This is a genomic window from Neobacillus cucumis (assembly GCF_016908975.1).
GTDB lineage: Bacteria > Bacillota > Bacilli > Bacillales > Cytobacillaceae > Neobacillus > Neobacillus cucumis.
This window is the reverse complement of sequence record NZ_JAFBEX010000020.1, coordinates 57672-109924: the sequence shown is the minus strand read 5'-3', so window position 1 is coordinate 109924 and position 52253 is coordinate 57672. Positions and strand designations below refer to the sequence as shown.

49 protein-coding genes and 1 tRNA gene (1 of these 50 only partly in view) are annotated in these 52253 nt (G+C 38.8%); 16 read left to right on the top strand and 34 right to left on the bottom strand.

The genetic code is table 11. The features are described from left to right. Nucleotides 1–126: 126 nt before the first annotated feature. Together mutL and mutS are read right to left on the bottom strand one after the other, a co-directional pair. The gene (mutL, locus tag JOC76_RS22670; protein WP_205181047.1) at nucleotides 127–2028 is read right to left on the bottom strand and encodes a DNA mismatch repair endonuclease MutL; all 1902 of its coding nucleotides are present in this window, start codon (nucleotides 2026–2028) and stop codon (nucleotides 127–129) included. Between the two features lie 13 nt (nucleotides 2029–2041). Beyond that, nucleotides 2042–4657: a DNA mismatch repair protein MutS gene (gene mutS, locus JOC76_RS22665; RefSeq protein ID WP_205181046.1), complete on the bottom strand. Its 2616-nt coding sequence runs from the start codon at nucleotides 4655–4657 to the stop codon at nucleotides 2042–2044. A gap of 490 nt (nucleotides 4658–5147) precedes the next feature. Between mutS and JOC76_RS22660 the strand changes: the two genes are divergently transcribed. Then, entirely contained in the window at nucleotides 5148–5885 is a 738-nt protein-coding gene (locus JOC76_RS22660) for a YwaF family protein (RefSeq protein WP_205181045.1), read from the top strand. Between the two features lie 201 nt (nucleotides 5886–6086). Next, nucleotides 6087–6160: transfer RNA gene (locus JOC76_RS22655), tRNA-Arg, on the top strand. A gap of 130 nt (nucleotides 6161–6290) precedes the next feature. Here the strand turns inward: JOC76_RS22655 and JOC76_RS22650 are convergent. The 10 genes from JOC76_RS22650 to JOC76_RS22610 form a co-directional block, all read right to left on the bottom strand. Beyond that, a complete protein-coding gene (locus JOC76_RS22650; protein ID WP_205181044.1) occupies nucleotides 6291–6476 on the bottom strand; it encodes an alpha-L-rhamnosidase C-terminal domain-containing protein in 186 nt (61 codons plus the stop codon). 54 nt (nucleotides 6477–6530) lie between these two features. Continuing rightward, nucleotides 6531–6755, bottom strand: a complete 225-nt coding sequence (locus tag JOC76_RS22645) for an alpha-L-rhamnosidase-related protein (protein WP_275591401.1) — start codon at nucleotides 6753–6755, stop codon at nucleotides 6531–6533. Nucleotides 6756–6822: 67 nt separating this feature from the next. Beyond that, nucleotides 6823–8952: a M56 family metallopeptidase gene (locus JOC76_RS22640; RefSeq protein ID WP_205181042.1), complete on the bottom strand. Its 2130-nt coding sequence runs from the start codon at nucleotides 8950–8952 to the stop codon at nucleotides 6823–6825. Nucleotides 8953–8954: 2 nt separating this feature from the next. Then, nucleotides 8955–9353 carry a BlaI/MecI/CopY family transcriptional regulator gene (locus tag JOC76_RS22635; RefSeq protein ID WP_205181041.1) on the bottom strand — a complete coding sequence of 133 codons (399 nt, stop codon included), beginning with the start codon at nucleotides 9351–9353 and terminating at the stop codon, nucleotides 8955–8957. A 197-nt stretch (nucleotides 9354–9550) separates the two neighbouring features. Further along, nucleotides 9551–11056 carry an acetate--CoA ligase gene (locus JOC76_RS30765; RefSeq protein WP_307784755.1) on the bottom strand — a complete coding sequence of 502 codons (1506 nt, stop codon included), beginning with the start codon at nucleotides 11054–11056 and terminating at the stop codon, nucleotides 9551–9553. Next, the gene (locus JOC76_RS30180) at nucleotides 10987–11226 is read right to left on the bottom strand and encodes a hypothetical protein (RefSeq protein WP_239557897.1); all 240 of its coding nucleotides are present in this window, start codon (nucleotides 11224–11226) and stop codon (nucleotides 10987–10989) included. The genes JOC76_RS30765 and JOC76_RS30180 overlap by 70 nt, the downstream gene beginning before the upstream one ends. A gap of 449 nt (nucleotides 11227–11675) precedes the next feature. After that, nucleotides 11676–12590 carry a VOC family protein gene (locus JOC76_RS22625; protein ID WP_205181040.1) on the bottom strand — a complete coding sequence of 305 codons (915 nt, stop codon included), beginning with the start codon at nucleotides 12588–12590 and terminating at the stop codon, nucleotides 11676–11678. Between the two features lie 262 nt (nucleotides 12591–12852). Then, nucleotides 12853–14091 carry an ammonium transporter gene (locus tag JOC76_RS22620; protein ID WP_239557905.1) on the bottom strand — a complete coding sequence of 413 codons (1239 nt, stop codon included), beginning with the start codon at nucleotides 14089–14091 and terminating at the stop codon, nucleotides 12853–12855. Between the two features lie 154 nt (nucleotides 14092–14245). Next, nucleotides 14246–14821: a hypothetical protein gene (locus JOC76_RS22615; protein ID WP_205181038.1), complete on the bottom strand. Its 576-nt coding sequence runs from the start codon at nucleotides 14819–14821 to the stop codon at nucleotides 14246–14248. Between the two features lie 58 nt (nucleotides 14822–14879). Further along, on the bottom strand, nucleotides 14880–16841 hold the full coding sequence (locus JOC76_RS22610) for a primary-amine oxidase (RefSeq protein WP_205181037.1): 1962 nt from the start codon (nucleotides 16839–16841) through the stop codon (nucleotides 14880–14882). Nucleotides 16842–17114: 273 nt separating this feature from the next. Between JOC76_RS22610 and JOC76_RS22605 the strand changes: the two genes are divergently transcribed. Continuing rightward, complete coding sequence (locus JOC76_RS22605) at nucleotides 17115–17933, top strand: helix-turn-helix domain-containing protein (protein WP_205181036.1); 819 nt, start codon at nucleotides 17115–17117, stop codon at nucleotides 17931–17933. Nucleotides 17934–18022: 89 nt separating this feature from the next. Here JOC76_RS22605 and JOC76_RS22600 read toward each other — a convergent pair whose 3' ends face one another. Both JOC76_RS22600 and JOC76_RS22595 read right to left on the bottom strand, forming a co-directional pair. Continuing rightward, a complete protein-coding gene (locus JOC76_RS22600; RefSeq protein ID WP_205181050.1) occupies nucleotides 18023–19288 on the bottom strand; it encodes an ammonium transporter in 1266 nt (421 codons plus the stop codon). A 161-nt stretch (nucleotides 19289–19449) separates the two neighbouring features. Continuing rightward, entirely contained in the window at nucleotides 19450–20214 is a 765-nt protein-coding gene (locus JOC76_RS22595; RefSeq protein ID WP_205181035.1) for an IclR family transcriptional regulator, read from the bottom strand. Between the two features lie 311 nt (nucleotides 20215–20525). Between JOC76_RS22595 and JOC76_RS22590 the strand changes: the two genes are divergently transcribed. The 4 genes from JOC76_RS22590 (at nucleotide 20526) to JOC76_RS22575 (ending at nucleotide 23490) form a co-directional block, all read left to right on the top strand. After that, complete coding sequence (locus JOC76_RS22590) at nucleotides 20526–20939, top strand: cupin domain-containing protein (RefSeq protein ID WP_205181034.1); 414 nt, start codon at nucleotides 20526–20528, stop codon at nucleotides 20937–20939. A 105-nt stretch (nucleotides 20940–21044) separates the two neighbouring features. Continuing rightward, nucleotides 21045–22025, top strand: coding sequence for a heme-dependent oxidative N-demethylase family protein (locus tag JOC76_RS22585; protein ID WP_239557896.1), 981 nt, complete (start codon nucleotides 21045–21047; stop codon nucleotides 22023–22025). 5 nt (nucleotides 22026–22030) lie between these two features. Beyond that, on the top strand, nucleotides 22031–22519 hold the full coding sequence (locus JOC76_RS22580) for a dimethylamine monooxygenase subunit DmmA family protein (protein ID WP_205181033.1): 489 nt from the start codon (nucleotides 22031–22033) through the stop codon (nucleotides 22517–22519). A 17-nt stretch (nucleotides 22520–22536) separates the two neighbouring features. After that, nucleotides 22537–23490 carry a PDR/VanB family oxidoreductase gene (locus JOC76_RS22575; RefSeq protein WP_205181032.1) on the top strand — a complete coding sequence of 318 codons (954 nt, stop codon included), beginning with the start codon at nucleotides 22537–22539 and terminating at the stop codon, nucleotides 23488–23490. A 157-nt stretch (nucleotides 23491–23647) separates the two neighbouring features. On the opposite strand, the gene zwf is transcribed toward JOC76_RS22575, so the two are convergent. Then, complete coding sequence (gene zwf, locus JOC76_RS22570) at nucleotides 23648–25093, bottom strand: glucose-6-phosphate dehydrogenase (protein WP_239557904.1); 1446 nt, start codon at nucleotides 25091–25093, stop codon at nucleotides 23648–23650. A 342-nt stretch (nucleotides 25094–25435) separates the two neighbouring features. Here zwf and hxlA point away from each other — a divergent pair, with 342 nt between their 5' ends. From hxlA to JOC76_RS22555, 3 genes are all read left to right on the top strand, one after another. Then, on the top strand, nucleotides 25436–26083 hold the full coding sequence (hxlA, locus tag JOC76_RS22565; protein ID WP_205181030.1) for a 3-hexulose-6-phosphate synthase: 648 nt from the start codon (nucleotides 25436–25438) through the stop codon (nucleotides 26081–26083). Between the two features lie 8 nt (nucleotides 26084–26091). Continuing rightward, nucleotides 26092–26649 (top strand): 6-phospho-3-hexuloisomerase, encoded by a 558-nt coding sequence (gene hxlB / locus JOC76_RS22560; protein WP_205181029.1) that lies wholly within the window; start codon nucleotides 26092–26094, stop codon nucleotides 26647–26649. 205 nt (nucleotides 26650–26854) lie between these two features. Beyond that, on the top strand, nucleotides 26855–27220 hold the full coding sequence (locus JOC76_RS22555) for a winged helix-turn-helix transcriptional regulator (protein WP_205181028.1): 366 nt from the start codon (nucleotides 26855–26857) through the stop codon (nucleotides 27218–27220). 123 nt (nucleotides 27221–27343) lie between these two features. On the opposite strand, the gene JOC76_RS22550 is transcribed toward JOC76_RS22555, so the two are convergent. Continuing rightward, nucleotides 27344–29035 (bottom strand): glycerol-3-phosphate dehydrogenase/oxidase, encoded by a 1692-nt coding sequence (locus JOC76_RS22550; RefSeq protein WP_205181027.1) that lies wholly within the window; start codon nucleotides 29033–29035, stop codon nucleotides 27344–27346. Nucleotides 29036–29193: 158 nt separating this feature from the next. Further along, a complete protein-coding gene (gene glpK, locus JOC76_RS22545) occupies nucleotides 29194–30684 on the bottom strand; it encodes a glycerol kinase GlpK (protein ID WP_205181026.1) in 1491 nt (496 codons plus the stop codon). Nucleotides 30685–30872: 188 nt separating this feature from the next. On the opposite strand from glpK, the gene JOC76_RS22540 reads away from it, so the two are divergent. The 4 genes from JOC76_RS22540 to JOC76_RS22525 all read left to right on the top strand — a co-directional run bounded on the left by JOC76_RS22540 (nucleotide 30873) and on the right by JOC76_RS22525 (nucleotide 33958). Further along, nucleotides 30873–31571: a histidine kinase N-terminal 7TM domain-containing protein gene (locus JOC76_RS22540; RefSeq protein WP_205181025.1), complete on the top strand. Its 699-nt coding sequence runs from the start codon at nucleotides 30873–30875 to the stop codon at nucleotides 31569–31571. Next, a complete protein-coding gene (locus tag JOC76_RS30580; RefSeq protein WP_275591399.1) occupies nucleotides 31511–31771 on the top strand; it encodes a PAS domain-containing protein in 261 nt (86 codons plus the stop codon). Before JOC76_RS22540 ends, JOC76_RS30580 begins: the two co-directional genes overlap by 61 nt. Nucleotides 31772–31801: 30 nt before the next feature. Further along, on the top strand, nucleotides 31802–32446 hold the full coding sequence (locus JOC76_RS30930; RefSeq protein ID WP_205181048.1) for a GGDEF domain-containing protein: 645 nt from the start codon (nucleotides 31802–31804) through the stop codon (nucleotides 32444–32446). Nucleotides 32447–32623: 177 nt separating this feature from the next. Then, nucleotides 32624–33958, top strand: coding sequence for a serine hydrolase (locus tag JOC76_RS22525; RefSeq protein WP_205181023.1), 1335 nt, complete (start codon nucleotides 32624–32626; stop codon nucleotides 33956–33958). A gap of 83 nt (nucleotides 33959–34041) precedes the next feature. Here JOC76_RS22525 and JOC76_RS22520 read toward each other — a convergent pair whose 3' ends face one another. Further along, nucleotides 34042–34848: an ABC transporter ATP-binding protein gene (locus JOC76_RS22520; RefSeq protein ID WP_205181022.1), complete on the bottom strand. Its 807-nt coding sequence runs from the start codon at nucleotides 34846–34848 to the stop codon at nucleotides 34042–34044. Nucleotides 34849–35010: 162 nt separating this feature from the next. On the opposite strand from JOC76_RS22520, the gene JOC76_RS22515 reads away from it, so the two are divergent. Continuing rightward, nucleotides 35011–35247 carry a hypothetical protein gene (locus tag JOC76_RS22515; protein WP_205181021.1) on the top strand — a complete coding sequence of 79 codons (237 nt, stop codon included), beginning with the start codon at nucleotides 35011–35013 and terminating at the stop codon, nucleotides 35245–35247. A gap of 241 nt (nucleotides 35248–35488) precedes the next feature. On the opposite strand, the gene JOC76_RS22510 is transcribed toward JOC76_RS22515, so the two are convergent. The 5 genes from JOC76_RS22510 to JOC76_RS22490 all read right to left on the bottom strand — a co-directional run bounded on the left by JOC76_RS22510 (nucleotide 35489) and on the right by JOC76_RS22490 (nucleotide 39157). Further along, nucleotides 35489–35953, bottom strand: a complete 465-nt coding sequence (locus JOC76_RS22510; RefSeq protein WP_205181020.1) for a flavin reductase family protein — start codon at nucleotides 35951–35953, stop codon at nucleotides 35489–35491. A 14-nt stretch (nucleotides 35954–35967) separates the two neighbouring features. Continuing rightward, complete coding sequence (locus tag JOC76_RS22505) at nucleotides 35968–36246, bottom strand: hypothetical protein (protein WP_205181019.1); 279 nt, start codon at nucleotides 36244–36246, stop codon at nucleotides 35968–35970. A 33-nt stretch (nucleotides 36247–36279) separates the two neighbouring features. Continuing rightward, nucleotides 36280–37701 (bottom strand): radical SAM protein, encoded by a 1422-nt coding sequence (locus JOC76_RS22500; RefSeq protein ID WP_205181018.1) that lies wholly within the window; start codon nucleotides 37699–37701, stop codon nucleotides 36280–36282. Further along, nucleotides 37694–38437, bottom strand: coding sequence for a prolipoprotein diacylglyceryl transferase (locus tag JOC76_RS22495; RefSeq protein WP_205181017.1), 744 nt, complete (start codon nucleotides 38435–38437; stop codon nucleotides 37694–37696). Before JOC76_RS22495 ends, JOC76_RS22500 begins: the two co-directional genes overlap by 8 nt. A gap of 66 nt (nucleotides 38438–38503) precedes the next feature. Next, nucleotides 38504–39157, bottom strand: coding sequence for a protein kinase family protein (locus tag JOC76_RS22490; protein WP_205181016.1), 654 nt, complete (start codon nucleotides 39155–39157; stop codon nucleotides 38504–38506). 183 nt (nucleotides 39158–39340) lie between these two features. Here JOC76_RS22490 and JOC76_RS22485 point away from each other — a divergent pair, with 183 nt between their 5' ends. After that, nucleotides 39341–39895 carry a GNAT family N-acetyltransferase gene (locus JOC76_RS22485; RefSeq protein ID WP_205181015.1) on the top strand — a complete coding sequence of 185 codons (555 nt, stop codon included), beginning with the start codon at nucleotides 39341–39343 and terminating at the stop codon, nucleotides 39893–39895. Between the two features lie 10 nt (nucleotides 39896–39905). On the opposite strand, the gene JOC76_RS22480 is transcribed toward JOC76_RS22485, so the two are convergent. The 11 genes from JOC76_RS22480 to JOC76_RS22430 all read right to left on the bottom strand — a co-directional run. Continuing rightward, on the bottom strand, nucleotides 39906–40106 hold the full coding sequence (locus tag JOC76_RS22480) for a hypothetical protein (RefSeq protein WP_205181014.1): 201 nt from the start codon (nucleotides 40104–40106) through the stop codon (nucleotides 39906–39908). 146 nt (nucleotides 40107–40252) lie between these two features. Then, a complete protein-coding gene (locus JOC76_RS22475) occupies nucleotides 40253–40798 on the bottom strand; it encodes an outer spore coat protein CotE (protein ID WP_205181013.1) in 546 nt (181 codons plus the stop codon). A 328-nt stretch (nucleotides 40799–41126) separates the two neighbouring features. Then, nucleotides 41127–41561, bottom strand: a complete 435-nt coding sequence (locus JOC76_RS22470; protein WP_205181012.1) for a YlbF/YmcA family competence regulator — start codon at nucleotides 41559–41561, stop codon at nucleotides 41127–41129. 1 nt (nucleotide 41562) lies between these two features. Beyond that, nucleotides 41563–43107, bottom strand: coding sequence for a tRNA (N6-isopentenyl adenosine(37)-C2)-methylthiotransferase MiaB (gene miaB / locus JOC76_RS22465; RefSeq protein WP_205181011.1), 1545 nt, complete (start codon nucleotides 43105–43107; stop codon nucleotides 41563–41565). 266 nt (nucleotides 43108–43373) lie between these two features. Further along, entirely contained in the window at nucleotides 43374–44240 is an 867-nt protein-coding gene (locus JOC76_RS22460; RefSeq protein ID WP_205181010.1) for a 2-oxoacid:ferredoxin oxidoreductase subunit beta, read from the bottom strand. Between the two features lies 1 nt (nucleotide 44241). Next, entirely contained in the window at nucleotides 44242–45978 is a 1737-nt protein-coding gene (locus tag JOC76_RS22455) for a 2-oxoacid:acceptor oxidoreductase subunit alpha (protein ID WP_205181009.1), read from the bottom strand. 459 nt (nucleotides 45979–46437) lie between these two features. After that, nucleotides 46438–46698, bottom strand: coding sequence for a stage V sporulation protein SpoVS (gene spoVS, locus JOC76_RS22450; RefSeq protein ID WP_003211281.1), 261 nt, complete (start codon nucleotides 46696–46698; stop codon nucleotides 46438–46440). Nucleotides 46699–46896: 198 nt separating this feature from the next. After that, nucleotides 46897–47694 (bottom strand): TIGR00282 family metallophosphoesterase, encoded by a 798-nt coding sequence (locus JOC76_RS22445; RefSeq protein WP_205181008.1) that lies wholly within the window; start codon nucleotides 47692–47694, stop codon nucleotides 46897–46899. A gap of 114 nt (nucleotides 47695–47808) precedes the next feature. Then, on the bottom strand, nucleotides 47809–49368 hold the full coding sequence (gene rny, locus JOC76_RS22440) for a ribonuclease Y (RefSeq protein ID WP_205181007.1): 1560 nt from the start codon (nucleotides 49366–49368) through the stop codon (nucleotides 47809–47811). 322 nt (nucleotides 49369–49690) lie between these two features. Then, nucleotides 49691–50734, bottom strand: coding sequence for a recombinase RecA (gene recA, locus JOC76_RS22435; RefSeq protein ID WP_205181006.1), 1044 nt, complete (start codon nucleotides 50732–50734; stop codon nucleotides 49691–49693). Between the two features lie 955 nt (nucleotides 50735–51689). Continuing rightward, nucleotides 51690–52253, bottom strand: partial view of a competence/damage-inducible protein A gene (locus JOC76_RS22430; protein ID WP_205181005.1) — the 3' end only. Its footprint extends 690 nt past the window's final position; the window shows 564 of its 1254 coding nt (coding positions 691–1254); the start codon falls outside the window, past its right edge — the gene reads right to left on this strand; it ends in the stop codon at nucleotides 51690–51692.

Genomic DNA, 52253 nt, shown 5'->3' with positions numbered 1-52253 from the left:
CCTGCCAGCAGGCAATATAATCATTTATTTTGACTGACTTCCTATTATTGAGCCTGCCTGCGGGCAATATAATTATTTATTTTGACCGACTTCCTTATAGTACCGCCTGCCAGCGGGCAAAAAATCTTACATTACCCGTTTAAACATCTTCTCCATCTCATAGACGGAATAATGCACAATGATGGGTCTTCCATGTGGGCAGGTGAACGGGTCTGATGCTTTTCGCAAGTCATCGAGCAGTGCCTGAATTTCATCATTTCGTAGATGTCGGTTTGCTTTAATCGAGGCTTTACAGCTCATCATGATGGCTGCCTCTTCTCGAAGCTTCTTAATATCTACTTTTTTCATCAATAATGCCTGTTCAATCATGTCCTCAATAATCTGTTTCTCTTCCCCTTTAGGGAACCATTGTGGATGGGAACGGACAATAAAACTATTTAATCCGAATTCCTCAAGGAATACCCCCACCTTTTCTAACTCACTCAAATTCTCAGTTATTTTTACATATTCATCTGTTGAATACTCCAACGTAATCGGAACAAGCAATTCTTGGAGCTCGGACGCAACCTGTCCTACTTTTTCCCGAAAATACTCATACTTTAAACGTTCTTGCGCAGCATGTTGATCGATGATATATAAGCCATTTTCATTCTGGGCAAAAATATAGGTACCATGCATCTGCCCGATTGGATATAGGCGCGGAATCCGGCTTCCAGCCACCACTTTATCCATAGGAGCAATGTATTCTTCCGGTTCGGGTTCAAGCGGTAAATTGGTATCCACAAAATCCTCTTCATCCATCGGTTCTACAGTCGTTAGAGGAGAAGATACTGGCTCCACTACATCCCGCTTAACAGGAATGCGTTCAACCTGAACAGGTGGTATAAAAGTCGTTTCCTGAATGGTTTCCGTAAATACTGGCCGCACCCATGGCGTTTCAATCGGGTTACTCGCAACCTGAGTCCCTTCATCAAGGTTTAAAGCCGTTTGCTCCGATTTTGGTTCTTCCTTTTTCACAGGTGTGTAAGCTGATGGGATTAAGATCTTCGATTTAAACGTATCCTTAATCATCGTAGTAACCAGTTCATTCAACTCGGCTTCCTTACTGATTCGGACTTCCATTTTTGACGGATGCACATTGACGTCTACTAAAAGCGGGTCCATGTCAATATTTAATAGAACAATCGGATAACGACCAATTGGCAGCAAGGTATGGTACCCTTCCTGGATGGCTTTAGCCAAAGGATAATTTTTAATAAAGCGACCATTGATCATCGTTGAAATATAGTTTCTTGATGCCCTTGTTACTTCGGGCATCGATGCAAACCCGCTAATTTTATAATCCAGCGAGCTAGCCGAAACCGGAACAAGCTGTTTGGCAATTGCCATTCCATAAATTGATGCTAATACCTGGCGGACATCGCCGTTTCCGTTTGTTTGCAGCAGTTTCCGCTCATTATGGATTAAGCGAAAGGCAACCTCCGGATGCGAGAGCGCCAGGCGGTTCACCACATCCGTAATGTTACCTAGTTCGGTATGAATCGTCTTCATATATTTTAAACGAGCTGGTGTATTGAAAAATAAATCGGTAATCGTGATATCGGTACCGCGCCTCGCTGATGCTTTTTCATATACTTCGACCTTTCCGCCTTCAATCAATACTCGGTTGCCGGCACCTTCTCCAGTCGAAGTTTTCATTTCAAGTTTAGAAACGGAGGCAATACTTGGCAAAGCTTCCCCTCGGAATCCCAGCGTCCGAATCCGAAACAGGTCATTTTCATTTTTAATTTTACTTGTGGCATGGCGTTGGAAGGCGATCAAGACATCGTCTTCCTCTATTCCATTGCCATTGTCAGTAATGCGGATTTTTGCAAGCCCGGCTTCTTCGATTTCAATTTCAATCACGGTACTGCCCGCATCAATCGCATTTTCCACAAGTTCTTTTACAACAGAGGCAGGGCGTTCGACTACCTCTCCAGCTGCTATTTTATTGGATAAAATTTCATCTAATTGGATAATCTTGCCCATCCATAACGCCTCCTTACTTCAACTTTTTCTGGAGCTCATACAGCAGGTTAATCGCTTGAAGCGGTGTAACATCTAATAAATCTAATTCTTTTATTTTCTCTAACACTCTTTTTTCCTTGGAGGAAGGTTCCGCTTTTTTCGGCTGGGCTGGCTCATCGAAAAAGGATAACTGAGCCAGCTGGTCCACAGGTTTTTCGGCTTTTAGCTCTGGGACTGGCTGCTCAACTTTGACTTTTGGTGCCGGCTGAACATCCGTCTGCTCCAACTCTGCTAAAATTTCACTCGCCCTTTTAATTAATTCAGCAGGTAGTTCTGCGAGCTGGGCCACGTGAATCCCGTAACTCTTATCGGCAGGACCTTCTTTAATTTTATGAAGGAAAACAACCTTGCCGTTATGTTCAATCGCGCTGACGTGGATATTTTTCAACTTCGATAGTTCTTCTTCTAATACCGTTAACTCATGATAATGAGTGGAAAAAAGCGTCTTGGCCCCAATTCGCTCATGAATGTATTCAATAATCGCCTGAGCAAGCGCCATTCCGTCGTAGGTGGAGGTTCCCCGGCCGATTTCATCGAATAAAATTAAGCTGTTTTGAGTAGCATTGGCAATCGCATTTTTGGCTTCAAGCATTTCGACCATGAAGGTACTTTGCCCGGAAATCAAATCATCCGCGGCACCAATCCTTGTAAAGACCTGGTCAAAAATCGGGAGTACCGCTTCTGAAGCAGGAACGTAACAGCCGATTTGCCCTAAAATGGCAATCAAAGCGATTTGGCGCATGTACGTACTTTTACCTGACATGTTAGGGCCTGTAATCAACAAAACTTCACGGTCACTGTCCATAAAGCAGTCGTTTGGCACATATTCCTGCTTGTTGAGTACTTTTTCGACAACCGGATGACGGCCATCCTTAATGACAACGCGGCGTTCATTCGAAAACTGTGGCTTCACATAGCGGCGTTCTTCGCTGACCTGGGCAAAGCATTGTAAGACGTCCAATTCACTTACGGCTTTTGCTAATGCCTGAAGGCGAGGAATCTGCTCTTTCACCATTTCCCGAATTTCTGTGAATAAATTATATTCCAGCTCCCCGCATTTTTCTTCAGCTTGTAAAATTAACGCTTCTTTTTCTTTTAACTCAGGGGTAATGAAACGTTCGGCATTTGTTAATGTTTGCTTCCGCTCATATTGACCTTCGGTTAACAGATGCAGGTTAGCACGAGTCACTTCGATATAATATCCAAACACGCGATTAAAGCCGACCTTTAAGGATTTGATCCCGGTTTTATCCCGTTCTTCCCTCTCCAGCTGGGCAATCCAACTTTTCCCGTTTCGGCTGGCATCACGATATTGATCAAGCTGCTCATTATAACCGTCGCGAATGATATTTCCTTCTTTTAACGAAAGCGGAGGATTGTCTACAATTGCCTGTTCTAGTAAATCCGTTATTTCTTCACATGGATCTAGCTTTTCGGCGATTTCATTCATTTGTTCATATTGCATTCCTTGCAGGATTTGCTTTAAAAAAGGGACCTGCAGTAAGGAGCGCTTTAATTGGACTAAATCGCGGGCATTCACATTGCCAAATGCCACACGGCCAGCTAAACGCTCTAAATCGTAGACTTCCTTTAAGTTTTCACGAAGCTCCTGACGTTCAAAGTAATGTTGGATTAACACATCTACAAGGTTATGACGGTGCTCAATTTCCGCTTGCTGAATCAACGGTCTGTCGATCCAATGTTTGAGCATCCTTCCGCCCATGGCTGTTTTTGTTTCATCCAGCAACCATAATAATGAACCTCTTTTACCCTTTGAACGGATTGTCTCGGTTAGCTCTAGATTTCGTTTTGAATAGTAATCAATTTTCATATATTGCTGAATTTGATAGGTCGTCACCGGTTGAAGGTGGTCTAAGCTTCTTTTCTGGGAGCGGAATAAATAGTGAAACAGCCTTGCTGCTGTTTGCTTTAATTTTTCTTGGTTAAGCCCTTCAAGCAGGTGGACAAAATTCATTTCTATTGAACTATTATCCTCAAAAGAGATGGCGAGCACATCGCGTTCGCGCATTTTCTTTTGTAATTCCCCATCAAAATTGCTGGCTACTACCACTTCTTTGGCGCTTAAGACAGCCAATTCGTTGAGCACTTCATCAAAATTATTAGATAGAAGAGTAACTCGGCTTTCTCCTGTGGATATGTCGTTATAGGCAAAGCCAAAGGTTTGATCGTCAAAGGCTGTAATGGATGCAAGATAGTTATTCTCTTTGTCTGTTAGTCCTTTGCCGTCCATCACGGTTCCTGGTGTGATGAGCTGAACGACTTCCCGTTTTACCATTCCTTTTGTTTGCCGGGGATCTTCCATTTGCTCGCATATAGCCACTTTAAAGCCTTTTGTGATTAATTGTTCGATATAGTTCGGAGCGGAGTGGTACGGCACGCCGCACATTGGGATTCTGTCTTCCGATCCGCCCTCACGGCTTGTAAGGGTGATTTCTAATTCTTGAGATGCATTGATAGCATCGTCGAAAAACATTTCATAAAAGTCGCCTAAGCGAAAAAATAAAAAGGCATCTTGATAATCTGCCTTAATCGTAAGATATTGTTGTATCATCGGCGTATAACCAGCCATAATGACCTCCAGGTTTTCATCTATTTATTTAAGAATTTACGGTTCTTGTTAAGGGGACAAAATTGATTGTTTGCTCTTTTGATCCTCATGTGGGTTTCATGGGGACATGTTTGGCTCTTTGTCCAACTTTTTTGTCCTCATAATGGCTTCATGTGAACATGTTTGGCACTTTGTCCAGCTTTTTTGTCCTCATGAAGGTTTTATGCGGACATGTTTATCTCTCTGCTCGCCTTTTGTGTCCTCATGACGGCTTCATGCGGACATGTTTGGCTTTCTGTTCGCCATTTTTGTCCTCATGCTTATTCCCAGTAACTAACTACTGTATTTCATAATCGCTTTTCTTCGACAAACTATTATATCATATACGGCCAGTGTCGGGCACCCGTTGAATATTTGCCAAATTAATGGTTAATTTGTTTTTTATTTAACTAACTTTCGACTTTATCTGAATTCAAAGCATGGTAAAGTACAAAATATAGGGGGTGTTCGTTTGGGGTGGTTCGGTGGTAGTTCGAAAAATTATCATTTTGAAATGTTTTCCGTTAGTCACTTTTTCATTATTGTCCTCTTACTGGTAGTGGCAAGCTGCATTTATCTATATAGACAAAAGTTAAAAACAGACAAGACAAGAAATTGGGAAATTGGAGCAGCTATTTCGTTAATTACAATAGAAGTAACCTATCATATCTGGATGTTAATAAATGGCAACTGGGATATAAGTCACGCTATCCCTCTAGAGTTGTGCAGCATCAGTCTTATTTTAAATATCATTTTACTATTAACTAGAAAAAAGATATTCTACGAAATATTGTTATTCACCGCATTATTAGGAGCATCTCAGGCCATTTTTACTCCCTTATTAAATTATGACTTCCCGCATTTTCGGTTTTATCATTTTTTTTATACTCATTTAATGAGCATTTGGGTGCCACTCTATTTTACATGGGCAAAAGGATACCGGCCAACCATCTGGTCCGTTTTAAAGTTATTTATCTTTTTAAATGTTCTTATGCCAATTATTATGCTCATTAATAAGCTGGTGGGCGGAAACTATATGTTTTTAAGCCATAAGCCAAGCAGCACCAGCCTATTAGATGTCCTTGGTCCCTATCCTTGGTATATCTTATCGTTAGATGGTTTATTAATTACGTTAAGTCTAATTGTTTGGGGCTTATTTAGGGAGAAAACCGCAAAAACGGAACTGGAAAGAAACCTCCCAATGTCTTAACAGCAACTTTTCCATTGACCTTTTCTAATTTAATTATTATAATTAATAACGTTCCTATTTATCCCGATAGCACACCACGTTCGAATATGCTCCAATGGAGTTTACTTCAGCGTACTGATCGAACTGCTTCTTGAGTAATCATACTGAGATCAGGACGGGTTCAATAGTTGTGTGTTTGAACTAAATAATTTTATTTAACTTGTCCCGATAGCTCAGCAGGATAGAGCAACAGTTTCCTAAACTGTAGGTCGGAGGTTCGAATCCTCTTCGGGACGCTAAACGTTAAAAACGCTATGTTAACGTATTTGATTTCCGACCACTCAAACGGGACAATTACGGGACATAGCGTTTTTTTTTCGTAGCTATAAGACGTAATTATTATGACTGAAGATTAGATATTTGTATCTATAAGACGCCTCGGCAAAACTCTAGAGGTATTAAAAAACCTGCCTGAACATCTGGGGTAATGACAACATCCATCGTGGCATGAGAGCCAACAATCCTCCAGGAAACTTCAATCATCCCGCATATACAATCATGCGCTCCTTGTACATAGGTAAGGCCACATTCCAAATCTGGTTTGATAAGCAACTGAATCCTGGCTTTAAAGAATGAATGCCTAGATTTGTTCGAAAAAGATATTCGCTACACACAGCCAAATGCAAAATGGTTCATGGAATACTTACTTGGCGTTCCATCTTCTGCGTATGCATCCCAGCTTTCGCAAATAGAAGGTGCTCCCATCTTAATCTCATATAACCAAGAAGGACATTCATCTCTAAGGAGAAGTTTGTTGGCTAATTTCTCTTGTTCATTTCCTTGCAACACGGGTAATAAATATGGAACTGACGAAAATCCCGTACCTAGCAGATCTTCTACTCTTGCTAACTCTTAGCTTAAGGACCCTATATCACAATCATTGATAGGAGCAAATAACTTATTCTCTCCTTTGAATCAGTTGGGTATAATAATCTTTAACTTCAGCAGGAAATCCTTGTTCACCATATATAAACTTTTCTAATTCTATTACATGTTCTCCATCCAACTGGTGTAACACTCCATACGTTTCGCCTTTACCATTTTTATTCATTGCAACATCAAGGTCGTTTAGAACTTGTTTTATGTATTCAAATGTTTCTTTGATTAACTCCATACTCTCTGTTGTATCAATACCTTGTTGTTTTTCAACAGATATAACATAGGAATAGTGTTGTTCCCATGCTATCAACCTTCGAAAATTTTCAAAATCGTATGCAACTTTAACGTTATAAGAAAAAGTTGGCAATTTTCCAAATTCTTGACCTAATTGTTCAATCTTTTTGGAATATTCATTGATGTCGGTTGTATTTTTAAATATGTCCGCTTGTTCAGAGATAAGTTTTTTCATTCTTGGGTCCAATCTGCTCGATTCAACTTCCGCGATTTTATAATTTTGAATATCATATTCCTTAAGTTCAGCAGGAAATTCTTGTTCGTGATATGCAAACTTTTCTAAATCTATAACATGTTCTCCGTCCAACTGGTGTAACACTCCATACGTTTTGCCTTTGCCATTTTTATTCATGACAACATCAAGGTCGTTCAAAATTTGTTTTACGTATTCCGGCACACGTTTCGCTCGAACGATTCTTTCATCTGTTTCATTACCTTGTTTTTGTAATTGATCCGAAGAAAAGTTAATGGTTGATCCCAATTGTATCAACGTTCGTAAATTTTCAAAATCGTATGCAGCTTCAACTGTAGGATATCCAGTGTACTGATTGGCAAATTCCGACACTAAATGATTGAACTTCGCAGTATATTGATTGAAGTTTGTTGTATTTTTAAATTCCTCGGCTTGTTCTGCAATAAATTTTTTCAATCTTGGATCGAATCCATTCGATTGAACATTCGCATTTGCTGTTTCTTTCGTTTCCACTTGCTTTTCCTGCTTTTCATTTAAACTATCTGCATGTGCATTCAGTAAGGATAGCGATGAAATAATCATCACTACAACAATTCCAAGTATAGACCAGCCATATGATTTCTTTTGAAATTTTTTAATCATAAAAATTCTCCTCTTTAAGATTCTTTTATTTCTACTTAAATTAGCCAAACTAGGTATTTGATAATTTTTTGAGTAGTGTTCTAAAAGACTTATAATGGTAAGTCCATATGGGATTTTTTCCTCTTCCTCCATAAACGTCAGTGCATATGCATCACATGCAAGTTCCTGATCCTCTCGCATCCAAACATAGGCAAACCATAGAATTGGATTAAACCAATTAAAGATTAGTAAACTATGCATTAGCCAATTAACACCAACGTCTCTTCGTTTAATGTGGGCTAACTCATGATAAAAAATATGTTGTAATTGTTGGTCAGTTAGTTGACTAAAATAAACATTTGACAGTAATATCCTGGGGCGAAAAAAACCAAGGACTGTCGGACTAGAGATTTTACCAGCTAAGAGTAATGGGATACTTTGTTGAACAGACATAGATTGCTTACAATTCTCGAATATTTTAACAATCCTTTTATCCGTAATAACTGGTTGTTGTTGTATGTATCGGTTTAATTTTTGATTGATTAGATAAGTTACGAAACCTAATCCAATAACACCTGCTAACCAAGTGTATAAAGCAATAGTTTGTAAGGAAATTGGTTCTTCCTTTTGCTTCTCAATAGGAACTGTTGATTCTGTTTTACTATTCTTGGTTGTTTGTCGTGAACCAGCAGATAAGTGTTCCTCTTCTTTGAATGCCCTCGTACCAGATACAACCGCTGTCGTTTCTTGCGTAGTTTCGTTTTCTGAAGAAACTACTGGTTGGCTTGGAATAGAAATGGCCTTTTCATAACTCTTTGAAAGAATAGAATAAATACTATAAGAACTATCTGGTGACCACGGTAGTATGAGTCGCACAATTAAAATCATCCAAAGTAGAAAGTGCCACCTTGGGGTAAGCCTGTTTCTTAGTAAGATTTTAACACCTATGATGAGTGCAACCAGTATACTTGCCATAATAGATGTTTCTATCACCCAGTCAAATAATCGAGGAAGATAGCTGTCTAGAAAAATATCAATCATTTTTACCTTTCCTTCCTCTGATTCTCTTCTGTCTTCTGGTCTAGTATTTGCTTGAGTTCGCTAATGTCTTCTGGTGATAGTTTTTCTTCTTTCAAGAAATTTACAAGTAACGGTTTAAAGGCTGCACCATAGAAACGTTTGAGTAAGGATCTTGTTTCTACTTGTAAATAGCTATCTTGAGAGACCAATGGAAAATATTCATACATACGCCCTTTTTCTTGATGATAAGCAACCGCTTCTTTTTGTACTAATCTGTTAATTAGCGTTCGAATCGTTTTCGGTTTCCAATCCATCGTTAATTCAAGCTTTTCAATTATCTCATTCGCTGTTTGAGGAGATTTTGCCCAAAGAACTTTCATAATTTCCAATTCGGCTTCCGATATTTTAGGTAATTCTTTCATATATACAATACACCTCCCGTATTACAAATGTAATCCACATGTCATCTATATTACATTTGTAATCTATTAGTGTCAACCATATTTTGGGTATTTGTTTGATAAAAGCACCCTTAAAAAAAGAAGAGGCTCACAGATATTATTCGTGAACCTTACTCGTTTTATAATATTATGGATAGCCATACAATTGCCTTATCGAATTACTTTACAGTATACCTTTCATTAATAATTGTTTGAATTTGCGCTACTGTTGCTGGATCTTCAAGCCCTGTAATGTCACCTGAGACTTTTCCTGATAAGAAAATTTCCTTTAATAGCCGGCGCATGATTTTTCCGCTTACTGTTTTTGGGAGTGTTTCAGTGAAAATGATGGTTTTAGGCAGAGCGATTTTTCCGATAAGCTGGATAATCCGTTCATTTATTTTTTCTTTTAAATGATCTGTCCCAAGAGAAGGGTCATTTACCCGGGCAAATACGAGCGGTACCTCTCCTTTAATTTCATCCGGGACACCAATGACAGCCGCCTCAGCAACCCCTTCACATTCAAGCACTGCACTTTCAATTTCCATTGTACTTAAGCGATGCCCGGCAACATTGAATGCATCGTCAGAACGACCAACGACCCATACATAGCCATCTTCATCAATTAGAGCCAAATCACTAGCAAAATAGCTCCCTTCTACTTGGCTAAAATAAGAGGAAATGTAGCGCTCGGGTTCCTTCCAAAGTGTGCGACACAGCATTGGAAATGGTTTTCTAATAATTAAATTTCCTAATGTACCCGGTTTAACCGGCTTTCCCTCTTCATCCACTACAGCTATATCAGCTCCTAAAAATTGCATTCCGGCTGATCCAGGCTTCATTGGGGTTAACCATGCTGCACCAGCAATTGGACAACCGGCTGTTTCCGTTTGTCCCCATGTATTATTGACACATATCTTTTTCTTTCCCAGTACTTCATACGTCCATTGCCATGATTCTGGATCAAAAGGTTCACCAACTAGGGAAATGACATCCAAGCAGGATAGATCAAATTGATTCAAAACTTTTTCACCTAAACTCTTTAACATGCGCAATGCCGTTGGAGCAGTAAACACTTTATTGACACGGTATTTCTCAATCACCTGATAAAATCTGTCCTTTGTTGGATAGTCGATTGCTCCTTCATATACAACCGTGGTAACCCCATTTGCTAATGCACCAGCAATGCCCCAAATATGCATCGTCAACCAGCCAATATCCGCCGAACACCAGAAAACATCGTCATTATGATGATCCATATGATATTTGCTATAAATGTAATTTTGGATGACAAAGGCCATTCCTGAATGAACGACCCCCTTTGGCTTTCCTGTTGTGCCGCTTGTATAAAACACAATACCATAATCATTGGCCTCTAATCTCTCAGGTTCACAATGGATACTCGCCTTTTTCGTAAGGTCCTCCCACCAGAAATCACGTCCATCTTTCATATTGATTTCAGTGTTTAAGCGATTTACAACAATCACTGCTTCAATAGACGGAATATCAGGAATGACTGCATCCACTTTTTCTTTCAAGAGAACCATGTTTCCCCGTCTTGTAGTAGCGTCCGTGGTCACGATAATCTTTGGCTCAAAGCTAACAAGACGGTCCTTCAAAGACTTTTCAGAGTAACCTGAAAATACGGTATTATAAATAGCCCCAATGCGAAAGCATGCGAGCACGGAAATAATCGCGCCACATCATTCCAAAAAGCCTCGGGATCTTGTTTGGATTTTTGAAGAAGTTCTTGAAAGGCTTTACCACTGCCAATCGATGTGTTTAATTGTTTTTCTTCACTTGGATCAACTCGTTTACTTTCTGCAACTACCTTTAAAATTCCACTAACATCCATCTGAATCCCCCTAAAAATGAAATATTAGAAGACTATCGTTTAGTGCATAAGTTGTCCTTACTCATCTGTTACTCTATTAATAGGTCTAAAATAACTACTAGAGCCTCCTTCCATCATGTATAATCATCATATAAGTGTCAAGTTATGGAGATAACTAGAACAAATTTTATAAAAATCGAACTCCTTATGGAATGAATAGTGAATTGGTTAAGGAATCTCCTTATGAAAACGTTTTAATTTTTAGAAACCCAAAAATTACTCTAGAAAATGATGTATCGCTTTCTTTTACAATAGGATTAAATGGTAGTAAGGATATATTATCTATCATCTTCTATAAGAAATTAACATAAATATTCTGAATTTTCAACAATTAAAAAAGGGATGCCCTATTGCGACCATCCCCTAAACTGTATATCTTCACGTTTTTTGTCTTCTTATTTCACAACACATTACCCATTGTAAGCTTTCTGTAGTTCCACAAGATCAAACTTCTTCATTTTAAGAAAAGCTTTCGTTACGCGCGCAAGTTGCTCAGGTGTACTCTTACTCATCATCTCGTCCATATCAGTTGGCACAATCTGCCAGGATACACCGAACTTATCCTTTAGCCAGCCACATTGCTCTGCTTCAGGAACCGCAGAGAGTTTTTCCCAGTAATAATCAATCTCTACTTGAGTATCGCAATACACCATAAATGAGATTGCCTCATTAAAATTGAACTTATGTTCATGGGCGCTATCCATTGCGGCAAACCACTGATCTTCAAGTAAGAAATCAGAAAACATGATTGTTCCTTCTTTGTCTGGTTCCATACCTTTAGGATAACGAGCGATAAGCCCCTGCTTTCCGTTCTTAAAAACTGATAAATAAAATTTAAGCGCCTCTTCCGCATTGCCACATTTATCTCCCACAAACAATAGAAATGGCATTATCGGAGGCCGCTCTTCACCTTCTGGATTGGTAAGCATTAACTGCCAGGACAAACCATACTTGTCCTGAATCCAGCCATACCTCTTACTAAAAGGATATTCATCAAGATGCATGAGCACTGTGCCACCTTCGGACAATTTGTTCCAAACCTCATTTATTTTTTCTCCGGCGTCTTCTTCTCGCGATGGATCAAAATTAACTATGAAAGACACAGATGGATTGAATTTGAAAAAAGGCCCTGCACTAATTGCCATGAACTTCTGACCCCAAAGATCAAAAGAGACTATATCGGAGTCGCCTGATGGTGTGTTATGAATTGTAGATACATTTGTAATTTTTGAGTCTGGGAATATGGATGCGTAAAACTCCGCTGCTTCTTTTGCTTCCTTGTCATACCATAAGTGGGTAATAATTTTTTGCTTTGTTTTTGTCATAATTATTTCACCTTAACCTTCTGATCATTCTTGCACAACTCAATAAGACCAAAATCCCAGTGTAAAGAATTTCCTTATCATCTCAATTTATTTTACCATTTTTATACTATTTGCAATCTTATAGTTTAAAAAATTTATCTGTTTTATCAATTATTACAAGTCATTTCAATCAAAAGAAAAAACAAGCATCTAAAAAACGAGTGCTTGTTTTAAAATGAAAACCTTTAATTACTATACTGATACTTTTTCAGTCTAAGACTATTTACGATACATATGAATCATTAGGTGTTTCTAAAGGTTGAACCGTTGAACTATAAGCGATCTCTTCATGTAGACTAATGTCTAATCCCATTAATTCTTCTTCTTGGGTAACACGTAAAGGCACAAATAGTTTTACGATTTTTAAGATGATAAACGTTCCGACAACACCAAGAACGATCGCTGTTGCCACTCCCAAAGCTTGGTGTAAAATCAATTCAGGATTCCCATAAAACAATCCGTCATTACCCGCTGAATTCACACTTGTTGTGGCAAAAAGACCTGTTGCAAGTGATCCCCAAATTCCAGATAGACCATGAACACCAAATGCATCTAATGTATCATCATATTTGAATTTTTCTTTAATAAAGTTAATTCCATAATAACTTACCGGCGCGGAAAGTAAGCCAATAATGATGGCTGAAGGAACAGTTACAAACCCTGCTGCAGGAGTGATTCCTACTAAACCAGCGATTGCTCCTGTAGCTGCCCCGACTAAAGTTGGTCGTTTGCGGACTTTCCATTCAATTAGTAGCCAGCACACACCACCAGCGGCTGCCGCAACTTGGGTATTCGCAAAGGCAAGAGCAGTTACACCATTTGCACCTAAAGCACTCCCTGCATTGAAGCCAAACCACCCAAACCAAAGTGTTGCAGCACCTATTAAGAATAGAACGATGTTATGTGGACTGTGTTTTTTCTTCAAATGTTCATACCTAGGTCCAATAATAATAGCGGCCGCAAGAGCACTTACCCCAGATAATATATGAACAACTGTACCACCAGCAAAGTCGAGTTCACCAAGTTTAGCTAAAAAACCGCCTCCCCAAACCCAATGAGCCATCGGAGCATAAATAAAGGTAACCCATAACAAACTAAAGAGAATCCAAGCTGGGAAAGAAATTCTTCCTGCAATCCCCCCAGAAATGATGGCAACGGTAATAGCGGCAAATGCACATTGGAAGATAGCAAAAGTATAATGCGGAATGGTGTAAGACCCAAATGCAGCTTCTCCTCCAACCCCATGAAATCCTAAGTAGTCCAACCCACCTATCAGTCCGCCTTTATCAGGTCCAAAGCTAAGAGTGTAACCCCATAATACCCATACGAGCGTGACGATTAACAGGCTGACAAAGCTATGCATCATGGTTGAAACAACGTTTCGATCACTTACTAATCCTCCATAAAAGAGAGCTAAGCCTGGAACATGCATGAAGATGACGATTGCCGTTGAAATTAACATCCAGGTTGTATCTCCTGAATCAACTACGGGTGTTGTTGTGGCTGCAAACGCATTGATTGGAACAATGAAAAGAATGGCAAGAAATGTGAATAAGACCATATTCCGTTTTTTACGCAACATACCAATTCCTCCTTAGGCTTCATTTATTTTCAGTTTAATGCTGGTGTTGATGATTCATATTCATCTCCGGCATATCAACCGGAACATGGGTACGTGTCTCCACTGTTACTGCAATTCCTATTACTGAAATGGAAAGAACGAATGATAGCAAAAGCGGGGTTAATTTGGTTTTAATCATGGCATTCTGTTTTACAACCTCTTTATTAACCATAAACATTAAAGATATGATAGATAATAAATAGATGATATCCATAGCAACCATGATAAACGTTTGACGGTTTTCTGGGGTCATATCTCCAAGCATCGCTCCCATCATCGCTCCCATAAAGCTGGCAGACAATGCTTCAATGATTCCCGAAGCTCCGAAATGTTTGCCAATGAAATAGGTAAATACACCGCTAACGATAATGGATACTACGGTAGCATACGCTAGTTCTCCTGGTATTAATAGAGCAATGATGAGACCAATCATTGTACTGCTTACCATTCCTAATGCCATCGAAATACATTTTCCTGTTGCTGGACTCACAATATGTTTTCTTGAAGCAATGTAAAGACTAAAAAATAATGTGTAAACAACGATCATTGCTGAACTAATTAAAACTAACATGCCTTCACCTCCATTTATAATACGGGAGCTGGTTAAAAAACCAACTCCCGTTTCTTTCTTATTGATGGCAGGAATCACCTTTTGTCATGCTGCAAGATGTTTTTGCCTTTGGACGCGGCAGGTCTAGAGCTGGGTTACGGTCAAAGAATCCGACTGGTTTCAATTGGAAGCTTTGATACGCAGTTGGCATAACCGGCCAGTCTTCTGGTCGAGTAATATGGTGATGCCCCATTGTGTACCACACAACAATATCTTCATTTTCAATATTACGGTCAGCTTTTACATAATGCTCTAAGCTATCTCCTCCTTTTGATTGGTTCGGATATTTTCCAGAAGCATACATTTGGTCACGGTCATATTTTGTAACATGGAGATGATTCTTGATAAATCCTGCACGTTTAATAACACTAGCCTCATCTGTTGCGAACGGAAAACAGTTTTCACCCGTGACAATTTTATATCCGACTGGTTGGCCAACAAAATTTTTCGAATTCGGATTGACAATTTTCCATGTTTTTTGAGTAGCCAAATCAATATTACTTACGGATTCTGATTCTGTTTTAAAGGCTTTTGCTATCGTATAGAAGGCATTGTTATTTGGATTTTCTGGACCTGCCTTTTCTGCGACTGTATAAGATTCAACCAATGAGTTATTCACCCCATCAAGGATAGGATCGATTCGGAAGTTAAAGAAATGCTGATGATATGGCGCGTTCACCTGTGGTGCAACCTCTGTTCCATATTTAGGAACTTCCCCTTCATCCAAAGCACCTACATTTAAAATACCAGTTAATTTCACTTCACATTCGATCGTTCCATCTGGATAGAAGGACCAAAAGAATCCATAATCATAGTTTGCAACTGTCGCAAAGAATGAGATTACAAGACGACGAGAACGCCTAACTTCTACTCTGTTTGTCCTCCAATCTGTATGCTTCCATGCAACGCCATAATCTTCTTCATGAAGACAAACGGCATTTTTCACGGTAAATGGTTCGCCTTTACTATTTGACATTACGGCATCAAAGTATTTAATAAACCCTACACAGTCACAACCTAACTCCAAAGAATTGGCAAGCTGACCAATTCCGTATTCCCCTGCATCGAACGCATTTTGCCAGTTATGAGCTGGATTTGTATCACTGTAAGGTACCACCATTTCAGAAAGGGCCGCACGGTAAAGAATTGGACGAACTTTTGCTTTATCCTCATATCCTACAGTGTGAAGAACAAGCCCTTCTCTTGGCGTAAATCCAAAACGAATATTCCATTTTTGCCACTTAATGAAATGACCATCAATTTCGAAGCTTGGGCCTTCAGGTTGAATGATATCCAATGGTTTTACGTCTTGGCGAATATCAATCGGGTAACTATTTGCTTCTTCCGGAGTATAAGCACCATCTGTTGGCGGAATTGGTTTCACTCCGTAGTCTTCAATGCGGATAATTTCCATTTTATTCACATCAACTACCGGAATTAGACCTGTAACTGGATACGCATATCCATTTTCACCTTCAGCTGGCCTTACCCAAGCTAACGCACGAACAAGTCGTTTCCCTTCATCTTCTGGGATCCCAAAGTAACCTGAAGACCATGGATCAATCATCACTAAACTTGGATCGGTAATGCCGCGTTTTAAAAGGGCAGCTTGATAATCTGGGTCATTTTTCACTAATTCTTCGACTGCTTCAAATTCATCCAGGATAAAACCTGGTCGAACATCTGGAATAAATTCATAGGAAACCACTTGTTCTTTTGTTAGAGAGACGATCGCTTCAAACGTTTCATTCGTTTCTGGCTCTAATAGAATAATAAAAACTTCTCTTTCAAATGAATCTCCCTCTTTAAAATTAAGAACCAATTCTTTTTCAGGTTCATTTAAGACCACCTGTGCAAACCTAGCAGATTGAGTTACATTCATTTCACTTCTTAAAATCGCTACTGCTTTTGTGATTTCCTCCGATGTTAATGGTTCTAAAGGATGTGTCGCTTGATTTACTTTCATTTCGGATGCTTTCATGAGTTTGCCTCCCAATATTTGATAAATTTAAATTGACTTTTTTTGAGTTAATCTTAACTACACTCTTAGAATACCTAGTTTTTTGTCGAATTTATTGTAAAAAACGAACCTGTGTTATGTTTTTTGATTTTCTATGTTAGAAATTCTTACATATCACTGTAATAAACATAGAAATGTTATTATTATTTTTTTATGAATTCTAACTATTCCACTAATTTTTTTCATCCAATCATATTCTGTTATCAATTACTGTTAAGAAAGGAGTACTACAAAATGAGTCCTTTATTAGATAACCAAATCTATTTTCCTTCTCAACCAGAAATCAAACAAAATACACTTTTCTATCAAGAACTTAAACCCGCGGGTGGATGGTATAGCCAGAATGTTGCCTTGTTCTATCAATTCACTACAAAGGCAGACAACTCTACGTTTCTATCCCTTATTCCAGATGGATGTTTTGATTTTTTATTCTGCTGTGATCCTACAAATCCAACTGCTTATCTTTGGACTAGTCCTTTACACAGAAAAAAACAGCCAGAATTTCGAAAAGATTGCCAATACTTCGGGGTTCGATTTTTCCCTGAACAAAGTATTTTCAAATTAAATGAATCAATGGACCTCCTTCTTGCTCAGCAAATTCCGTTAATTGAGGTTTTGAATGAGGCGGAGCCGATGGTGGAGCTAATCATTTCGGGGAAGTCATTTAGCGAGAGAATCCAATTGTTTGGAGAGTATTTACAAGAAAAACAGTTAAAATTAGAAAAAGATCAAAAAATGGTTAGATATGCCATTGATCAGATTTATTCGTCACGGGGAACCGTTAATGTCCAGGACTTATCCGATTCCATTGGCTATTCAGAACAGCATATACGCAGGAAGTTTGAATCCTATATTGGCTTCTCTCCTAAGCAATTTTGTCAAATCGTTCGCTTCCAAAATACGTTAGATATGTATTTAGATAGAAATGGAAAAGATTTACTAGATATTATCTATGAAAATGGTTACTATGATCAGGCTCACTTCATTAAAGGTTTCAAAAAGTTCATTCATTTAACACCTAAACAATATAAAAAGATATTTACAAATGTATGAAACGTTGTTTGAATAAAATAAATAAAAGCCATCCAGTTTAGATTCCTCCTGAATCTGAACGGATGGCCTTTTAGTCTACTCTTTATTTCTTAATGAGCATTCTTTACCTCATAATGCTCAAAACTTTGGTATGGTTGCTCTTCTTCTATATTATATGCAGGTTCAGCATGGGAACTTACATCCAATCCTACCAGCTCCTCCTTTTCACTTACTCGTAATGGCGTAATTAAGCTAATAACTTTTAAAATAACAAACGTACCGACGACCGTTAAAAGAATCGCCGCCCCTACACCAGTCAACTGGTGAAGCACTTGTTCTGGATTTCCATAAAACAACCCATTTCCAGCAGGATTGATCTCCTTACTAGCAAAAAGACCTGTCGCAATGGCTCCCCAAATTCCTGTCATTCCATGAACACCAAAAGCATCTAACGTATCATCATACTTTAATTTTGCTTTCAAATAGTAAATACTGAAATAGCATACTGGGGCACCAATTAAGCCAATGATAAGGGCGGAAGGAACAGAGACATAGCCTGCAGCCGGGGTAATCGCAACTAGCCCTGCAATGGCTCCTGTTGCGGTCCCCACTAGTGTTGGCCGTTTGCGCATCATCCACTCGATAACCAACCACCCGATCCCCGCTGCTGCCCCAGCAATATGAGTATTGAGAAGAACTAACGAAGTGAGACTGCCTGAAGCTAATGCACTACCACCATTAAAGCCAAACCAGCCAAACCATAAAGTCGCTGCTCCAAACAAGAACAACACAACATTATGTGGCTTTTGTTCGGTGGTATACCCTTTTCTAGGACCTATCATAATCGCGGCCACTAAAGCTGCAACACCTGAAGTAATATGGACAACGGTTCCTCCAGCAAAATCGAGCTCACCCAATTGAGCGAGAAGACCACCGCCCCACACCATATGTGCCATTGGAGCATACACAACCGTGGGCCATAAGATCGTAAATAAAATCCATGCCTTAAAGGAAATCCTTCCAGAGATTCCACTAGAGATGATCGCAACTGTAATCGCTACATAAACGATTTGCAGTAGAGCAAACAAATAATGAGGGATTGTTAATGAACCATATACTTCAGGCCCGACTCCTTTAAAACCAATATAATCAAAACCGCCCATAAATCCACCGATGCTGGTTCCATAGCTAAAACTATAACCCCATAAAACCCACACTACACTCACAATTAATAGACTCACAAAACTATGCATTAAGGTGGAGACGACATTCCGCTGACTAACCAACCCCCCATAAAAAAGTGCAAGACCTGGTACATGCATAAACAATACAAGACCCGAGGCAATTAAAACCCAAGTAGTATCTCCCGTATCCAATTCTCCTGGTGTAGCAGCAAATGCATTTACAGGTAAAAGAAATGAAAGAAACAGAACAGAAATAAAAAGAGTTCCTTTGGTTTTTAGTAGATTTTTCATATTTTCCTCCTTTTTCCCGTTAAATATAGAATAATCAACTCTCTTATTCATCTTTGTTGCTTCTAAATATATTTTGAAGCTTGTTTAAGCCAACCTAATTGTTCTGATAATTCTTCCGCAGCTTTTCGTACTGAAACTTCGATTTCTCTTAGTCGAATTTCCGAAAACCTTGCTTCTGGCCCATTCACCGTGAGTGAGGCAACAACCTCATCCTCCCATGAAAAAACTGGGGCTGCGACACTAGCGGTTCCTTCTGTTATTTCCCCAAATGATAAAGCAAACCCACATTTTTCAATCATCATGATATCCTTTTTTAATTTTTGTTCATCTTTCACTTTTCCTTTTTTACTAAGCATTTTGATGATATTTTGCTGAGAATTTCGATTCATAAAGGCCAAAATCACCTTCTGCGATGCTCCCGTACATAGAGGAACCCTCATACCAATTGGTTCTGCCAACTTGAGCCATTGCATCGTATTCATGCAGTCAATAAATACACCTTCTTCCCCTTCAGGTACGGTTAAATAAACACTTTCTTTCGTTTTCTTCATTAATCTTTCCATAATGGGAATCGCAAAATTTCTTACTAATAATTCATTTCGTAACGAAAATCCAATTTTAAGTAAAGTTAACCCTAAACGATACTTCTTTGTTTCAAAGTTTTTATAAACAACTCCACTTTCCTCAAGCGAAGAAAGGATCCGATGAACGGTTTGAACAGGCATATCAAGTTCTCTACTAATTTCAGTAGCACTCCACTCCATCTTTTCCTCCTGTGGCTTAAGAGCTGTCAAAATTTTAATAGACTTTCGAATGGTCTCAGACAATCGACACTCCTCCTTTCCTTAGTGACTGATTCTTGCTAAACAGTTTGATTTTTTATGTACTTCCTTTGTCTAGTTTTCGCCATTTGCCACCCCCAAGCTACATCTTGTTTGTCTTATCCTAACTTTAAAACTGTTCTCATTCGAATTATTGTAAAAACCGAAACAGTTGTAAGGTTATATAACGTGTTTTTGTATCTTATCCCATATATTGAGAAAACGAGCTATCACATCTTTTTTTTCTCATGTAACGTTATGGGTGTTCAACAATACTTTTTCCTAAAGTATTAATCTAATAAATAGGAGTGAATAAAATGAGCGAAAAAACAATGATGAAAACAGATTTTACTTATTTAAGTCAAGAACCAGGTGTGCAGTTAATTAAGGCAGGTACATATCCCAAAAAAGAATTAAATGAGTTGCTTCAAATCCCAGCTTTAAAAAGTCAAATCATTGATGTACCTGTTACCAAACAAGATAAACCTTTACAACTTGGTTACTTTTCTATGCAGCCTGGTGAAAGTTTTACTTTTACTTATACGTATTTAGAAATGAAGGTTGTCCTTAATGGAAAAATTGTCATTATCGACGATCAAGGTGAAAAATATGTAGCAGAAAAAGGGGATGTATTAATTTTCACTCCCGATACAACGGTTGTCTTTGATGGTGAAAGTGATGGAGACGCAGTTTATGCGGCCCATCGCCTCCCTGAAGAAGCATTCATGTGAAAAATAGCTATTATTTTATATGCGAATAGAAGGATCTAGCATCCCCTTCTATTCGTTTTTCTTTAAAAATACTAATCTCAAACAAAACACATTTAGGAGGATCCTATGAATCAAACACAAATGACTCAAGAAAAAATCCCTTTTCAGCCATTAATGGAACGTTTCCCTTTTCCTTTTAAGGGAGATTCCTATCGGTATTCCAATAATTCCGTTGCATTAGACCCACCCTTAGTACTGACTATTACACCAGATTATTTTTATGAAATTGAGAAGAAAAAATTGATATTAAGTGCGACAAAGAATCAAGCTTATCAATCCTTTTCTCATTCAATAGATGCCCAATGGGAAATTCTTGAACTGATTATGAATGAAATGACATCTGCCTTTCCTAATTATTTCCATTTAGATAAAAGCGAGGACCATTGGACATTCACCAATCATTTATTAGGGGAAGAGCAATCGTTTATTTTTGGGGATTCTACTACTCTACCATATGAACCTTTAGATTTTATCGGACGTCATATTCAAGAAGATTTAGTCTATATAGCTCAGAGAGATGGCGATCTTTATATGGATGCAGGACAGCTCTGTTTTCCTGCCAACTGGTCGATTGCTTTTAATCTTGGTATGACATATACCGAATTTCATTCCCCTGTCCCACATTTTACCTCAAGCGGTCTTGTAGAAAAGGTCAGAAATTTCCTACTGAGAATGGAAGCAGGAAGCCCATGGACCCGATTAAATTGGACGATTACGGTTGAACCCATTTTAGATACATTTCCAGAAACGTTTGATTTATGGGGACCAAAAAAAGACCAGGTAACAGTTGAAAATGCCGGGGAGCTGGTTCATTTGCGAGTGGAAGACCAACGGTTATTTCGCCTTCCAGGGAGTAACGGCATCCTATTTAGCATTCATACCCATTTGATATCTTTACAGGAATTAGTTCAAAACCAAGAATGGTCGGAGCGATTTTACCGTATTTTGACCGATTTACCCGATTATATGGCTGAATACAAGGGGTTTATTTCATATAAAGAAAAAATAACGGAGTATTTAAAAAACCATCGAGTAAAAGGAGAGTAAGAAAGATGGATACTAATCTAATAATCCCGAAAAATGCGAAAAAAATGCTTTTGTTTCTTGAAGAACCTGAATTTCTTAACAAAGTGAATGTCCTAGATACCCTAGCAAAACAAAGGATAAAGAAAAATATATATCTGAATTTGAACCATGCTTCAGCTGAGGATCGTTCTCTATTTATTCCTTTCTCAATGAATGATGTCCAAACTATTCTTTATAAACAACTAGTCGGAACCCATCTTCTTATTGCGGGGAATCCCGCTTTTATAGGAGAAATCAAAGAAATCGCCTACTTGGCAGGTTTTTCAGAAAATGAAATACAATCGGTCGTGTTAGGACCAAAAGAGGAAACCGTTTTTTGCGTTAAATGCTACTCTTCCAATTTTAAACAGCATGCAGAGGAAATACACTGCCGTCATTGTAAAACAACATTGCAGATCTCGAATCATTTTTCTAAAAGACTAAATGCCTATCTTGGCTATATTAAAGTAGGTTAAAAGAAAGGAAGAGTTTAATGACTGCAACCATTGAGGTAATTGTCAAGGAAATAAAAAAAGAATCCCCTAGTGTTAAAAGCTTTAAACTAGCCCAGATAAACGGCTCTCCATTGCCTCGCTTTTCTGCTGGTTCTCATATCGTTACCTATTTAGAACAGGATCAAAAACAGTTCGAGCGCCATTATTCCTTAACCACTTCTCCAAATAAAACTGATATTTATCAAATTGCCGTTCGACTTAATGATTCCTCAAAAGGAGGATCAGCCTACTGGCATCATGAAATAAAAGAAGGCGATCGACTTGAGATTAGCTATCCTCGAAATCACTTCCCGCTAAGCTTTAGGGCTAAGCATCATATGTTTTTCGCTGCTGGGATTGGCATTACCCCTTTCCTAGCAATGGCTGCTGATTTAAAAGCAAAAGGAAAGACTTTCGAACTGCATTACGCAGCACCTTCAAAAGAGCAATGTGCGTTTTATTCTTACCTTAAAGATCATTATCCAAATGAGATACAGTTTTATTTTTCAAATAAAAAAAAGAAAATGAAACCACCTTTAATGGAAAATAAACCAATCGGAACGCATGTCTACTTTTGTGGATCTGAAGCGATGATGAAAGAATATGCCGTGGCAGCCAAATACTATGGATACCATGAAAGTAGTATTCATTTTGAATTATTTAGCCCCCCCGATTTAGGACCTCAGCATCCATTTCAGGTGAAATTACATAAAAGTAATCAGTTGTTACAAGTCAGAGAGGGAGAAAGCTTACTTGAAACATTACTAAAGAATAATATCCAAGCTCCCTACTCTTGTAAAATTGGAGGGTGTGGCAGTTGTCAAGTTGACGTCCTAGAAGGAGAAGTTGACCATCGAGATTTATTTCTATCAGATCAAGAGAAGAAAAATGCAAATGTGATGTTAACTTGTGTTTCTAGAGGAAAGTGTGGAACTCTTGTCCTGGACTTATAATCGATGCCAGACAAGGGATGATTTATATATGAAAGTTATGAAGGGTTGGCTCAATACGTAATTTGAGATAACCCTTTTTTAGTTTCACACAAAAAGTAACTGCACAATAGCCATTGTGCAGCGATTACCTCAAACCCCTAATGTTAACCATATTTTTTTACAGCCACTTAAACCCATCTTCATTCAATAAATAATTTGATGCTTCTGGACCCATTGAACCCGCCGAATAGGTTTGTATAGAGACTAAACTTTCTTCAAATGCTTCTAAAATAGGCTGTACCCATTTCCAAGATAATTCCACTTCATGCCAATGAGCAAAAAAGGTCGAATCGCCTTTTAGGGCATCAAAAATTAATAATTCGTAAGCTTCGGGAACGTCCTCCTTGCTTGCTGAAAAGTTAACCATGATCGGCTCTATTTTTCCATTTATCGGATTTTTACTATTCAATTGCAGCGATACCCCTTCATTTGGATTCACATGCACGATTAGTAGATTCGATTCCGTATTTTGGACTTCACTACAATATAATTCTTTTAGAGAATTCTTGAATTCAATTACAATCTTTGTTGATTTTTCCCTCATTCTTTTTCCAGTTCGTATATAGAATGGAACACCCTCCCAAAAGTCATTATCTACCCATAGGCGGGCAGAGATAAACGTATCGTTAGTAGACGATTCTTCAACACCTGGTTCCTCCAGGTACCCAATAACCTCTTCAGCGTTCACTTCACCTCGTCCATATTGGCCACGAACGACGTTTTTTGCAACTTCCTTTTTATCTAGAAGACGAAGTGATTCCATCACCTTTCTTTTTTCCCCGCGTATTGCCTGCGCACTAATTCGCTTAGGAAGACTCATGGCCGTCATCATCAAAAGCTGCATCATATGGTTTTGAACCATATCACGAATTGCCCCTGCCTTATCATAATAGCCAGTTCGACCTTCTAAACCAACAGTCTCACTAGCCGTTATTTGTACATTGGCAATATATTGATTGCTCCATAATGACTGTAGGATTGGATTCGCAAAGGCTAATGCTTCTAAATTTTGGACCATCGGTTTCCCTAGATAATGATCAATCCGGTAAATTTCATCTTCTTCGAAGACTCTATTAAGTTTTTCGTTCTGTTCTTGTGCCGATTTTAGGTCATGTCCAAACGGTTTTTCGATGATTAATCGTTTCCATCCTTTTGTTTCCCCTAATCCACTCTTTTGGATATTAAAACTAATGACCTCAAAGAATTCTGGAGCAACAGATAAATAGAACATACGATTTTCCATTACTTGCAGCTCTTGTTCATTATGTTGGACAAGTTCAAGCAACTGCTTATAACCCTCTACATGTGTAATATCTAATTGACTATAACGAAACTTTTTAACAAACTCTTTCTTTTTGGCCTTATCATTCACCAAATGTCTTGAATATGTGTACAACGATTGAGTCACACGGTCTTGGAATTCTGCATCAGATAATGAACTTCTTCCAACCCCCACAACAAGGAAAGTATCTGGTAGTTTTTGATTTAAATATAAATTAAACAAAGCAGGATAGATTTTTCTTTTCGCTAAATCTCCTGTTGCCCCGAATAATACAAATGTCATCGAATCTACCTTCTGATCTTTTATGATATTAAGAGATTCCTTAGCATGAATATCAGGACTCACAATTGATATACTCATTATTTTCCCTCCTAACTTTTTTGAGCTTGAAATATGTCAGTTAATTCTGTAAATTACCCTTTTATCAAAATTATAGATGGCAGATCGTTTCACCGTAAGTACGCACTTTCTTTTCATATAGTGAGGAAAAGTATACCAATAGACTCCCATAGTATACTTTTTCGCACTATCTGATTTTAAAGTGCGTACTTTTTTTATAATTTTCTTGGAATTACAATGAATCTAAGCTTTACAAATTCAAACCAAAAAGGAGAGACTATGATTATGAAATTACAATTAGCTTTAGATCTTGTCGATATTCAGGGTGCAATTGAATTGGTGGAAGAAGTTAAGGATCATGTGGATGTTGTTGAAATTGGTACACCAGTGGTCATTAATGAAGGACTTAAAGCGGTTAAGGAAGTAAAAAATGCGTTTCCTCAATTAACGGTGTTGGCTGACCTTAAAATCATGGATGCAGCTGGATATGAAGTGAGCCAAGCCTCTGCAGCTGGTGCAGACATTATTACCATTCTTGGTGCTGCTGAAGATGAATCGATTAAAGGAGCAGTAGAAGAAGCGAAGAAGCAGGGCAAACAAATTCTTGCCGATATGATCTCTGTTAAAAATATTGCCGCTCGCGCAAAAGAATTAGATGAACTTGGCGTTGATTATATTTGTGTTCATACAGGTTACGATCTTCAAGCTGTTGGTAAAAACTCATTTGAAGATCTTGCTACCATTAAAAGTGTTGTTAAAAATGCAAAAACAGCGGTTGCTGGCGGAATTAAATTAGAATCACTACCAGAAGTCATTAAACAACAACCCGATTTAGTGATTGTAGGCGGTGGGATTACGAGCAAAGAAGATAAAAAAGCAACGGCAGCTAAAATGCAAGAATTAATCAAACAAACTGCCGTTCAAGTAGGGTAAATCAAACCATGATTACGACACAATATTTAGATGAAGTGGTTCAAGAATTAGGTCGCACTATAAACCAAATCTCAGACAAAGAGGCTGAGGAGTTAGTGACTAAAATTCTTGAATCCAACAAAATCTTTGTTGCAGGAGCAGGCCGATCTGGTTTTATGGGCAAATCGTTTGTGATGCGAATGATGCATATGGGAATTGATGCTTATATCGTTGGGGAAACGGTAACAGCAAACTTAGAACCAGGTGATTTATTAATCATCGGCTCCGGTTCAGGAGAAACCAAAACCTTGGTTGCCATTGCTGAAAAAGCAAAAAACTTTGGTGGAACCATCGCCGCCATTACGATTTCTCCAGATTCTACAATCGGAAAGCTAGCTGATATTGTTGTTAAGCTACCGGGTGCTCCAAAGGATCAATCAACCGGTGATTACCAAACGATTCAACCAATGGGTTCTCTTTTTGAACAAACAATGTTGTTATTTTACGATGCCCTGATTTTAAGATTCATGGAGAAAAAAGGGCTAGACTCCAATAAAATGTATGGGAAGCATGCAAATCTTGAATAAAATATTACCCTAAATAGAATATTCTATAGACCACAAATTCGAATTTGTGGTCTTTTCCTTTTGATAAAATCGCCAGTGGATGAGATATAATGTTGTTTTTTTACAATCTTTTTAAAAAATACATAAGTATACTTAAAAAATGAAAACTTACTAAATTAGAAGTTTATTATTCATTAATGAAAACAAACAATAGGAGGCAAATAACATGAGTAATCCACGAGGAAAAACATTTAATTGTGAAAAGGAACTTACTCTTTCAATAATCGGCGGGAAATGGAAAATGTTAATCTTATGGTATTTAGGAAAACAGGGAACTAAACGTTTTGGCGAACTCAGAAAGTTAATTCCAGATATTACCCAACGAATGCTTGCGAATCAATTGAGAGAGTTAGAAGAAGATGATATTATTCATCGCGAAGTTTACCCAGTTGTCCCTCCTAAAGTAGAGTATTCACTGACCTTTCAAGGGGAAAGTTTAATGCCGATACTAGAAGCGATGTATGAATGGGGAAAGAATTACAAGATAGTAAACAATCAGAATGAGCTAGAATACATCAATGGTGCGCAGTAATTCTAGTGTACTTTTCTTAAAAATGAATAACTTATTGTTAATATGTTTGGAACAAATAAGAAATTGTCAATATAAAGAATCGACCCCATTTTACTATAAATGGGGTCGATTCTTTATTATGGGTTAATTTTTATTCACCACATTCCTACCATCCATATCTTCATCAACAGGTATCACACAAGCCTTCAAAGCATTCTCAACTTCCAATGTATACTTCTTAATTGCATCATCGGTCCAATTAAAGCGGTCTGCCATGAAAGAAATAACTTGTGTATTCCACTTTCGCACCCTTTGAATATTAAACAACAGATCCCCTGTCCGTCGGTTTAAGAAATCAATTGGGTTGGCGATCAATTCCTCTTCCATCGCATACACAAGCTGCGCAAAGACATCGAGCGGTAAATGATATTTTTGAGCATCATCTAGATTGGAAGCCAATAAATCAAATACACGCTCAATATTAGAACCATATCTTCTGACCAGCTTTTCTGCCTCCACATCGGAGAGTCCAATGTCCACTCCTTTTTTCAAATGCTTTAAAACATATTCAGAAAAATTCGCTGAGCCACCGACATCTCCTCCAGAAATAGGTTGATGTCGTGTTTGGCACGCTGGATACCTTCTGCCTTCTTCTAAATGAAATTTCGTTGCTAAAAGATCTGTCACCATTTCTGCCATTTTTCGGTAGCCTGTTAATTTACCGCCCGCGATGGTGATTAATCCAGAATCCGATACCCAAATTTCATCTTTCCGGGAAATTTCCGAGGCACTTTTTCCTTCTTCAAAAATAAGCGGACGAACTCCGGCCCAACTGGATTCAATATCTTGTTCACCTATAATCGCTCTAGGGAACATGTAATTGATGGCGTTGATAATATAACTGCGGTCACTGACGGTCATTCTAGGGTTAACGGCATCCTCATTATAGAAGGTATCTGTGGTTCCCACATAGGTCTTGCCGTCACGGGGAATCGCAAACACCATCCTCCCATCTGGTGTATCAAAATAAACGGCCTGTTTTAATGGAAAACGGGATTGATCAATGACAAGGTGTACCCCTTTTGATAGCTGAAGGGTCTTCCCTTTTTTGGATTGATCCATTTCACGAATCGTATCTACCCATGGGCCTGCGGCGTTAACGATTTTTTTAGCCCGTACTTCATATTCTTTTCCCGTTAACTGGTCCTGTATGTGCGCTCCGACCACTCTTCCATTCTCGTATACAAGCTTTATAACCTTTGAATAATTAAGAACGGTGGCACCTTTCTCTACGGCTGCCTTCATCACTTCAATTGTTAATCTTGCATCATCGGTACGATATTCTACGTAAAGGCCTCCACCCTTCAGACCGTCCTTTTTAATTAGAGGTTCCTTTGCTAATGTTTCATCGGCTGTGAGCATGGTCCGCCGCTCTGATTTTTTTACATCAGCAAGAAAATCATAGAGTAATAAGCCGATTGAGGTGGTCCATTTTCCGAATGTCCCTCCTTTATGCATGGGCAAAAGCATCCATTCTGGGGTCGTGACATGGGGGCCATTTTCATAAACAATGGCCCGTTCTTTACCGACCTCAGCCACCATTTTAACCTCCCCTTGCTTTAAGTACCGTAAACCGCCATGGACTAATTTAGTCGATCGGCTGGATGTCCCTGCCGCAAAATCCTGCATCTCGACCAGCGCCGTGTTCATGCCACGCATCTGGGCATCAAGTGCAATTCCTGCTCCTGTTATTCCGCCGCCAATGACTAAAACATCATATTTGTTTGTTTTTAGCTGTGCAGTAATCTGCTCTCGATGTAAGTTAGAAAAGGTCATTGCTTTATCCTCCTAAGAAATAGAAGCCACTTTATCTTATGCGTTTTCCCTTTTTTAGAAAACAAAAAGAGACCACAAAGACATTACACATTTTCAGTAATGAATTGTGGTTTCTTTTGTTTCTCCACACCATTTATGAACCCATTTTTAAATCACGCTTACTTAAAAGCCATTGCTGCGTTAACTGCCTTTTTCCAACCGCTATATAATTGATGGCGGTTTTCCTCAGACATGGTCGGCGTAAAATAGCGATTCACTGCCCATTGCTTAGAAATTTCCTCCTGACTTTTCCAGAATCCGACGGCAAGCCCGGCTAAATACGCAGCACCTAATGCGGTGGTTTCATTAATAACCGGCCGTTCCACCGGCACGCCTAAAATATCGGATTGAAATTCCATTAATAAATTATTTTTGACGGCCCCTCCATCAACACGTAGTGTTTTCAGTTCAATTCCGGAATCCGCTTCCATAGAAGTCAGGACATCTTTTGTTTGATAGGCAAGGGATTCAAGGGTGGCGCGAATGAGGTGTTCTTTCGATGTTCCTCGCGTTAAACCAAATACAGCACCGCGGACATCACTGTCCCAATATGGAGTTCCCAAGCCGACAAATGCTGGGACAACGTACACGCCCTCAGAAGATGAAACCTTTAATGCATAGTTCTCACTATCTTTGGCATTCTTGAACATTCTTAAGCCATCGCGCAGCCATTGAATCGCGGAGCCTGCTACAAAAATACTGCCTTCAAGAGCATATTCGACTTTTCCATTCAGCCCCCAGGCAATTGTTGTTAACAAACCATGTGCTGAACGGACTGCTTTACCACCTGTATTCATCAACATAAAGCAACCGGTTCCATACGTATTTTTCGCCATTCCTTTTTCAAAGCAGGCCTGACCAAACAAGGCGGCTTGCTGATCACCTGCCACCCCGGCAATTGGGACCTCTTTTCCAAAGAAATGGTAATCTACTGTTTTCGCATAAACATCCGATGATGGGCGGACTTCTGGAAGCATGGTTAAGGGTACACCAAGAATTTCTAACAATTCTTCATCCCACTTTAGCTCATAAATATTAAACATAAGGGTTCTCGATGCATTTGAATAATCGGTAACATGGGCACGACCGCCGGATAGTTTCCATATTAACCAAGTGTCAATCGTACCAAATAAGAGCTTTCCTTGTTCCGCTTTTTCACGTGCCCCTTCGACATGATCAAGGATCCACTTTACTTTTGTACCTGAAAAATATGGATCAATCAGCAATCCAGTTTTCGATCGAATGACATCTTCGTATCCCTTTACCTTTAATTCTTCGCAAATTTCACTTGTTTGTCTTGATTGCCAAACAATGGCATTGTAGATTGGTTGCCCCGTTTCCTTATCCCAAACCACTGCCGTCTCCCGCTGATTCGTAATGCCAATTCCGGCAATTTGTTCAGGTTGGATGCCGGATTCAGATAAAACTTCGGAAATGACCGAAAGAATCGATCCCCAAATTTCATTGGCATTATGCTCGACCCAGCCTGGTTTTGGAAAGTACTGTGTAAACTCTTTTTGTACAGTGAACACGATTTCGCCCTTTTGATTAAAAACTATTGCCCGAGAACTTGTCGTTCCTTGGTCTAAAGATAAAATGTATTTTTCCATACGTACTCCCCTTAAATAGAAATAAAACATTATAAGCTTTTATTTATTTGTATTTTAACCTTAGTTTGAAAAACTTCCCAGCATTTTTGTTTTGTATATTGACATTAAGTTTTCATGCTCATCTACGTCCAATAGTTGATATAATATTCTAGTCTATTAGGATAAGAATTATATCTGGGAGTAATCTTATGAATTCACTAATCTTTCAATATATCGTCATAATATCCGTTTCAGGAGTTTTATCGGTTCTCTTAACCATATATGCTTTTGTTAAAAAAGAACTCATGTCGAGCCGGAAAACATTCATTATCATGTCCGTATTATCGGCCATTTATATATTCGGACATGCATTGGAACTATCCAGCAGTACCATAAACCAGATTAGCTTTTGGATCAAATTTCAGTACTGTGGATTGCCATTTATTGCGCCAACATGTCTCGTGCTCGTCTTACAATATGTGGGTTTAGATAAATTTTTAACTCGCGGCAGAATCATTTCTCTATTCATCATCCCTTTGATTACTTTCCTGCTTAGTTGGACCAATGACATTCATCACTGGATGTATCGTTCCCTTTATTTACGACCAGATGTAACTAGTCCTGTGGTTGATATGATTACCGGACCATGGTATGTCGTTCATGGCAGTTTTACATTTGGGTCCTTGCTGCTTGGAACCTGTATTTTATTATGGTATTGGCAGCGAACAAAGGCTACTTACTGGAAACAAATTGTCACACTCATAGCAAGTCTTGTCATCCCCATGATTGCTTCCTTTCTATACTTAATTGGACTTTCCCCTTATGGGATGGATCCAGTCCCAATGGTATGTGCTTTACCAATGCATTATATTTCTGGGGGATTTTCTCTTCGGAGCTCTTTGTTTTAGCCCCCATTGCACGAGAACGGATCTTTGAAAGCATGCAGGACGGTGTCCTCGTCATCGACATTTCGAATCGACTTATAGACTATAATCAAGCGGCAGAACAAATAAATCCAACACTCACGCCTGTCGCAATCGGAAAAGAAATCAATCTAATTTTGAATGAGTATCAAGGAATGCAGGACCAAGAATTTGAATCTGAATAGTTCAATCCCAAAAATGATAAATATTACCACATTCTTCCCACTCCAATTTATAAGAACCAAAAGATCTTTGTCGGTACAATCATTGTTATACGTGATATTACAAAGCAGAAAAAGCTTGAGGAGCAATTAAAACATCTTGCCTATTTTGACGGGTTAACCAATATTTATAATCGTTCCTACTTCTTAGATAAGAGTAGTGAACAACTAAAGAACGCTATTCAAACTAAAGCGCCATTATCATTTATTTTATTTGATATTGATTATTTTAAGAAGATCAATGATCATTACGGACATCTAATTGGCGATGCAGCAATTCGACATGTTGTATCCATATGTAAAAAAGAACTTGAACATGAATCCATTTTTGGGAGGTATGGAGGAGAGGAATTTGTCTTATGTTTACCAGGTAAATCGATTTCGGATGCAGCAAAAATCGCCGAAAAAATTCGAGCGGCCATTGAATTAACACCGCTTAATACCAATCAAGAACTTATTTTCGTTACAGCCAGTTTTGGCGTTTCCGACCTTAATCCCTATGCTAAAACACTAGAAGTCCTCTTACATGAATCCGATCAGGCATTATACGCATCCAAAGAAAGCGGCAGAAACGCGGTCCACCTTGCTTTCAATGGTTCTTATGTAGGCTTTGATCCAATGGTGACCATAAACAAATAAAACTATATGTTTTTTCATAGAGGAGCAGTATTATAGATAGGCAGAATCACTTACTTGAAAGGATGGGGAATGGATTTTGTTTAAAAAAATGGCGGCGATGGCGTTTGCGGGGATTTTAATGCTGTCGTACGGAAAAATAGCCACACTGCATCGGCAGATACTATTTTAGGACCTGATGTGACCAACTATATTGGTTCTCGAAGTAACACCGTTTCTGTTGGGGTTTATGATGCAAACATGGGGCAAACATACACTTACAACTCTTCTAAAACCTACTATACGGAAAGTGTTGTAAAAATGTCGATGCTGGCAGATGTGCTCTATCAAAAGTTTCCAATAACAAGCTCCGAAAATTCATTGCTGACTAGAATGATAGAAAATAGTAATAATAGTGCTGCAAGTACCATCTGGCGGCAGCTTGGAAGCGATAAAGCTGTCCAGTCCTTTTTTCAAAAAGTTGGTTTAAAAAATACGATTGCAGGAACAGACGGCTGGTGGGGCCACACGACCACCAATGTGACAGATCAACTTACGATGATGAAATACTTTGCCTATCCTAATTCAGTATTAACCGATTCACAAAGGACTTATGGTCTGAATCTTATGCAGCATGTAGAGTCGGATCAACGCTGGGGAACCGGATATGGGATTCCAGCAGGCGTCAGTGTGGCATTAAAAAATGGCTGGGTTACATCGAATCCTCCAAGCAAACTCTTTGTTAACAGTTTAGGATACATAAATGGACAAGGTAAAAATTATGTGATTGCGGTTCTAACAACCGATAATAGCTCCCTATCCTATGGTATGGAGACCATTAATAAAATATCGAGTTTGGTATGGAATGAAGTACCAAAGACACTTCCGTCTATTGGTGTAATGGATGCAACAACAAATAATTCGACTATCAATGAACAAAGTGTCGTAAGAGGCTGGTTCATAGATGAAAAAGGTGTTTCCAAGGTTGATATTTTGGTAGATGGTAAGGTGGTTGGGCAGGCGGTGTATGGCGATTCAAGATCAGATGTCCAAAAAGCCTATCCCCAGTACAAAAATGGGAACGCTGGTTTTCACTTTACACTCGACACAACTAAACTTAGTGATGGAAAACATACGGTTACAATCAAAGAAACGGGCAAAAACGGACGAGTCACTGCATTACCTGATAAAAACATAACCATCGCTAACTCTAGAGGCTATGTGGATAAACCTGTAACCAATACGACTCTAATTGGTACCTCCAATGTATCGGGCTGGTTTTTGGATATAACAGGTGTATCCAAAATCGACATTTTGGTAGATGGTTCAGCCGCTGGCCAGGCAGTCTATGGCGATTCAAGACCAGATGTGCTAAAAGCCTATCCTCAGTACCATAATGGGAACGCCGGCTATCACTTTTCTCTTAATACTGTTAATTATAGTGAAGGGAAACATACCATTACCATTAAAGAAACAGGCAAAGACGGTCGCAGTAAGACATTGCCCGGAATATCTGTTATGTTGAAATACAAATAATAAAGCAGTCTAAAGATCCTGTCTGTGCTTCAAAAAAAACCGCAATCAAATTCGATTGCGGTTTTTTTGTTATCCATTTTCGATTAAGAATTCATGCTAATGGTTTCTTTTGCCGGTTGTTTGGAAAGCAGCGGACGTTCATTTTCCCACTGCACTTTAACCGGAAGATTAAAATACTGTGTCAGCATGTCGCTATTCATCATATTTTTGGTATCTCCCGCTGCAAATACTTGTCCTTTTTTCAAAAGTAACGTTTTACTGAAAGCAGGCAGGATTTCTTCAACATGGTGAGTGACATAAATGATGGTCGGTGCATCCGGATTATGGGTTATTCTTTCAACCGAATCAAGCAATTGTTCTCGGGCAATAAAATCTAACCCATTAGTCGGTTCGTCCAGTATCAGTAAGGCAGGGTTGGCCATCAGTGCCCGTGCGATCAGAACACGTTGTTTTTCACCCTGTGATAAAGTGTGATAATTGCGATTGGCATATTCGATACAGCCAAGCTCATCAAGAAGGTCAATGGCCTTTTTTCTAATTTCGTCTGTTGGTGTTTCATAAAGGCCAATGGAAGCATATTCACCGCTTAAGACGACTTCAAAAGCATTATCATCCGGATGAAATTTTTCTTGAAGTGACGATGACACAAATCCAATCTGCTTCCGGAGTTTTTCTGCCAGATAGGTTTTTCCAAATTCCAAATCAAGTACCGTGATTTTACCTTTTGTTGGGAAATAATAGGCATTAAGCAAATTTAAGATGGCCGTTTTTCCCGAACCATTTAATCCAAATAACACCCAGTGTTCCCCTTTTTCAATTTGCCAATTAATATCCTGCAAGATCCATTTGCCGTCACGTATTAATGAGACGTTTTCTAGTTGAACTACCACATTGATCACACCTTTCGCTACTATTATAATATCAAAATTTTCAGAATCAAACTTAAAAATGTTTTAAAGAGACTCTATTTCATAAAAATTGTTGCTTATGGAATCATTAAATGTATAATAATTTAAGTGGTAATATTTTCAAATACAGGGGGGGGGAATTATATGAAATTAAAGAGTTTCATAGTTACATTCGGGTCGTTCATTTTGACAACTACCAGCCTCTACTTAATCGGTTATGTGTTCACTATTCCTACGTTGATGTTTCATTATGAATATACAGATAACACAAATGGCTTTTTTATTACAACTGGTTCATTGGTTCCGATTATTATCGGTTTGGTTATAAGTTTTATTTCCGAAAGAATTTATATATACAAACACCGGCAGAAACTTGGATAATTATTCCAATTTTTCACTTTCTTATTTTGTCGATGGAAAGGAATGAAACTGTTTAGCAAGAACTAACATTTCTAAAGCTCCGAAGCTTTCCCCTTTCCTTTCCTTCGACAGTTTTGAAGGCTTCTTAACCGCCGAAGCTTTTCCCTTTCCTTTCCTTTCCTTCCAAAGTTTTGCAATGAAATCATGCATATCCAAATCATAAAGAAAAGAACCCACCTCTTGATGGATTCCCTAAATTCTGTCATTCTTCAGTTAGCGAACGGTATTTTCCACTAAAATAGATAAGCGGCTCTAAATCTTCAATCTGGAGATCCATTACCTTGCCGATAAACAGTGTATGATCCCCCTCGATATGTGCTGCAGTCACTTCACAGGCAATCTGTGCTACTGAACCTGGTAAAACAGGAATTCCCTCTAATAGGTCAAACTTTACCTCTTGATGATTTTTTTGCTGTCCCGCAAAATGCATGGACAGGTCTTGCTGGAAGCTGCTGAGGATGTTCACGGAAAATTTTCCACTTTGGTTTATTTTGTCAAGCATTTGTGCTTTTTCAGAAATCGAAACTACCACTAATTTGGGACTTAATGATACGGACATAAATGCATTAGCTGTCATGCCATGAATACTGCCGTCCACTTCTGTGGCCACCACAGTTACCCCTGTGGCAAACTTCCCCATTGCGTTACGAAATTGACGATCATCCATTCAACTTCTCCCCCTCACCCACCTAAATTGGATATCAAGATACCAGCACAAGCTGAAAATAACAATATATTTAATCCTAAGCCAATTAATGCCCCCTGCCCCAACCGTTTCTTTCCTATGGAGAAGGCTACAATTGGAATGACAATAAGTGCAATTCCAGCAAGCAACATATAAGGGAGGATAAGGGATGAAGAAGCTACTAATAATATGATCCCTAGAAGGTATATACCTAAAGCAATCCCAATCCCCAACCACAGTTGCTTTAGTGATCCATCGTTTTGATTCTGACTCAACCAAAGACCCCCTATTCTTATTTTGAATAAGAATTAATCTGCATTTATATAAGTTTTCCTCTCAAGTTCCGCTTGAATTTTCTTCAATTCTTCCTCTTTCTCATCCCGGTAAAATAAATTGTAGGTATCAAACGGAATGATTCTCCCATCTGGATGGGCGATATGAACACAGGATTTCTTTACGGATCGAACATCAAAGTTATAAGCATCTAAAAATTGCATAATAATCACTCGAAAGACATTATCATAACCAATTGGACCGGGCATTGATACTTTTGGCAGACAGCACAAAAGATCTTTTAGTGATATCGCTGATGAATCAGGCGAATGATTTAGGGAAAACAATTTAAAAATCATCTCTTTAATGTGATCATCCTGTTCAAATACAATCGTGTTTCGTTCGCCTTCTAAGAGAATGTTCGGATCAATTAGACCTGTTAATGGTGTGACCCTATCATTTTGTTTTAACGCATAGCCCATCGCTAAACAATCAGGATGACAGGGAACAGGAATCATATCTTTCTCACCAAATACTCCCGATTGGTCAATAATCATTTGTCTTACTTCACTTAATGTGAGCCTGTTGATGGATGGATCGTATTCCTCTAATCTGCCTGCAGCCTGTATGGGCTGAAAGGTAACTCCCCTAACACATTTCTGTTTTAACCCGTATTGAATAATTTTTCCAACCTCATGGTCATTTAAGCCCTTTTTCAGTGTAACAACCAACGTGGTCGAGATATTATACTGATTTAAATTTTCAATTGCCTTCTCCCTTACTTCTCTTAAATCTACACCTCTTAATTCTTCGAGGGCTTCTTTTTCAAAACTATCAAACTGAAGATAAATTTCAAAACCAGGAGAATATGCGGCAAGCTTTTTCACAAATTCTTTATCAGTTGCAATTCGAAGACCATTCGTATTGACCATTATATGCCGGATGGGTCTTGATTTTGCCATGTCTAGGATGTCAAAAAAATGAGGATGGATGGTAGGTTCTCCCCCGCTGATTTGAACAATATCTGCCTGCCGTTCATTTTTAATAATATTATCAAGCATAAATTCAATTTGCTCTAAGCTGCGGAAAGTTCCTTTTTGTGGAGAGGATTCAGCATAGCAGATAGGACATTTTAAATTACAGCGTTCCGTTATTTCTAAAAGGGTTAAACAGCTATGCTGCTCATGATCAGGACAAAGACCGCAATCATAAGGGCAGCCATACTTTATTGGGGTGTTCCAGCGATATGGCATTTCTGATGGCTTGATAAACTCACGACACCATTTATAATAGGCCACATCAGTGGATATCAGGACTTTTTCTCTCCCATGGTGCAGACAATTTTTCACTAAATAGACTTTTTCATTTTCGATAATGACTTTTGCTTCTACTTTTCTTAAACAGGTAGAACAGATGCTGTTCGTAAGTTCATAAAATAAATAGGGACGGTTAGGCATGGATTTCACTCCTCTTTTTCGACTGTTTTTTTGAGACAAGTCTTATGTAATAAAGGATTCCTAGCAGACTAGCAATTTGGATATTATTAAATAGCCAATATGGATGTGGGGTTGGTTTGATAAAATCAATCAAAAAACGAAAAACAAGATAAGAAAGCATAAATAATTGAAACAACAATCCTTCCCATCCCAACTGTTTTCTTTTTACCATAAAAAGAGCTATAACTAAGAAAAGTAAGAAAATGATTTCGTACAGCTGTGTTGGATGACGTTTTACACCATCACCAAAATCTACTCCTGTAATCCAAGTGGTTGCGACACCATAAGTATGGTCGTCTAACCCGGTTAAAAAACAGCCAATCCGGCCAATCATCATGCCTGTAGCTAATGGAAAGACAAAATCATCACCAGTCGAACGGGTCCAGCCAATCCACTTTTTGGCTGTTTCTACACCGATTAGTCCTCCTAATAAACCACCGACTATAGTCTTCCCGTCTGCCAGATACATGAGATTGTTCCAATTCTCAATCGTTTTAACAGGATCTTCAAACCAATATAAAACCTTTGAACCGATTGCCGCTCCTAACGTGGCCCCCACTACCACCCAAATCGCTTTATCTAACGGGATTCCTTCCTTATTTCTTGTATACAAATAAATACGGAATCCAATAAAATAGGCTAACGATTCAAAAATCAAATGAGGGTGGATACCGAATATATAGAAAGGGAAATGCACCGATTACCCCGCCTTTCCAAAAACTAGGTTCCATTCTATATTATCAGAAAATTCAACCTTACAGTTTTATTTTTCCAATTTTCTTTTAATTCTTCGGTACAATCGATAGCCCTTACGAATCCCATCTACCACTCGAAAAGGAATAGGCGGATGGTATTTGTAAAGTAAAGGACAATATATTTTGTGATAAGCTCTTTTTAAATCATCCCACTTGTGGCAATAGCCTTGTTTATAAAAATCCGATACATCTACAATATAGCCTCTTCCTTCAAACATCACCACGTTCTTCCCATGGACATCAAATGGATTTAAGCCTACTGAGCGCGCATACTCTAAACCATCATCAATATCTTTAATCGCGATTTTAGGAATCTGAACCCCTTTTATCAATGCATTAAATAAAGTGATGCCTTCTAGTTTTTTTAAGATTAAATAAGTTTCTCCATAGCCATAAAGACATGAAAAAGATTCATGATTTCCTAGTTTTTGATAAACATCTATTTCTTTCACAAGTTCCTCATGATTTCTCCCATATACTTTTACCACCACTTCTGGATAAGACTCATGTAAGAAAACTCCTGCATAATTACCGCAGCCAATCGTCCGCCAGGAAGCAGAACGATTCTCAACGAGTATAGGATCATAGGGATTTTCTACAGATAAATTTATATATGGCAATAATTCCGATTCGATTAAGTTCGTTAATACATTTACGTCCATTTGCACACCTTCTAATGTTTGACTCAGATTTTATTGCTTTACCTTCAAAAAGATACCTTGTCTGAATTTTAACAAAAATATCGCTTCTTTCTAGATATTTTTTTTTCTGCAAGATACAATAAAAGAAATATTTGTTCTGTCAGCCATTTTACATTAAGTCGATGAAAAAAGAGAGGTAAGTTCATGCCTTTTCCAATATTAGAAACCAAACGATTGAAATTAATTGAACTGACACACCAACATGCGAATGCCGTATATGAAATATTATCATTAGATGTCGTAACTCAATTCTATGGAACTAGTCCGTTTACATTACCAGCAGAAGCGAATCGGTTAATTGATATATATTACAAGAATTACTTAGATAAACGAGGGATTCGCTGGGGGATTAAATTAAAAGAAAACCAAAGAATCATTGGTACCGTTGGTTTAAACGTACTGCATCTCAAAAATAAACGAGCTGAAATAGGCTATGAGCTTCACCCCTCATGTTGGAGAAAAGGGTTTGCTGTTGAAGCCGTAAGTGAAGTCCTAAAGTTTAGTTTTAAAAAGCTGGAATTAAATCGAATTGGAGCGGTCGTCTATCCTGAAAATAATGCGTCTCTTTCTTTGCTTGAAAAGCTTGGATTTTCAAATGAAGGTTTACTGCGCGGCTATATTCTCCAAGATGGAGTATTCCATGATACGTTTATGCTGTCATTACTGAAACAAGAATGGGAAAAAAGCCAGGAGGAATAATCCTGGCTTCTTATTCTTCAAAATAATTCTTCACTGCTTTTGGGTTCTTAATATCCCCGTCATGATAATAGGGATTATTTACTGTTGCATTCTTTGGATCAAGATTCGTCTTGATTACAATCGTTGGCGTTGGAGTACTTTCAAGAATGATTCGATCATTCAGTTGAGCAAAATCCGGTATTTTTCTACTTCCAGGTTGTCTCGGTTCCATGTTTGCACCTCCTAAAACTAGGATGCAGCGTTTTTTAGGAATCATTCATGAAAACCAGATATTGTTTACATCAATCTAAAGCTTGAACATTCATTATATATTGATAAAAAAGAAAAAAACTAGGAAGTATTACCTTCCTAGTATCTTTATTCCTCTTCTCCGCCAACTAAGAAATCTGGGTTAAGTTCCTCAAATTCTTCGTCATCAACATCCAATCCCCAATCATCGTCATTGTCTTTGCAAGCTTCTAGGCTTACCTTGACGCAAACCTTTGTCTCACCAATCACTTCGACAAGGAATTCCCTTTCAACATGGACGATGATACGGTTTCCATTAGGGGAGATGACGGCTTCACAGCAGTTTGGCTGTTGCAGCACTCGTGCACAAATTTCATTGTCATCGAGGCAGTCATGGTCACGATACTTTAGCTTAATGACATCTGTATACTGAACGCGTTCAGTTACCACCTCTGTTTTGGTATTTTCATTATAGGAATACCAAACATTAATATCATACGAGCCGTGTATCTCTACCGTTTTGCCAACTTTTTTCGCGTTGTATTTATGGTTAATTATCCAACAGCCAAGAATACTTGTTGGATGATGCGCCGGGCTAATCGTATGATTGGACTGGGTGAATTTGCGTCCTTTCGCTACTACGGCCTTCGTAATAATCTCTCTATATTCTCCCATTTCGCGCGAACCCTCCTCATTCATTTTCAATTCATCGTATGCAATTCTTTAGACTAGTGTGATATATATTTTTGTGAATACTGGTTAAAAGTTTAGTCATGCTTCATTTTATGCGGAATTTATAGGTTGGTGCCTTTCATTGCCTGTACTAAAGTAAGGTTGGATAGGGGCTTTTTTTGAGGAGCGGATAGATATGATAAAAAAACTCGCCGATTGGCGACCTCCGTATGGGGCGGTTCATGAGGCGTAGGTGCACTTATGCCTGATAGGTATACTTTCTTATCGGCAAAAAGAAAACCAGACTTCCTGAAGAAGTCTGGTTTATAAATTAATGTTCGTGATCACAGGATCCGCCATTTTTCATGCTTGCGCCTGTTTCCCCGATTAATACGTCGCCGCCAGTTGAAATAATAATTTCATCTGTAACCGTATTGGAAATTGTTGAAGCAATTAACTGTAACAATTCATTTACATCAACTTGGGACTGTTTGAAATCCTGAACTACCGGAATATCATCTAATTCTTGTTCAATCGAAGCAATTTTTTCTTCCACCTTTTTTAGGGCTTCAGATTTACCATAGTGCTGCAAGTTTACAGCCTGCTTTTGCAATCCTTTAATATCGGAGATTAAGGTTTTAACCTTTTGATTTTCATGAATATGTGCTTCTGCCCGTTTAAAGAAATCAACTTCCTCTGTTTCTGCAATCATTCGAGCTAATTCCGCTGCGCGAGCGACGATATCGTCTTTTGTATACTTCGCCACCTTATTTCACCTCAACTGGTTCTAATTCTTCCACCATTTCTCCATTTAATGACCATGTTTTTGCTTCTGTAATCTTTACTTTAATAATTTTTCCAATTGTTGATTTTGGTGCAACCACGTTTACAAGCTTGTTTCTAGAAGTATATCCTGCAAGCACTTCAGGGTTGTTCTTACTTTCCCCTTCGATTAACACATCAACAATTTGACCTTCGTGCTTTTTCATTGCTTCGAGCGAAAGATCATTTACCAAAGTGTTTAGACGTTGTAGACGTTCTTTCTTCACTTCAAGTGGAACATTATCTTCCATTTTTGCAGCAGGTGTACCTTCACGCGGTGAATAAATGAAGGTATACGCTAATTCGTAACCCACTTCACGGTATAATGATAAGGTTTCTTCAAATTGCTCGTCAGTCTCATTAGGATAGCCAACAATAATATCAGTAGTTAGGGCTACATTTGGAATCGCAGCCTTAATTTTTCTTACTAACTCTAAATATTGTTCTCTTGTATATTTTCGAGCCATGATTTTTAACACGTCTGTTGAACCGGACTGAACTGGTAAATGAATATGATCCATTAAGTTACCACCCTTAGCGAGTACTTCGATTAGACGGTCATCAAAGTCACGTGGGTGGCTTGTGGTAAAACGAATTCTTGGAATATCAATTTTACGCAGCTCATCCATTAAGTCCCCTAGCCCATAGTTCATACCCTCTAAATCTTTACCATAAGCGTTAACGTTTTGACCTAGTAAAGTAACTTCCTGGTATCCCTGTGCAGCTAAATGACGGACTTCCTGGATAATCTCTTCAGGCAGTCGGCTCCGCTCTTTCCCACGTGTATAAGGAACGATACAATACGTACAGAATTTATCACAACCATACATAATGTTAACCCACGCTTTAATTTTCCCACGACGGACCTTCGGAAGATTTTCAATAACGTCGCCTTCTTTTGACCAAACCTCGACGACCATTTCTTTAGACATATACGCTTCATTCAAAATATTTGGCAGGCGGTGGATATTGTGTGTACCAAAAATCATATCTACATGATGATACGTTTTAAGGATTTTATTCACAACTGATTCTTCTTGAGACATACATCCGCAGACACCAAGAAGTAAATCTGGCTTTTCCATTTTGAGGGCTTTTAAATGACCAAGTTCACCAAAAACCTTGTTCTCCGCATTTTCACGGATGGCGCATGTATTTAAAAGAATAACATTTGCGTCCTCTGTATTATCGGTTGGTTCATAACCAAGAGCGAGGAAAATTCCTGCCATTACCTCGGTATCATGTTCATTCATTTGACAGCCATAAGTGCGGATGTAAAATTTTCTGCCTCCACCCATTCCGCGAAACTCTTCAGGAATGGCAAAATCAGAATGATATTTCACTTCTTCTTTACCACGTTTTTTTGCATCTTTTAAAGAAGGTGCAGTTATTACTTTTTCGAAGTATTGGCTATAATCCTTGGCGGATTTTTTGTCCGAAGAATTAGTAGCGGCAACTTGCTGGCCTTCTAATCTTTGTTTTTCATTCATTTGTGATTAACCCCTTTCTTTTAAAAATAACCTTGAAATGTCTACTAAATTTTCAATTGTTATTTATTCCCTGTGCTCCATTCTGAACTCTGCACATTATTATAGTATAAAGGTTTAAACAAATGAAAACAATAGAAATCCCTGTCAACACCGTTGGTATACTTAGACTCCTGCCGAGAGATATGGGCGAATAGATTTTGAGATAAAGGAATATATCCTAGCGCAAAAAAATACTAAATAACCCGCGGATTTCCGCGGGTTATCAATTACATAAATTCAGCAACTAATTTATCAAAATGTGCCTGATCGAGATTTAATTCTGCCTTCGTTAGTGGTTCTGCGGAATAGCCAGGAATTAATTCTTGGTATGAAGGACGTTGCGTATCTTGATAAATCAAACCTGTAACTAAGCCATTATGCTTCATTAATGTCTGCATCGCCAGTTCACGGTTAGAAGGATCATATCCTTCAATGGTACTTAGTTTTGTGAGGTTTTCCTTAAACCAGTCATATGTGTTGACTTTATTATACGTCACACATGGACTGAAAACGTTGATTAAGGAGAAGCCCTTATGCTTAATACCCGCTTCAATTAATGCAGTAAGATCTTTTAAGTCAGTTGAGAAGCTTTGTGCGACAAATGAAGCTCCAACTGTTAAGGCCATTTCCATTGGAGAAATCGCTTGTTCAATGGAACCCATCGGTGTAGATTTTGTTTTAAAACCTACTGCTGAACGAGGTGATGTTTGTCCCTTCGTTAAACCATAAATCTGGTTATCCATAACAATATACGTGATATCCACATTACGGCGGATAGCATGTACCGTATGTCCCATCCCGATTGCATAACCGTCACCGTCACCACCAGAAGCAATAACTGTTAAATCACGGTTTGCCATTTTAACACCTTGAGCAATCGGTAATGAACGACCGTGAATTCCATGGAAGCCATATGAGTTAATGTAACCAGAGATACGACCAGAGCAGCCAATCCCTGAAATTACTGCTAAATTTTCTGGTTCTAAACCGCAATTCGCTGCTGCACGCTGCATTGCTGCTTGTACGGAGAAGTCGCCACAGCCTGGGCACCAGTTCGGTTTAACATCATTTCTAAAGTCTTTAAAAGTGGCCATTTTAGAACAACTCCTTACATTTTGAATGAACTTCGTGAGGCAAGAATGGGTTCCCATCATATTTAACATATTTCGTGATTTTTTCAGCATGACCAACATTCATTTTCATAATGTTTGCAAGCTGTCCAGTCGCATTGTTTTCGACAACAATTACTTTTTTCGCAGCTTGAACCAATGGTAATACTTCATCAGTTGGGAATGGATGAATTAGACGAATTTGGGCATGATTTACTTTCAAACCATCTTTCTCTAATCGAACCATTGCTTCTTCAATAGCCCCGCGAGTAGAGTTAAACCCTACAATCAATAAATCTGGATTTTCATGTGGCGCATTTTTATAAACAGGTGTGTTAAAGCGGATATTTTCCACTTTACGCATACGCTTATCCATTTGTGCAATACGGTTTGTTGACGATTCGGATGGTTTACCAGTTTCAGCATGCTCAACACCAGTAACGTGGTGGATACCGTTTTTCATACCAGGAATGGTACGAGGTGAAACACCATCTTCCGTTACTTCATAGCGTCTGAAGTAGCCTTTGTTTTCGATTTCTGGAAGCTCATCTGTTACAAGCTTTCCGCGTCTAACTTCTACTTTAGAAACATCTAAAGGTTCTACTGTTTGTTTACCTAATGATAATTGAAGGTCAGATAATACAATGACCGGGCATTGATACTCTTCAGCAAGGTTAAAGGCTTCAGCCGTATCATAGAAAGCTTCTTGAACAGTACTTGGAGCTAAAACGATTTTTGGAATTTCACCATGTGTTCCATAAATCATTGCCATTAAGTCAGACTGTTCTTGCTTTGTTGGTAATCCAGTTGAAGGACCTCCACGCTGTGTATCTACGATAACAAGTGGAGTTTCTGTGATACCAGCAAGTCCAATCGCTTCCATTTTCAATGATAATCCTGGTCCTGATGAAGCGGTTAGCGCACGGATACCGCCGTAACTTGCGCCAATTGTCATCGTACATGCTGCAATTTCATCTTCCGTTTGAATAACAGTTCCACCTACTGCCGGTAATTTCTTAATTAAATATTCCATAATATCAGAAGCAGGTGTAATAGGATATGCTGCCATGAATCGGCATCCGGCTGCAAGAGCACCTAATGCTATAGCATCATTTCCGATCATATACATACGGCGTTTGCCATCAGCTTTTTCTAGGACCATCGTTGGTACGGCTGAATCCATTTTTTCTTTCATATAATCGTAGCCTACTTTAATAGCATCCATGTTTTTGGCTACAACTTTATCACCTTTTTTACCAAAAATCTCTCGAACTACTTCTTCAAAAACTTGAATATCCAAATCTAGAACAGCAGAGGTAGCCCCAATAGCAACCATATTCTTCATTAAGGAAGTCCCTAGTTCTGTTGCAATTTCAGTGAATGGAACCGCATACAAGGAGGCTTCAGTGTCTTCTGGTTTCTTTGGATCAAATTTTGCATCTGCTAAAATGACACCATTGCTGTGTAGTTCTTTGTAGTTAACATCGATTGTTTCTTGGTCGAATGCTACAAGGATGTCCAGGTCATCAGAAATAGAACGAACTTCTGTTGTGCTAACTCTTATCTTATTATTAGTGTGTCCGCCTTTAATACGAGATGAAAAGTGACGATAACCATACAAGTAATATCCTAGGCGATTCAGTGCGATAGCAAAGATTTCCCCAGTACTTTCAATACCTTCCCCTTGTTGTCCGCCAACTTTCCACGAAAGTTGATTGATCATTCCCTTACACCCCTTTGGATATGTATAAATTAAGTAGTCTAAATCATGTTAATTATAGCACAATTCCAAGTAATCAACTAAAAATTAGTCTGTGAAATCGCATTATAGACTAAATAGTCAGAATAAAGAATATGTACTAAACGCTTACAATTCTAGACCTATGTACTTAAAATTGCAACCCTTTGGCTCGAAATAATGTCTAAAATATGAATATTTTTTTATTATTAAATAAATGTTATGATGAAATCAGGAAAAATTAGTTAAAATATACAATTTATTATGCAAAATGCTAGATTGTTTACTTGAATTTATTATTCTATTGTATTGTTTTGTTATATAGCAGAATAGTAAAAATGTAATATTGTATTAAAATCGAACAACACAAAAACCTGCTTGGAATGATTCCAAGCAGGCAAGTATGTGAATTTCTATGTTGATTACATATAATGGCTTTTTCTACTACCTTGGCTCCACAATAAGCTTAATTGCTGTGCGTTCTTCCCCGTCAATCAAAATATCGGTAAACGCAGGGATACAAATTAAATCAACTCCGCTAGGTGCTACAAATCCTCTTGCAATCGCTACTGCCTTTACGGCTTGATTTAATGCACCCGCACCAATTGCCTGTATTTCTGCTGCACCTCTTTCACGCAGAACTCCGGCAAGTGCACCAGCTACAGAATTAGGATTAGATTTTGCTGAAACTTTTAATATTTCCATCCCTAGCTCCCCCTTAGAAAATCCCGATCCCGCATGAGCAGTTCATGAACAAATCAGGTTATAACATTCCACTGCTACTATATTCAGTGGTGAAAAGACATATTCCGGCTTGGACGAAAAAAGTCAAGATTTTCGCAAAAACCATTTGCCTATTTCTAAGGGAATTAACAAAAAAGCTTCACTGACAGGGAAGCTTTTTTAACTGTAAAAAGGATGATCGTCATTGATTTGGATTGGTTCTATTTTCTTAGCTAAACCTGTTTTCCGATCTAGTTCTATGTAAACGGCGCTCAACTGGTTTCGTTCTGACTTAGGTACTTCGAATCTAACCGGCAGACTCGTTAAGAACCTTTTTAGTACTAACTCGCGATCTACGCCTAGAATACCATCGTACGGACCTGTCATCCCAACATCAGATAAATAGCCGGTACCTCCAGGTAAAATTCGGTTGTCAGCAGTTTGAACATGTGTGTGGGTACCAATTACTGCCGATACTCTTCCATCTAAATACCAGCCCATTGCTTGTTTCTCACTTGTGACCTCCGCATGAAAATCCACAAAGATAAATGGAGTCCGTTCCCTGGCGATTTGGACTAGTTCATCTGCTTTTCGAAAAGGACAATCTAAAGGTGACATAAAGGTTCGACCCTGAAGATTCATAACCGCGATTTCAAATTCATTCACTTTGAAAAAAGCCAACCCCTTTCCCGGTGTCCCTTCAGGAAAATTAGCAGGTCTTATCATGTTTTTGGCTGAATCAATAAACTCAAATATCTCTCGGTTATCCCAAGCATGGTTGCCAAGTGTAACAGCTTGTGCACCTTGACTTAAAAACTCCCGATAGATTTTTTCGGTAATTCCCTTGCCCCCTGCCGCATTCTCACCATTTATAATCGTAAAATTGGGGCGGTATTTTTCCTTTAATTTTGGCAAAAATTCCTTCACCATATCACGGCCTGGAGAGCCGACTACATCTCCAATAAAAAGTAAATTCATTGTATTTCCTTTCGTCTAACAAAATTAGTATTGTTTAAATTGTCTCACATATGATTTCTCTTTAATCGCCATTTACTGTACTCAAAAAAATAAAGCAGTGCAATTTGCACCGCTTTATTTTGCATATTCAACCGCCCGTGTCTCACGGATAACGGTCACTTTAATATGTCCTGGATAATCAAGTTCCTCTTCGATTCGCTTTCGAATATCGCGTGCCAATCGATGGGCGGCAAGATCATCAATTGCGTCTGGTCTTACAATAATACGTACTTCTCTACCTGCTTGAATCGCAAAAGACTTTTCAACACCTTCATATGACTCTGAAATCTCCTCAAGCTTTTCAAGGCGGCGAATATAATTCTCCAATGTTTCACTACGAGCTCCTGGTCTAGCCGCAGACAAGGCATCTGCTGCTGCTACAAGAACGGCAATGATAGATGTTGGTGCTGTATCACCATGGTGGGATGCAATACTATTGATTACTACAGGGTGTTCTTTGTATTTGGTTGCAAGTTCTACCCCAATTTCCACATGGCTGCCTTCAACCTCGTGGTCAATTGCCTTACCAATGTCATGCAGCAAACCAGCACGACGAGCCAGTGTTTCATCCTGTCCAAGTTCCGCAGCTAACAAGCCTGAAAGCTGAGCCACTTCCATGGAGTGCTTAAGGACATTTTGCCCGTAGCTGGTACGGAATTTTAAGCGACCAAGGATTTTAATAAGATCCGGATGGAGTCCATGAACACCCACTTCAAAGGTTGTTTGCTCTCCGACTTCACGGATGTATTCATCCACTTCACGACGAGATTTTTCAACCATTTCTTCAATTCGGGCTGGATGGATTCGTCCGTCTTGGACTAACTTCTCTAAAGCTAAACGAGCCGTTTCTCTCCGAATCGGATCAAAGCCTGATAAAATGACAGCTTCAGGAGTATCATCAATAATCAAGTCAATTCCCGTTAACGTTTCAAGTGTACGAATGTTTCTTCCTTCACGACCAATAATCCGGCCTTTCATTTCATCATTCGGAAGGTTGACGACAGAGACAGTCGTTTCCGCAACATGGTCAGCAGCGCAACGCTGGATAGCTAGGGAAAGGATTTCCTTTGCTTTCTTGTCGGCTTCCTCTTTTGCTCGGTTTTCACTTTCTTTAATCATTATAGCTGTGTCATGAGTAAGCTCTTGCTCCATTTTATCGATAATGATTGTTTTTGCTTCCTCGCGAGTTAAGCTCGAAATTCGTTCGAGTTCTGTTTGTTGTTTACGTACCAACTCGTCCACTTTGCTTTCCATCTCTTCAATATGCTGTTGTCTTTGGTTTAGAGAATCATCCTTCTTTTCTAAAAGATTTTCACGCTTATTCAACGTATCCTCTTTTCGATCTAAATTCTCTTCTCTTTGCAGTAAACGGTTTTCTTGTTTTTGCATTTCATTTCTTCGTTCACGAACCTCACGTTCAGCTTCAGTTCGAAGCTTGTGAATTTCATCCTTTGCTTCAAGCAAAGCTTCTTTTTTCAATGAATCAGCATCACGTTTCGCATCTTCAAGAATCTGCTCTGCAGCATTCTTTGCACCTGCTACTTTTGCATCAGCAATGGATTTATGAACAAAATAGCCAACAACGGCACCGACGATAAGGCCAAGCAAAATGGAGATGATCGTAATTATATCCAATCGTTACACCCCCTCTTGCTATTAACTTTTTGTTCTTTTTTTAAGTGTCGGCATGTACATTGTTTAGACTCAATATACACCAAGCACCAAGGCTTTTCACAATGTAATATTTCCAAAAATGTAAAATATACATGTTAATTGTAAGGCTGTGAATATTTATTGTCAAGGCTTTGTCCAAACAGCATTTTGAAATATTTAGAATTTCACAATTGATGGGCTGTAAGTTTGCTTTTTATATATGAATATTTATTTATTATTTTGTATTTTTATTCATTTTCTTATTAAAAAAGCAAAACCTATGTCAGGCTTTGCTCACAAAATTCTAATTATCTAATAAATTAAACTGTTCGTCTTCCTCAGTTTCCGTCACCATTTTATCACCATCTAAACCGTAGTGTTCACGGATTTTCAGCATGATTTCCTGACGGGTATCAGGATTTTCTTTTAAGAATAATTTCGCATTTTCACGGCCTTGGCCAAGTCTTTCATCGTTATAGGAGTACCATGAACCGCTTTTTTGGACGATATCTAGTTCAGAGCCTAGATCGATGATCTCGCCTTCTTTAGAGATCCCTTCTCCATACATAATATCGACTTCTGCTACACGGAATGGCGGCGCTACTTTGTTCTTTACGACTTTAATTTTTGTCTTGTTACCAACCATGTCGTTGCCTTGCTTTAATGTTTCAGCACGGCGCACTTCAAGACGGACGGTTGAATAGAATTTAAGTGCACGACCACCAGGTGTCGTCTCGGGGTTCCCGAACATGACCCCTACCTTCTCACGAATCTGGTTAATGAAGATGGCGATTGTTTTTGATTTGTTGATTGCACCTGATAGTTTACGAAGGGCTTGTGACATTAAACGGGCTTGTAAACCTACGTGAGCGTCACCCATTTCTCCTTCGATTTCTGCTTTAGGTACTAATGCTGCAACTGAATCGATAACGATAATATCGACAGCACCGCTTCGTACTAAGGCTTCAGCGATTTCAAGTGCTTGTTCACCTGTGTCAGGCTGGGATAAAAGTAATTCATCAATATTTACACCAAGTTTATGTGCATAAGTCGGATCCAGCGCATGCTCAGCATCAATAAACGCTGCTTGTCCGCCTTTAGCTTGAACTTCTGCGATTGCATGAAGGGCTACGGTTGTTTTACCAGAGCTTTCTGGTCCATATATTTCGATAATACGGCCTCTAGGGTATCCACCTACACCAAGTGCCGCATCAAGTGCTAAAGAACCACTAGGAACAGTTGATATCCTTGTTTCCGTTTGCTCACCCATTTTCATAATTGAGCCTTTACCAAATTGTTTTTCTATTTGCTTTAACGCCATCTCTAAGGCGGCCTTGCGGTCACTCACAAATAGTTCCTCCTTTTTTATATAAAGAATTGAATTATTTCGTTTAAGTCTATGAATATAAATCCTATAACTACTATACCTTTTTTTCATTTATTTGTCGAGTAAAAAAGCGAACATTTATTCGACCCTTTTATAAACAATTTATACTGGGAAAACAGGTATATAACCCCTTTTTTTGTCTTTCTATTATCCATTACCTGCTGATAAGCGTATTTCTCCTTCTTATCTGAAAAATCAAATTTTTGAGGGTTTTAAGAGTAGTAGTTTATTAATCGCTTAATATTCCTATAATTGTGGAGATCATTTCAATTAAAAATCCATACTGACTTAATATAATCCTCCAATCTGAATAGGTGCGCTGAGTTGAACAATATCGGCAGGAAACAGCTAAGGGTAACCGGATACGATTCTCATTCGGACAGGGCGATCTGATTTTGGCTCCAGGCTGTCCGAATCCTACTCTCATTCGGACAGCGCAAGCTTTTTTTTGCTCCGGACTGTCCGAATCACACCCTTATTCGGACAGGGCATTCTGATTTTGGCTCCGGGCTGTCCGAATCACATCCTTATTCGGACAGGGCATTCTGTATTTTGCTCCGGACTGTCCGAATCTCAACCTTATTCGGACAGGGCATTCTCATTGTGCTCTGTGCTGTCCGAATCACACCCTCATTCGGACAGGGCATTCTCATTTTGGCTCCGGGCTGTCCGAATCCTCCCCTCATTCGGACAGCGCAAGCTATATTTTGCTCCGGGCTGTCCGAATCGCCCCCTTATTCAGACAGTGCTTTCTGATTTTGGCTCCGGGCTGTCCGAATCACACTCTCATTCGGACAGTGTAATCTGATTTTGGCTCCCGACTGTCCGAATCACACCCCACTCCGACAGAACACACTGAAAATTACCCTCGCCGCAACCACACATCCCCCAAAAAATAAAAAATCACAGAACGCTATTACGCATTCTGTGATACTTTTAAATTCTGCAAAATAAAATAGCAGCCATATTTCACCGCACGATTACGAATTGCTTCCCTCGTACCGCTAAGTGTTAGCTTTTCCACTACTGTAGGTCTCCCCTTAATCGCAACCCCAATATAGACCGTGCCAACTGGTTTACCTTCTAACTCATTGGGACCTGCTACACCAGTGAAACTAATACCAATGTCAGCACCAATTAGATCTGCTGCATTTTCTGCAAGCTCTAAGGCACACTGCTCACTCACAGCACCATCCTTTTCAAGCGTTTCTTGCTTCACGCGCAGCACTTTATTCTTCACTTCATTCGAATAACAAACCACGCCGCCTTTAAACACAGCACTTGCGCCCGAAATCGAAGTTAGTTCCTTCTGAAACAAGCCCCCTGTCAAACTCTCTGCAGCAGTAATAGCAAGCTTTTTTTCCTTTAACACATTCGTCAGCTCTGCTAATAATGAAGTATCATCATAACCATAAATAAACTGTCCTACTCGGACTCTAATGGCTTTTTCCACTTCATCCAGCATAGACTGTGCAACAGC

Coding starts and splice junctions, on each gene's coding strand:
- JOC76_RS22500 (WP_205181018.1), bottom strand. CDS start 37,701: ATGCCTAACCGTCCCTATTTATTTTATGAACTTACGAACAGCATCTGT.
- JOC76_RS22610 (WP_205181037.1), bottom strand. CDS start 16,841: ATGAAAGCATCCGAAATGAAAGTAAATCAAGCGACACATCCTTTAGAA.
- JOC76_RS22605 (WP_205181036.1), top strand. CDS start 17,115: ATGAGTCCTTTATTAGATAACCAAATCTATTTTCCTTCTCAACCAGAA.
- glpK (WP_205181026.1), bottom strand. CDS start 30,684: ATGGAAAAATACATTTTATCTTTAGACCAAGGAACGACAAGTTCTCGG.
- JOC76_RS22555 (WP_205181028.1), top strand. CDS start 26,855: ATGAGTAATCCACGAGGAAAAACATTTAATTGTGAAAAGGAACTTACT.
- JOC76_RS22510 (WP_205181020.1), bottom strand. CDS start 35,953: ATGGATGATCGTCAATTTCGTAACGCAATGGGGAAGTTTGCCACAGGG.
- spoVS (WP_003211281.1), bottom strand. CDS start 46,698: ATGGAAATATTAAAAGTTTCAGCAAAATCTAATCCTAATTCTGTAGCT.
- JOC76_RS22625 (WP_205181040.1), bottom strand. CDS start 12,590: ATGACAAAAACAAAGCAAAAAATTATTACCCACTTATGGTATGACAAG.
- zwf (WP_239557904.1), bottom strand. CDS start 25,093: ATGACATTTGTATTATTCGGGGCAACAGGAGATTTAGCGAAAAGAAAA.
- JOC76_RS22585 (WP_239557896.1), top strand. CDS start 21,045: ATGAATCAAACACAAATGACTCAAGAAAAAATCCCTTTTCAGCCATTA.
- JOC76_RS22640 (WP_205181042.1), bottom strand. CDS start 8,952: ATGATTGATATTTTTCTAGACAGCTATCTTCCTCGATTATTTGACTGG.
- hxlB (WP_205181029.1), top strand. CDS start 26,092: ATGATTACGACACAATATTTAGATGAAGTGGTTCAAGAATTAGGTCGC.
- JOC76_RS22550 (WP_205181027.1), bottom strand. CDS start 29,035: ATGACCTTTTCTAACTTACATCGAGAGCAGATTACTGCACAGCTAAAA.
- JOC76_RS22490 (WP_205181016.1), bottom strand. CDS start 39,157: ATGGACGTAAATGTATTAACGAACTTAATCGAATCGGAATTATTGCCA.
- JOC76_RS22485 (WP_205181015.1), top strand. CDS start 39,341: ATGCCTTTTCCAATATTAGAAACCAAACGATTGAAATTAATTGAACTG.
- JOC76_RS22455 (WP_205181009.1), bottom strand. CDS start 45,978: ATGATCAATCAACTTTCGTGGAAAGTTGGCGGACAACAAGGGGAAGGT.
- JOC76_RS22590 (WP_205181034.1), top strand. CDS start 20,526: ATGAGCGAAAAAACAATGATGAAAACAGATTTTACTTATTTAAGTCAA.
- JOC76_RS22460 (WP_205181010.1), bottom strand. CDS start 44,240: ATGGCCACTTTTAAAGACTTTAGAAATGATGTTAAACCGAACTGGTGC.
- mutS (WP_205181046.1), bottom strand. CDS start 4,657: ATGGCTGGTTATACGCCGATGATACAACAATATCTTACGATTAAGGCA.
- JOC76_RS22445 (WP_205181008.1), bottom strand. CDS start 47,694: ATGAATTTACTTTTTATTGGAGATGTAGTCGGCTCTCCAGGCCGTGAT.
- JOC76_RS22480 (WP_205181014.1), bottom strand. CDS start 40,106: ATGGAACCGAGACAACCTGGAAGTAGAAAAATACCGGATTTTGCTCAA.
- miaB (WP_205181011.1), bottom strand. CDS start 43,107: ATGAATGAAAAACAAAGATTAGAAGGCCAGCAAGTTGCCGCTACTAAT.
- JOC76_RS22615 (WP_205181038.1), bottom strand. CDS start 14,821: ATGTTAGTTTTAATTAGTTCAGCAATGATCGTTGTTTACACATTATTT.
- hxlA (WP_205181030.1), top strand. CDS start 25,436: ATGAAATTACAATTAGCTTTAGATCTTGTCGATATTCAGGGTGCAATT.
- JOC76_RS30580 (WP_275591399.1), top strand. CDS start 31,511: ATGTGCTTTACCAATGCATTATATTTCTGGGGGATTTTCTCTTCGGAG.
- JOC76_RS30180 (WP_239557897.1), bottom strand. CDS start 11,226: ATGGATGTTAGTGGAATTTTAAAGGTAGTTGCAGAAAGTAAACGAGTT.
- JOC76_RS22580 (WP_205181033.1), top strand. CDS start 22,031: ATGGATACTAATCTAATAATCCCGAAAAATGCGAAAAAAATGCTTTTG.
- JOC76_RS22475 (WP_205181013.1), bottom strand. CDS start 40,798: ATGGGAGAATATAGAGAGATTATTACGAAGGCCGTAGTAGCGAAAGGA.
- JOC76_RS22620 (WP_239557905.1), bottom strand. CDS start 14,091: ATGTTAATTTCAACGGCAATCGTCATCTTCATGCATGTTCCAGGCTTA.
- JOC76_RS22540 (WP_205181025.1), top strand. CDS start 30,873: ATGAATTCACTAATCTTTCAATATATCGTCATAATATCCGTTTCAGGA.
- mutL (WP_205181047.1), bottom strand. CDS start 2,028: ATGGGCAAGATTATCCAATTAGATGAAATTTTATCCAATAAAATAGCA.
- JOC76_RS22575 (WP_205181032.1), top strand. CDS start 22,537: ATGACTGCAACCATTGAGGTAATTGTCAAGGAAATAAAAAAAGAATCC.
- JOC76_RS22515 (WP_205181021.1), top strand. CDS start 35,011: ATGAAATTAAAGAGTTTCATAGTTACATTCGGGTCGTTCATTTTGACA.
- JOC76_RS22635 (WP_205181041.1), bottom strand. CDS start 9,353: ATGAAAGAATTACCTAAAATATCGGAAGCCGAATTGGAAATTATGAAA.